Annotated in this window: 59 protein-coding genes and 1 pseudogene (1 of these 60 running past the window's edge); 37 read left to right on the forward strand and 23 right to left on the reverse strand. The window is 40.7% G+C overall.

From position 1 onward, the window contains the following. Positions 1-227 (forward strand): annotated as a pseudogene (locus ADS77_RS16320) (elongation factor Tu); the annotation flags it as partial. A gap of 235 nt (positions 228-462) precedes the next feature. Here ADS77_RS16320 and ADS77_RS16325 read toward each other — a convergent pair. The 6 genes from ADS77_RS16325 to ADS77_RS16350 all read right to left on the reverse strand — a co-directional run bounded on the left by ADS77_RS16325 (position 463) and on the right by ADS77_RS16350 (position 6318). Then, a complete protein-coding gene (locus ADS77_RS16325; RefSeq protein WP_054206056.1) occupies positions 463-1392 on the reverse strand; it encodes an alpha/beta fold hydrolase in 930 nt (309 codons plus the stop codon). A gap of 120 nt (positions 1393-1512) precedes the next feature. Continuing rightward, positions 1513-2418 carry a hypothetical protein gene (locus ADS77_RS16330; protein WP_054206057.1) on the reverse strand — a complete coding sequence of 302 codons (906 nt, stop codon included), beginning with the start codon at positions 2416-2418 and terminating at the stop codon, positions 1513-1515. 167 nt (positions 2419-2585) lie between these two features. Further along, on the reverse strand, positions 2586-3782 hold the full coding sequence (locus ADS77_RS16335; RefSeq protein ID WP_054455438.1) for a dipeptidase: 1197 nt from the start codon (positions 3780-3782) through the stop codon (positions 2586-2588). 59 nt (positions 3783-3841) lie between these two features. Continuing rightward, positions 3842-4087: a YheU family protein gene (locus ADS77_RS16340; RefSeq protein WP_054206058.1), complete on the reverse strand. Its 246-nt coding sequence runs from the start codon at positions 4085-4087 to the stop codon at positions 3842-3844. After that, positions 4084-5064: a hydrolase gene (locus ADS77_RS16345; RefSeq protein ID WP_054455378.1), complete on the reverse strand. Its 981-nt coding sequence runs from the start codon at positions 5062-5064 to the stop codon at positions 4084-4086. The genes ADS77_RS16340 and ADS77_RS16345 overlap by 4 nt, the downstream gene beginning before the upstream one ends. Before the next feature lie 546 nt (positions 5065-5610). Beyond that, the gene (locus ADS77_RS16350; protein WP_054206060.1) at positions 5611-6318 is read right to left on the reverse strand and encodes a pirin family protein; all 708 of its coding nucleotides are present in this window, start codon (positions 6316-6318) and stop codon (positions 5611-5613) included. 117 nt (positions 6319-6435) lie between these two features. On the opposite strand from ADS77_RS16350, the gene ADS77_RS16355 reads away from it, so the two are divergent. Continuing rightward, positions 6436-7338: a LysR family transcriptional regulator gene (locus ADS77_RS16355; RefSeq protein WP_235575802.1), complete on the forward strand. Its 903-nt coding sequence runs from the start codon at positions 6436-6438 to the stop codon at positions 7336-7338. Between the two features lie 164 nt (positions 7339-7502). Here ADS77_RS16355 and ADS77_RS16360 read toward each other — a convergent pair whose 3' ends face one another. From ADS77_RS16360 to ADS77_RS16370, 3 genes are all read right to left on the reverse strand, one after another. Beyond that, positions 7503-8324, reverse strand: coding sequence for an alpha/beta hydrolase (locus ADS77_RS16360; RefSeq protein ID WP_054455380.1), 822 nt, complete (start codon positions 8322-8324; stop codon positions 7503-7505). 355 nt (positions 8325-8679) lie between these two features. Then, positions 8680-9102: a TIGR02444 family protein gene (locus ADS77_RS16365; protein WP_054455382.1), complete on the reverse strand. Its 423-nt coding sequence runs from the start codon at positions 9100-9102 to the stop codon at positions 8680-8682. Beyond that, positions 9086-11011: an ATP-binding cassette domain-containing protein gene (locus ADS77_RS16370; RefSeq protein WP_054455384.1), complete on the reverse strand. Its 1926-nt coding sequence runs from the start codon at positions 11009-11011 to the stop codon at positions 9086-9088. The genes ADS77_RS16365 and ADS77_RS16370 overlap by 17 nt, the downstream gene beginning before the upstream one ends. A gap of 131 nt (positions 11012-11142) precedes the next feature. Here ADS77_RS16370 and ADS77_RS16375 point away from each other — a divergent pair, with 131 nt between their 5' ends. Beyond that, positions 11143-11346 (forward strand): YheV family putative zinc ribbon protein, encoded by a 204-nt coding sequence (locus ADS77_RS16375; protein ID WP_054206064.1) that lies wholly within the window; start codon positions 11143-11145, stop codon positions 11344-11346. Positions 11347-11360: 14 nt separating this feature from the next. Here ADS77_RS16375 and ADS77_RS16380 read toward each other — a convergent pair whose 3' ends face one another. Together ADS77_RS16380 and ADS77_RS16385 are read right to left on the reverse strand one after the other, a co-directional pair. After that, positions 11361-11576 carry a SlyX family protein gene (locus tag ADS77_RS16380; protein WP_054206065.1) on the reverse strand — a complete coding sequence of 72 codons (216 nt, stop codon included), beginning with the start codon at positions 11574-11576 and terminating at the stop codon, positions 11361-11363. Next, positions 11563-12561: a WD40 repeat domain-containing protein gene (locus tag ADS77_RS16385; protein ID WP_054206066.1), complete on the reverse strand. Its 999-nt coding sequence runs from the start codon at positions 12559-12561 to the stop codon at positions 11563-11565. The genes ADS77_RS16380 and ADS77_RS16385 overlap by 14 nt, the downstream gene beginning before the upstream one ends. Positions 12562-12764: 203 nt before the next feature. Between ADS77_RS16385 and fkpA the strand changes: the two genes are divergently transcribed. Then, on the forward strand, positions 12765-13517 hold the full coding sequence (fkpA, locus tag ADS77_RS16390; RefSeq protein WP_054206067.1) for an FKBP-type peptidyl-prolyl cis-trans isomerase: 753 nt from the start codon (positions 12765-12767) through the stop codon (positions 13515-13517). Positions 13518-13819: 302 nt separating this feature from the next. Here fkpA and ADS77_RS16395 read toward each other — a convergent pair whose 3' ends face one another. After that, complete coding sequence (locus tag ADS77_RS16395) at positions 13820-14290, reverse strand: Rsd/AlgQ family anti-sigma factor (protein ID WP_054206068.1); 471 nt, start codon at positions 14288-14290, stop codon at positions 13820-13822. Positions 14291-14792: 502 nt separating this feature from the next. Here ADS77_RS16395 and hemE point away from each other — a divergent pair. After that, positions 14793-15857: a uroporphyrinogen decarboxylase gene (hemE, locus tag ADS77_RS16400; RefSeq protein ID WP_054206069.1), complete on the forward strand. Its 1065-nt coding sequence runs from the start codon at positions 14793-14795 to the stop codon at positions 15855-15857. A gap of 79 nt (positions 15858-15936) precedes the next feature. Here hemE and sthA read toward each other — a convergent pair whose 3' ends face one another. After that, positions 15937-17364: a Si-specific NAD(P)(+) transhydrogenase gene (gene sthA, locus ADS77_RS16405; protein WP_054206070.1), complete on the reverse strand. Its 1428-nt coding sequence runs from the start codon at positions 17362-17364 to the stop codon at positions 15937-15939. 13 nt (positions 17365-17377) lie between these two features. Next, a complete protein-coding gene (locus tag ADS77_RS16410; protein ID WP_054455385.1) occupies positions 17378-18511 on the reverse strand; it encodes an acyl-CoA desaturase in 1134 nt (377 codons plus the stop codon). 126 nt (positions 18512-18637) lie between these two features. Here ADS77_RS16410 and fabR point away from each other — a divergent pair, with 126 nt between their 5' ends. The 6 genes from fabR to ADS77_RS16440 all read left to right on the forward strand — a co-directional run bounded on the left by fabR (position 18638) and on the right by ADS77_RS16440 (position 26745). Beyond that, on the forward strand, positions 18638-19273 hold the full coding sequence (gene fabR, locus ADS77_RS16415) for an HTH-type transcriptional repressor FabR (RefSeq protein ID WP_054455387.1): 636 nt from the start codon (positions 18638-18640) through the stop codon (positions 19271-19273). A gap of 397 nt (positions 19274-19670) precedes the next feature. Next, positions 19671-21224 (forward strand): 2-isopropylmalate synthase, encoded by a 1554-nt coding sequence (gene leuA / locus ADS77_RS16420; protein ID WP_054206073.1) that lies wholly within the window; start codon positions 19671-19673, stop codon positions 21222-21224. Further along, positions 21221-22297, forward strand: a complete 1077-nt coding sequence (leuB, locus tag ADS77_RS16425; RefSeq protein WP_054206074.1) for a 3-isopropylmalate dehydrogenase — start codon at positions 21221-21223, stop codon at positions 22295-22297. Before leuA ends, leuB begins: the two co-directional genes overlap by 4 nt. Positions 22298-22357: 60 nt before the next feature. Continuing rightward, entirely contained in the window at positions 22358-23758 is a 1401-nt protein-coding gene (gene leuC, locus ADS77_RS16430; RefSeq protein ID WP_054206075.1) for a 3-isopropylmalate dehydratase large subunit, read from the forward strand. Next, positions 23758-24357, forward strand: coding sequence for a 3-isopropylmalate dehydratase small subunit (leuD, locus tag ADS77_RS16435; protein ID WP_054455389.1), 600 nt, complete (start codon positions 23758-23760; stop codon positions 24355-24357). The genes leuC and leuD overlap by 1 nt, the downstream gene beginning before the upstream one ends. A 48-nt stretch (positions 24358-24405) precedes the next feature. Next, entirely contained in the window at positions 24406-26745 is a 2340-nt protein-coding gene (locus ADS77_RS16440) for an Ig-like domain-containing protein (RefSeq protein ID WP_152960636.1), read from the forward strand. A 42-nt stretch (positions 26746-26787) separates the two neighbouring features. On the opposite strand, the gene ADS77_RS16445 is transcribed toward ADS77_RS16440, so the two are convergent. Next, entirely contained in the window at positions 26788-27099 is a 312-nt protein-coding gene (locus ADS77_RS16445; RefSeq protein ID WP_054206078.1) for a hypothetical protein, read from the reverse strand. A 181-nt stretch (positions 27100-27280) separates the two neighbouring features. On the opposite strand from ADS77_RS16445, the gene ADS77_RS16450 reads away from it, so the two are divergent. After that, positions 27281-27874, forward strand: coding sequence for a hypothetical protein (locus ADS77_RS16450; protein WP_054206079.1), 594 nt, complete (start codon positions 27281-27283; stop codon positions 27872-27874). 3 nt (positions 27875-27877) lie between these two features. On the opposite strand, the gene ADS77_RS16455 is transcribed toward ADS77_RS16450, so the two are convergent. Continuing rightward, entirely contained in the window at positions 27878-28249 is a 372-nt protein-coding gene (locus tag ADS77_RS16455) for a hypothetical protein (protein ID WP_054206080.1), read from the reverse strand. Between the two features lie 66 nt (positions 28250-28315). Between ADS77_RS16455 and ADS77_RS16460 the strand changes: the two genes are divergently transcribed. Next, positions 28316-28759 (forward strand): TerB family tellurite resistance protein, encoded by a 444-nt coding sequence (locus ADS77_RS16460; RefSeq protein WP_054206081.1) that lies wholly within the window; start codon positions 28316-28318, stop codon positions 28757-28759. Between the two features lie 331 nt (positions 28760-29090). On the opposite strand, the gene ADS77_RS16465 is transcribed toward ADS77_RS16460, so the two are convergent. After that, positions 29091-29660 (reverse strand): NADPH-dependent FMN reductase, encoded by a 570-nt coding sequence (locus tag ADS77_RS16465; RefSeq protein WP_054455391.1) that lies wholly within the window; start codon positions 29658-29660, stop codon positions 29091-29093. 127 nt (positions 29661-29787) lie between these two features. Here ADS77_RS16465 and ADS77_RS16470 point away from each other — a divergent pair, with 127 nt between their 5' ends. Then, positions 29788-30672, forward strand: coding sequence for a LysR family transcriptional regulator (locus ADS77_RS16470; RefSeq protein ID WP_054206136.1), 885 nt, complete (start codon positions 29788-29790; stop codon positions 30670-30672). An 8-nt stretch (positions 30673-30680) separates the two neighbouring features. Here ADS77_RS16470 and norR read toward each other — a convergent pair whose 3' ends face one another. Then, positions 30681-32264 (reverse strand): nitric oxide reductase transcriptional regulator NorR, encoded by a 1584-nt coding sequence (norR, locus tag ADS77_RS16475; protein ID WP_235575803.1) that lies wholly within the window; start codon positions 32262-32264, stop codon positions 30681-30683. A gap of 144 nt (positions 32265-32408) precedes the next feature. Between norR and ADS77_RS16480 the strand changes: the two genes are divergently transcribed. Genes ADS77_RS16480 through hmpA form a run of 3 tightly spaced genes read left to right on the forward strand, consistent with a single transcriptional unit; the run spans position 32409 to position 35114 of the window. After that, positions 32409-32678, forward strand: coding sequence for a hypothetical protein (locus tag ADS77_RS16480; protein ID WP_054455393.1), 270 nt, complete (start codon positions 32409-32411; stop codon positions 32676-32678). After that, positions 32678-33910, forward strand: coding sequence for an NnrS family protein (locus ADS77_RS16485; protein WP_054455395.1), 1233 nt, complete (start codon positions 32678-32680; stop codon positions 33908-33910). Before ADS77_RS16480 ends, ADS77_RS16485 begins: the two co-directional genes overlap by 1 nt. Before the next feature lie 22 nt (positions 33911-33932). After that, a complete protein-coding gene (gene hmpA, locus ADS77_RS16490) occupies positions 33933-35114 on the forward strand; it encodes an NO-inducible flavohemoprotein (protein ID WP_054455398.1) in 1182 nt (393 codons plus the stop codon). A 182-nt stretch (positions 35115-35296) separates the two neighbouring features. Here the strand turns inward: hmpA and ADS77_RS16495 are convergent, their stop codons facing one another. Continuing rightward, on the reverse strand, positions 35297-35950 hold the full coding sequence (locus ADS77_RS16495) for an endonuclease (protein WP_054206086.1): 654 nt from the start codon (positions 35948-35950) through the stop codon (positions 35297-35299). Between the two features lie 202 nt (positions 35951-36152). Continuing rightward, a complete protein-coding gene (locus ADS77_RS16500; RefSeq protein WP_054455399.1) occupies positions 36153-36863 on the reverse strand; it encodes a hypothetical protein in 711 nt (236 codons plus the stop codon). A 208-nt stretch (positions 36864-37071) separates the two neighbouring features. On the opposite strand from ADS77_RS16500, the gene ADS77_RS16505 reads away from it, so the two are divergent. Beyond that, positions 37072-37452 (forward strand): hypothetical protein, encoded by a 381-nt coding sequence (locus ADS77_RS16505; RefSeq protein WP_054455401.1) that lies wholly within the window; start codon positions 37072-37074, stop codon positions 37450-37452. On the opposite strand, the gene ADS77_RS16510 is transcribed toward ADS77_RS16505, so the two are convergent. After that, on the reverse strand, positions 37430-37891 hold the full coding sequence (locus ADS77_RS16510) for a PaaI family thioesterase (protein WP_054206089.1): 462 nt from the start codon (positions 37889-37891) through the stop codon (positions 37430-37432). The genes ADS77_RS16505 and ADS77_RS16510 overlap by 23 nt on opposite strands. Before the next feature lie 178 nt (positions 37892-38069). Here ADS77_RS16510 and lexA point away from each other — a divergent pair, with 178 nt between their 5' ends. From lexA to ADS77_RS16535, 5 genes are all read left to right on the forward strand, one after another. Beyond that, complete coding sequence (gene lexA / locus ADS77_RS16515) at positions 38070-38687, forward strand: transcriptional repressor LexA (RefSeq protein ID WP_054206090.1); 618 nt, start codon at positions 38070-38072, stop codon at positions 38685-38687. A gap of 418 nt (positions 38688-39105) precedes the next feature. Then, complete coding sequence (gene coxB / locus ADS77_RS16520) at positions 39106-40248, forward strand: cytochrome c oxidase subunit II (RefSeq protein WP_054206091.1); 1143 nt, start codon at positions 39106-39108, stop codon at positions 40246-40248. Further along, positions 40248-41849 (forward strand): cytochrome c oxidase subunit I, encoded by a 1602-nt coding sequence (gene ctaD, locus ADS77_RS16525; protein WP_054206092.1) that lies wholly within the window; start codon positions 40248-40250, stop codon positions 41847-41849. Before coxB ends, ctaD begins: the two co-directional genes overlap by 1 nt. Beyond that, positions 41849-42376, forward strand: a complete 528-nt coding sequence (locus tag ADS77_RS16530; protein WP_054206093.1) for a cytochrome c oxidase assembly protein — start codon at positions 41849-41851, stop codon at positions 42374-42376. The genes ctaD and ADS77_RS16530 overlap by 1 nt, the downstream gene beginning before the upstream one ends. A 35-nt stretch (positions 42377-42411) precedes the next feature. Then, positions 42412-43287: a cytochrome c oxidase subunit 3 gene (locus tag ADS77_RS16535; RefSeq protein ID WP_054455403.1), complete on the forward strand. Its 876-nt coding sequence runs from the start codon at positions 42412-42414 to the stop codon at positions 43285-43287. Here the strand turns inward: ADS77_RS16535 and ADS77_RS16540 are convergent. After that, on the reverse strand, positions 43265-43501 hold the full coding sequence (locus ADS77_RS16540; RefSeq protein WP_054455404.1) for a DUF2909 family protein: 237 nt from the start codon (positions 43499-43501) through the stop codon (positions 43265-43267). The genes ADS77_RS16535 and ADS77_RS16540 overlap by 23 nt on opposite strands. Before the next feature lie 12 nt (positions 43502-43513). On the opposite strand from ADS77_RS16540, the gene ADS77_RS16545 reads away from it, so the two are divergent. From ADS77_RS16545 to ADS77_RS16605, 13 genes are all read left to right on the forward strand, one after another. Continuing rightward, complete coding sequence (locus ADS77_RS16545; RefSeq protein WP_054455406.1) at positions 43514-44251, forward strand: SURF1 family protein; 738 nt, start codon at positions 43514-43516, stop codon at positions 44249-44251. Further along, on the forward strand, positions 44251-44745 hold the full coding sequence (locus tag ADS77_RS16550; protein ID WP_054206096.1) for a hypothetical protein: 495 nt from the start codon (positions 44251-44253) through the stop codon (positions 44743-44745). The genes ADS77_RS16545 and ADS77_RS16550 overlap by 1 nt, the downstream gene beginning before the upstream one ends. A gap of 17 nt (positions 44746-44762) precedes the next feature. Beyond that, positions 44763-45752, forward strand: a complete 990-nt coding sequence (locus ADS77_RS16555; RefSeq protein ID WP_054455408.1) for a COX15/CtaA family protein — start codon at positions 44763-44765, stop codon at positions 45750-45752. 8 nt (positions 45753-45760) lie between these two features. Continuing rightward, positions 45761-46669 (forward strand): heme o synthase, encoded by a 909-nt coding sequence (cyoE, locus tag ADS77_RS16560; RefSeq protein WP_054206138.1) that lies wholly within the window; start codon positions 45761-45763, stop codon positions 46667-46669. Next, positions 46666-47277: an SCO family protein gene (locus ADS77_RS16565; protein ID WP_054455411.1), complete on the forward strand. Its 612-nt coding sequence runs from the start codon at positions 46666-46668 to the stop codon at positions 47275-47277. Before cyoE ends, ADS77_RS16565 begins: the two co-directional genes overlap by 4 nt. A gap of 176 nt (positions 47278-47453) precedes the next feature. Continuing rightward, entirely contained in the window at positions 47454-47726 is a 273-nt protein-coding gene (locus ADS77_RS16570; protein ID WP_054206099.1) for a lipid asymmetry maintenance protein MlaB, read from the forward strand. A gap of 9 nt (positions 47727-47735) precedes the next feature. Beyond that, complete coding sequence (locus ADS77_RS16575) at positions 47736-48098, forward strand: response regulator (protein WP_054206100.1); 363 nt, start codon at positions 47736-47738, stop codon at positions 48096-48098. Between the two features lie 14 nt (positions 48099-48112). Beyond that, positions 48113-50194 (forward strand): chemotaxis protein CheA, encoded by a 2082-nt coding sequence (locus ADS77_RS16580; protein WP_054455413.1) that lies wholly within the window; start codon positions 48113-48115, stop codon positions 50192-50194. Then, a complete protein-coding gene (locus ADS77_RS16585) occupies positions 50191-50688 on the forward strand; it encodes a chemotaxis protein CheW (RefSeq protein ID WP_054206102.1) in 498 nt (165 codons plus the stop codon). The genes ADS77_RS16580 and ADS77_RS16585 overlap by 4 nt, the downstream gene beginning before the upstream one ends. 33 nt (positions 50689-50721) lie before the next feature. After that, complete coding sequence (locus ADS77_RS16590) at positions 50722-53442, forward strand: methyl-accepting chemotaxis protein (protein ID WP_054455415.1); 2721 nt, start codon at positions 50722-50724, stop codon at positions 53440-53442. Positions 53443-53635: 193 nt separating this feature from the next. Next, complete coding sequence (locus ADS77_RS16595) at positions 53636-54448, forward strand: CheR family methyltransferase (protein ID WP_054206104.1); 813 nt, start codon at positions 53636-53638, stop codon at positions 54446-54448. Between the two features lie 2 nt (positions 54449-54450). Then, positions 54451-55068: a chemoreceptor glutamine deamidase CheD gene (gene cheD / locus ADS77_RS16600; protein ID WP_054206105.1), complete on the forward strand. Its 618-nt coding sequence runs from the start codon at positions 54451-54453 to the stop codon at positions 55066-55068. A 9-nt stretch (positions 55069-55077) separates the two neighbouring features. Further along, positions 55078-56109 carry a chemotaxis response regulator protein-glutamate methylesterase gene (locus ADS77_RS16605; protein ID WP_054206106.1) on the forward strand — a complete coding sequence of 344 codons (1032 nt, stop codon included), beginning with the start codon at positions 55078-55080 and terminating at the stop codon, positions 56107-56109. A gap of 15 nt (positions 56110-56124) precedes the next feature. On the opposite strand, the gene ADS77_RS16610 is transcribed toward ADS77_RS16605, so the two are convergent. Then, on the reverse strand, positions 56125-57156 hold the full coding sequence (locus tag ADS77_RS16610) for a polysaccharide deacetylase family protein (RefSeq protein ID WP_054206107.1): 1032 nt from the start codon (positions 57154-57156) through the stop codon (positions 56125-56127). A gap of 39 nt (positions 57157-57195) precedes the next feature. Here ADS77_RS16610 and ADS77_RS16615 point away from each other — a divergent pair, with 39 nt between their 5' ends. Then, on the forward strand, positions 57196-57671 hold the 5' portion of the coding sequence (locus ADS77_RS16615) for an MATE family efflux transporter (RefSeq protein ID WP_054206139.1). It continues 796 nt past the right edge of the window; only the first 476 of its 1272 coding nucleotides appear in the window; it begins with the start codon at positions 57196-57198; its stop codon lies beyond the right edge, outside the window.

Below are 57671 nucleotides of genomic sequence, written 5' to 3' on the forward strand. Positions count from 1 at the left end.
ATACTCCATTCTTCAAAGGTTACCGTCCACAGTTCTACTTCCGTACAACTGACGTAACTGGTGACGTACAGTTACCAGATGGCGTAGAAATGGTAATGCCTGGTGATAACATCAAGATGACTGTAACTCTAATCTCGCCAATCGCGATGGATGAAGGTCTTCGTTTTGCTATCCGTGAAGGTGGCCGTACTGTAGGTGCTGGTGTTGTAGCAACTATCGTAGAGTAATAATTAACGTTTAAGTTAATTGTTAGAAAAAGGTCACTTCGGTGGCCTTTTTTAATGGCTGCGATTTGAGCTGTAAGCTCTAAGTCGTCAGCCGTCAGTGAAAGACAAGCTTCTCTTGACACCTAAGTTAAAATGAGCAAAATTTTGCAGCTGATAGCTGATAGCTGATAGCTGATAGCTGATAGCTGATAGCTGATAGCTGATAGCTGATAGCTGATAGCTGATAGCTGATAGCTTATGGCTTGTTTTTTAACTTTTTCTGGGTGCGTTTTTTCTCTGCTTTTTTAACGTGTTTACTGATCCACTTGGTCATTTTTGCCATTAATGCAGGTGGGAAATTATGACCCATGCCTGTGACTATTTTTAGTTTCGCTTTACGTATTTGCATCGCGGTTAATTTACCCGCGGCAACGGGCATAACTGGGTCTACATTGCCGTGAATGACTAAAGTAGGTGCTTTTATTTTCGGCATTAAATGTTGCCTGCAATCACTTGCGGCAATGGCTGCTAATTGGCGATTGAAACCCCGAGGGTTATACGCACGATCTACCCCTGAAATGGCTTGTTTGCGTAATACTTGCTCATCTTGGGGATAAGCGGGACTGCCGATTCGTTGATTAAGTTTAATATTATACTGAATGGCGCTATTGCGGTTAGGGGACCTAGGGCGATGTTTTACTAGTTGTAGAAATAATTTTAGCCCAGATAATGATAGTTTCAGTTTGCCAGAGCTAGACATGATTGAGGTTAGGCTCAGGACCTTTTTTTTATATTTTGCGGCAATAATTTGTGCAATCATGCCCCCCATAGATGCGCCAACTAGATGGGCTTTTTTTATGTTCAGTGCATCCATTAACTCAATCACATCAGTTGCCATATCATCAAGAGTATACATATTGCTGGATGTCAGTGGCAGACGTTTACTTAACCAAATTTTTAGTAAGCTCGGATCGCCATACTGTTCTAATTGGCTCGAAAGGCCAGTATCGCGATTATCAAACCTGATCACTCTAAAGCCACTATTAACCAAGCCAAAATAGAGTTCTTCAGGCCACACGATGAGCTGCGCCCCTAAGCCCATAATAAGTATAATCGCGGGGGCTGATTTATCTCCTTGGTCTTGGTAGCTAATAGTAATACCACTTTTAATTTTAATCGTGCGCATATTACGTTATGTTGATAGCTTATTTATGGGCTTATATAGACAAGTATAGGCAAAGCTCAGTGATCCTTGATAAATACAAGTATGAATTTTTTATATCTAACAGCCCAAGCCTTTAAATAATTAGCCCTCAGTGTGTTTTCGCATTTCTTCTAGTAAGCTCTCATTGCCCATCATATCGTTTAATACTGACTTCACAGTACTATCAGATGTATTTTGATAGAGTGATAGGATGTGTTGGGCAATCTGTTTACTATATTCATTTTGCGAATCTTGGGCTTGGTAATACTGTGCCAGCAGCCCCTGACCAGCTAAGCGGCGTATATAGTCATTAGAGTCTTGTTTTAATAACGAGGTAAAACGCTCTGCGAGGCGATAGTCAAGTACAGGTGATTGAGTGGTCACTTCTATCGCTTGAATTTTAAACTTATCATCAGTACTATTTTCAGCCAAATCTAAAATGTTATCGACTACTTCAAAATCATATTCAGGCATTTTTGATTTATTCAAAATATACATATTCATTTGTAGTTGGCTTAATGCTGCCAGCCTATCAATATCGGCAAGATTAGGGTTAAGAATTTGTTCCCGTAATTGCGCAGTAACCTTTTTGGCATATTCAGGCTCTGATTTGATACGCAGCTCATAATCTTGTGGCAAGTCTGCATAAAAACCGTATAACGGGTTTTCTTCACGCATTTTTTCTACTTCTTCTTGCTCTTTCTCTACTAACACGGCTAATACTAACTCTTTAAATTCATCCGTATTTTGTACTTTGTTAGCTGTAGGGTTTTGTAAATTCAAGTTTGCTACTTGTCGCTGTAAAGCGCTTATCTTGTTGTGAAGTTCTGTAATAGAAGGCGGACTATCGTGGCTATTTTTTGGTAAGTCTTTTACTGATTGTTGTAAAATTTCGGTATCAAGCTGGTGAGCAACAAGGGGGGCAGATTTGAAAAATGCACCATAGCATGAGATTGCAACAGCAATTGAAGCAAGGGCAATAGCAAAAGATCCTTTACTAATTGGCATGTAGGAGACTCCATATTAAAAAGCAATAATCTACCGCTTTTGGGTATTAAAGTCTGTTAAAAGATGTAGAGAAAAAGCCCAGAAAGAGAGTTGCAAATAGTTTTAAATAGATGATTAGCGTAAAGGTACGCCCATAAACTATGGGCGTACCTTTATTAAATTAACGCTTAATGTTTTGCTGCATAGGCTTCGGCTTGTTGCCAAACTCGTAGCGTGTTGCCACTAAGTATTTTTTTAATATCAGTATCGCTGTAACCTCTATTCATTAAACCTTGCACAAGGTTTGGATAGGTTGATACATCCTTTAAACCAATAGGTAATGAGTCACCCACACCGTCATAATCAGAGCCAATACCAACATAATCGATACCAATTAGCTCAACAACGTGATCAATATGATCAAGTACTTGCTCTAAGCTTGCAAATGGGAATGGGTTTTTAGCACGATAAGCGGCATCAAAATCTTTGCTTAATTTAGTGCCTTGTTTTTTCGCTGAATCTTTGGTGTTATTGAGTTTATCGTACCAATTACGTGAGCTTGAAGTGACAAAACTTGAGCCAAAGTTGATTTGAATAACACCACCATTCTTTTTAAGCGCTAATAGCATTTTATCATCCATATTACGCTCAAAACCTGGTGTATATTTACGCAATGATGAATGTGAAGCAATAACCGGTGTTTTAGATAATGCCATTACTTGATAAAACGCATCATCTGAAATGTGTGATACATCGATTAGCATGCCAATGTTATTCATCTCTTTTACTAGCTCTTTACCAAATGGGCTTAAGCCTTTCCATTTACGGCGAATATCATACGACGAGTCAGAAATATGATTGCTTTGTGAATGAGCTAGCGTTATATAGCGCACGCCGCGGTCAAAAAAGTGTTGTAGGTTTTTTAGCTCACCTTCAATCGGAGAGCCATTTTCCATGCCCATCGCCAGCGATATTTTACCTTGCTTAAAGTGTTCTTTAATATCTGTGGTCGAATCTGCAATTGCAAATCTATCAGGTGCACGCTGTGCAATTGCTTCCATACCATCAATTAACTGGTTTGCCAGTTGGTAGCTTTTACCTTTGCCTTCAAACTCTAAATGAGCAGGAATATATATCGACATAAAAGGGGCATTTAAACCGCCTTTAACTGCACGTGGGTAATCAAAATCACCGCCGTCAGTCGCTTGTGTTACATCGGCCCAATTTCGGTGTATACGATACGGTACGTCAATATGGGTATCGATCAATATTGTATCTTTAGCGAGTTTAATTGCCTTGTCGGATGCGGTAATACTTGTAGCTTGTAGGGTATGGCAGGACAAAGCAAGTGAAACGGCAATAACTACTGAGCTTAGTTTTATCATTTTTAATGGCTCTTTGAGTGAAAAAGCCATTGTCTATTTTTGTAACTCGGGTTACAAGTTTACTCGCTAAATTGCACTTCACTTTGAAGGGCTTTAAATTCGCTTTTAGAAATAATGGTCACCGACTCATGTAACTCTGAAAAGAACACCATGGCTTCGCCATTGTGTAGCTGTTTTTTTACCTGACTAACTTTTGCCTCAATACTGTATTCAACATCACCGTAATCGGTGCCTTCGCGCAGCACATAGCTCTCGATTAAATTGTATAGGGTGTCTTTATCTAACTGCTCATGGGGGATGATCATAACGGCTCTTTTTTAACGATCTGGGTAAAGTAGTGTGGCACGACCTGTTCTAACCAATAAATGGGCCTGAATGGGTTTTTACCACTTATAAAGCCAACATGGCCGCCTTTTTCTGAGATGCGCAGCGTAACATGCTCACTCACATCTTGCCTACTGGGCACGGCTTTTATTGACAACATTGGGTCGTCTTTGGCGTGTACAAGTAAGGTAGGCGTTGTTATATGTTTTAAAAAAGGCATGGCGCTAGCTTGCTGGTAGTAATCTTCAGCACCCACAAAGCCGTGTAATGGTGCGGTAAGCTTATCGTCAAATTGCCATAAATCGTTAATACCCATAAGTTGTTCAGGCGTTAAGTTAATTTGTTGCTTGATTTGAGGGAGCTTTCGCTTCATTGATTTTTTCATGCGATCAAGTAAGTACTTTTGATAAATTTTAGCCAAGCTTTTACGAATTACTTGGCATGAAGGCGATAAATCATAAGGGGCCGAAATAACCGCCGCTCCATCGAGTAAGCATTGCTCACCTTGTTCACCTAAATATTTAGCCAGTACATTGCCACCGAGCGAAAAACCCACAGCAACCATTAAACGCTGAGGAAACTGTTGTTTAAGTTGTTTGATAAAAAAGTCGAGATCACCTGTTTCACCACTGTGATAAGCACGTGGCAAACGGTTAACTTGCGTAGAGCAGTTACGAAAATGCATTAAGACAACACTAAAACCCTGCTTTTTTAGTGCTTTCATCATGCCTTTAGCATAAAAGCTATTGATATTGCCTTCGAGGCCGTGCAGCACAATAGCAAGTGGTGCGTTATCGTCTTTAGGAAGTGACCAAGCAAGTTCTAAAAAATCACCGTCGGGAGTATCAAGCTGCTCTAATTGGTAGCGCGTGGTATGAAATGGGCGAAAAAACCGCGGCATAATTGTTTGCACATGGCGGTTGGTCATCCACCAAGCAGGCTTGAATTCTGTAGACATAATTTAAAACTGTTTAGCTAATTGAATCGCTAGTGTAACAAATTTTTAGCAATAAAAAGCCCCTAATCAAATAACTTGATAGGGGCTTTGTGCGTCGTGCTTAATGCTGTTCTGGAATATCTGCATCGTGTATTTTTTTCATAAAGAAATACACAAAGAAAAGGCATAAGCTAATAACTATTCCTAAAAAACCAAATGATAAAAATAGTACTGGGTCGCTAAAAAAATCTCTAAAGAATACGTCCATAACCTGCCTCCTGATGTCTATGGGTTAATCATAGGCCGACTTAGCGGGGGGGGATATGATCCAGATCAAGCTATTTTCCTGATTATAAAAACAGCGGTAAATAAGTTGATATGGATCATGTTTTGAAGGCTGTTAACGCATTAAAAAAGTAGCTAAGGGCCTTTACACCGCTGGTTTTTAAAATAACAAAAAGTTAGATCAATCTAAGTGTGCTTATAAAAATTGTCGGGATAAATCCGCGACCTACATTAACTTTTAAGCTCAGGTATTCATCGTGTGGGTCGTCATTTATGTTTAACTTAGTCTGTAAGCTTTTTAACAACCAGCATGTGTAAATCTGTTTTAGCTAAGAAGAGAATACCTTGGCTTGAGATTAAGTCACCCTCGTTTAGGGATGTAGTTTCTGCATCCGTACCGATTGTTAAGTTATCAGCAACAGCAGCGCCTGAAATAATATAAGTAAAGTTTTCTTGTGCGATTTGCATTGATTCACTTGCTTGTAAATGCACTATTTCCATAACCGTATGACTGTTAAAAGTAGTATGTTGGTTGTTATCACCGCCATAAATACGGGTGACGCCTGATTTGCTGGGGGTGTATGCTTTGTAGTCGGCTGGTTGGCCGTTTTGCTCCGGTAAGGCCCATACCTGTAGCATGCGGTTTTGCTTGTTGTCAGGGTTGATTTCGTTGTGGTTAAAGCCTTCACCACCGGCTCTTTGTACTTGCACATCACCTGCTATTAAATCTTTACCGTGTTCCATCGATCCTTCATGGCTCACTCTGCCTTCAATAATAATTGAAATAACATCGATTTCACTATGTGGGTGCATACCAGAGCTGCCTAATGGATTGTATCGAGCATCAGCAAGGTACACCATGTTACCAAAGCCTTCGAAAGTTTCTGGTTTTTTACGCGCTCCAAAAACCCTGCTATCGGTCACTAAGCGATGCTCTGTAATGCCTGCAAAGCCGCCTAACTTTAATGAATCTCTAGATAATACTTTCATACTTAATACCTTACTGGTGCGTTGAGTTGATGGAATCATTTTAGAGAGATATGATTGTTTGATAAATACGTAGAAATGCAAATTTCTTTTTCAAATTCAACAATAATAGGTGTTTAATTGTCTGACATTGATTTAAACGACATGATGCTATTTATAGCTGTAATCGATGCTGGTAGCTTCACGTTAGCCGCCGAGCGAGTCAATATTCCTAAAGCCAACTTGAGCCGTAAAATAGCAAGGCTAGAAAGTAATTTAGGGGTTACCTTATTAGAGCGTACAACACGCACACAGCACATTACCGAAGTGGGTATGCGTTATTTAGAACATTGCCGACGTATTCAGCAGGAGCTTGAGCTTGCTAAAGTGTCAGTGGCAAAATCACTTGATACAGTCAGTGGTAAGTTAAAAGTGGGGGCATCTGTAGGAATAGGGCATGAAGTACTAAAAGAGAGCTTAGCGCAGTTTATGCGGCTGTATCCTAACGTAAATTTACAGCTGGAATTAATAAACCGTCGCGTAGATTTAATTGAAGAAGGGTTTGATCTCGTGATCAGAATCGGGGATTTAGATGACTCCCGCTTGGTTGCAAAGCGTTTGGGTAAAATCAGTCGTAAACTATATTCAAGCCCGCAGTATTTACAATCGCAGGGTGATATTAAGTCAGTACAGCAGTTAAGTGAATGTGATTTACTATTGATGAGCAGCGCGCAAAAGAGTACTAAGTTGACGTTGTCTGCTGGTAAGCAGCATTATGAATGTAAATTAGAGCCTAAAGCTATCGTTGATGATTTCACATTATTAAAGCAACTCGTTATTGATGGTTTAGGTGTGGCTGTACTTCCTGATTATATGTGTCAAGAAGCGTTAATAAAGTCTGAGTTGGTTTCAGTACTCCCTAATTGGGGGATGGAGACTGTTGATATATTTGCCCTCTACCCAAAGCATCGTTTAGATATCCCTAAAGTACGCGCATTTTTAGAGTTTATTCAAACATTATTTGCGCAAAGGTTAAGTGTATAAATTAATTAAGGCGGCACGTCGCTAAATCAAAAATTAATGCAGAGACATTTACTTGCCATTGAGCTGTGACGATACGGGCACTACAACAACCACTGCTCACTCGGATTTTGGTAAGCGCTCTGCTTGCTAATTTAGCCTAAGTTAAAGTATTTCTTATGATACTTTTACTGCTCCATATAAAACTGCTTAAATGCATCGTAAACAGCAAGGTGTAAAGTCTCGTTATAATCAAGTTGTTCAAAGTAGGTGAAGTTAACTTGCGAAGACGTAGGAAGCTCTTTTTTTAATTTGTTGTAAACTTGTTTGGCACCTTCTTCCATAACCTTACCTTCTTTACCTACTGCCACATAAACAGCTTTGGGTGAATGAGTAGGGCTTACGGGGTTATTTAATAATTTTGCGTCGTTAAACCACATGCTTGGACTGATAATTATATAGCGCGAAAAAAGTTGAGGGTGCTTTAGTAGTATTTCAGTCGCGAGTAGCCCGCCTAAAGATTGGCCAATTAACGTGTTTTCTTGGTTGCTACGATAGGTTTTATTCACTAATGGCTGTAATTCTTTTCCTATGAATTGAATAAATTTTGCAGAGCCACCATGAGTTGGTAGATCGCGTATGTCTAAAGGGTGTGTGCTTGGTGGAGTGTAATCATGCTTTCTATCAATATTGGCTATGCCTACAACAATACTTTTTGGCAACATTTTTAGCGAAGAAAATGAGCCAAATTGAACCAAACCAGCAATATGTATAAAGTCTTCTTCTTTTGAGCCATCTAACAAGTAAATGACAGGGTAAGTTTGTTCGCCATTATGTTTATAGCCTTCTGGTAGATAAACATTTATCTCTCTTTTTTGGCCTAAAATGGAAGATTGAAATGATAGTGTGTCACCAAGTATAAAAGGAGTTTTACTGATCTCGTTGCAAAAAGCATTAAAGTTGATGATAAGTGCTAGCAGTATGAAGGGAATTGTTTTTTTATACTTCATAAGTAATCCTTTTAGTTTTTAATATACGGTTTTTAAGCTGTTCAATATACACACTAAAAACATTCATCGTACAGTTAATTAACTCATGAGAGAGTGATAAAAAAATCATAGAACGTTTTATACCAATCTGGATAGATATGGGGTCTATTTAATTCGTTAAATTGTTCAAATATTTATGCAGATTGGTATTAATTACCGTTTTGGGTTTTAGGCTGCAAAAGGCAAAGCCTACCGCAATTGAGAGTAGTCATGAGCTGGGTCGTGTTTAGCCTGTTGCTTATCAATTTTTAAAGTTTCCTGAATACAACCAAGCAAGGTGATGATTCTACTTGGCTGTGGAATTAACGTTTAAAGCTCAAGTGTTTGCCAAATACATCTCAATATTATGCGGCGCTGCCTGTTTTGCTAAATCCATGCAATTAACCGCATCAATCAATATTTGCTGCTGTTGTTTTTCAAGCTTTAGTTCGGCGCTGAGTAGTTCTTTGCGAATACAAGCGTAGCCGCTGATGGTGGCTTGATTCGCTTTTAGGTGGGCGCGGGCGGTGCGTAGCGGGCACATTACGTTTTGATCAAAATCGCTAATGGTGGCCACTAAAATATCGAGTTGGTTGCTATTAATTTTTAATCCTAGCGAATCTAAATAATGCAGCAATAAACACAGGTTGACGTTTTTACCTTGCTGGTTTTGTAGTGCCAGCAAGGTTTTTTGGTTGTCGCATTGCTCATAAAAAGCGCAGGAGAATTGCCAAAAATTATCGCTATTGAGCAAATTCATCGGCAAACGCTTGTTCTTTTTCTTCCATTTCTTCGAGCGCCATTAATAGCGCTTCTTCAACGTCGTTTAACTTAGGTGTAAGGGTGGCTTGTTTAGCTAGTAGCTCTTTTAGCTTTGCCTTATTGTCATCGCTGTAAAGTTCGTTATCGCCGAGTGCTTCTTCAACTTCAGCTAGCTCTGCGGTGTATTTGTCGAGTTGCTTTTCGAGCTTTTCGATTTGCTTTTTAAGTGGCTGCGTGGCTTTTCTAAACTCCGCTTCTAAGCGCTTTTGCTCTTTACGGTTAACACCTGAGTTGGCTTTTGGCTCATCGTCAGGTTGTGTTGCTTTAGCTGCTTCTTTATTGGCATTGAGTAACCATTGGTAATAGTCATCGAGTTCGTAACCAAATTGCGTTACTTCGCCGTTATCTACTAGGTAAAACTCGTCAGCGGTATTTTTAAGCATATGACGGTCATGCGATACCGTCACCATAGCGCCTTCAAATCCTTGCAATGCCATGACCAATGCATGACGCATTTCTAAATCAAGGTGGTTGGTTGGCTCATCCAGTAATAATAGATTAGGTTTTTGATACACCAACATAGCGAGTACTAAACGGGCTTTTTCGCCACCAGAAAACGGTGCTACAGGCTCAAGCGCTTTATCACCAATAAAAGCAAAACCGCCTAAAAAGTCGCGCAGTGATTGCTCGGTGGCTTTAGGGTTTAAGCGCTGTAAATGGGTAATTGCGCTGGCTTTTAAATCTAACGATTCCAACTGATGCTGGGCAAAGTAGCCAATATTTAAACCCTGATGCTGAAACACTTCACCTGCTTGTGGCTGCAAATCGCCAGAGAGTAATTTGATCAGTGTAGATTTACCCGCGCCATTACGGCCAAGTAGAGCAATGCGACTGCCCGGCACTAAGTTAAGCTTAATACTATTTAAAATGGTGACATCGCCATAACCTGCTTGGGCTTTATCAAGCGTCATTAATGGGTTTGGTAGCGCGGTTGGTTCAGCAAACTCAAAATCAAAAGGCGAGTCAGCATGTGCTGGGGCGAGCTTTTCCATACGCTCAAGGGCTTTAACACGGCTCTGCGCTTGCTTGGCTTTACTGGCCTTTGCTTTAAAGCGGGTAATAAATTGTTCAAGGTGAGCTATTTGATCTTGTTGCTTTTCGAACATTGCTTGCTGTTGTAATAGGCGTTCAGCTTTTTGACGCTCAAACTGCGAGTAGTTGCCTTTGTATACATTGATTTTTTGTTTGTCGATATGCCAAATCTGATCAACGACAGCATCTAAAAATTCGCGGTCATGAGATATCAATACCAGCGTGCCGGTATACGCGCGTAAAAAGCGCTCCAGCCAATACACTGCATCTAAATCTAAGTGGTTTGTTGGTTCATCTAGTAGTAATAAGTCGGCATCACGAATAAGCGCCTGTGCAAGGTTTAAGCGCATACGCCAACCACCAGAGAAGTCACTAACAGGGTTTTCAATCTGGTTATTGGCAAAGCCTAAGCCATGCAGTAGTTCGCCTGCTTTGGCTTCGATGCTATAGCCTTTAATATGTTCAAGTTGGATATGAACTTTGGCTTGGGTATCACCATCATCATTTTGTTCTGCTTCACGCAGGGCAATGCGCAAGGTGTAATACTCCGGGTGGCCTTGTAATACATAGTCAATTGCGCTGATATCAAGCGCAGGTGTTTCTTGTTTTACTGATGCGATAGACCAATCTTTTGGAATACTACAATTACCGGCGTCCAGCTGCAGCTCAGATTTTAATAAACTAAATAGCGTTGATTTACCGCAACCATTTGCGCCAACTAGGCCAACTTTATGTTCTGGAAATAACGTCGCTGATGCGTCTTTGAGCAGTGCTTTACCGCCACGTAATAGTTCTATTTCTGAAATTTGGATCATGAATACGTTACTTTACTGTGCCCTGATTGAATTGCCTACATCATAGCACGGATCGACTTATGGTTATCAATCGTATCACCTTGGTAGATATTAGGATAAAATGATGACAGTTAAAACTGTGGGGAAGTGCTGTGAAACAGAAAAAACGATTTATTGCTGGTGCAACATGTCCTGAATGTAAAACCATGGATATGATGATGCTTTATAAAGAGCATGATGTAGAAAAAGTTGAGTGTGTGCAGTGTGGTCACAAGATGACTCAGCCAGAGCAGGCAGTTCAGGCATCAACACGCCAATTTGAACAAGTTATTGGCGTGTTTAAGCCAGGTGATTGATCACCTCTGCGCTTTTAATAGTGCGGTGGTGGTGGCTCTGGGGTATCAGACATCATCATTGACGATGATTGTGATTCTTTGATTTTTTCAGCCAGTAGCTCTGTTTGGCGTTTCATTTTTGCCAATAGCTGCTGGTGAACTTTTATTTCATCATTTAAAATTTCAATCGTTTCATCTTGAAAGGCGACTTTAGCCTCAAGTTCCATTAAGCGATGTTCAATTGTGTTCATTTTGTTCTCGTATAGTAAAACGCTCAGCGATTCCGCTTGAACTCTCGGTTAACAACGCTGTGCCGTTGTCAGTAAAAGCAACATCCAAAACCACCGCCGACTTAGGCTTGCTGCCTTCGCGTGGGGTTACATGCCAACTCTGAATTTTTTCACCGTCTGATAATTGCCATAAATCAACCAAGCGATTTGGCGAGCCTGTTACCAGCAGTGTGCCTTGTTCATTAAAGCGAGCTGTAGTGAAAATTTTCTGTCGAGCAATATACGCCAGTTTACTAACAAGATCACCTGTTGTCAGCTGCCATACACGTGCTTGTGCCATACTGTCGGCGGTAAATGCATAGCGCCCTTGCGGGTCGAGTGTGACATGGGTAACACGGTTGGGGTGATTAAAACGATGAATAACTTGCCCGGTACGGGTATCCCAAAAATAGGCAACGTAATCATTCGAGCCACTCAACGCAAAACGGCCATTAGGAGCAAGATCAACCACATTAATTTTTTCTTGGTGACCAAGGAACTCAATGCGCCTGCCGGTCTCTAAGTTGAGGTAAACAACAACATTGTCGCTGCGGCCATATAAAACACTGCGCCCTTGGTTGCTGATAGCAATATCGCGAATGGTGGCCGTTTTGATTTTGTAATAACCGGTATTGGCGCCAGTGGCGATATCCCACACTGCGAAGGTGGTTTTTTCTGCGGTAACAGCGTGGCTATTATCGTATGAAATAGCCACTGTATGCACTAGGCTATCTTGGTCTTGCTGTTGAAACCACTGGTATTTGAGTACCTGCTGTTGATTATCCCATAGGGCGACCCCATGGTGTATAGATGAAATCAGGCTATATGTACCATCGTGAGAAATGGCAGAGGCAAACGCACCTTTAGCGGCATGCTCGTAGCTGGCCGTTGCTTGGTTTTTTTGCTCTGAGCAAGCGATTAATAAAATACAACTCAGAAGATACAAAAAAGTACGAAATATCGACATATTACAGGTATTTCCCCTTAACTCTTAGTGATTGAGAGGTTAGACTAGGTACGTTAAAAGCCTAGGCAGTTTATCTAATCACCAATATGATGACAGGTGGTCTGCGTATGGTAATTAGATAAGCAGCCTATCATGTAGGCCGTTAATCTTTAACTAGTAATAATACAATAAATGACATCTGCAAAGTTTGTCGGAGATTTAAAATGAAAAAGACGATTAAATTGTCATTGATTGCAGCGTCAGTTTTAGCGCTTACTGCTTGTAATCAAGAAGCAAAACAAGAACAAGCACCAGTAACGCTTGATACAGAAGCACAACAACAAGCATACGGTATTGGTGCGTCAGTTGGTAACTTTTTAAATAAAGATCTTGCTGATAAAACTGAGTTAGGCATTGAGCTTGATCAAGCACTATTAATTCGCGGCTTTAAAGACGCGCTTGCTGGTGAAGCAAAAATTGACGAAGAAAAAATTCGTGAAGTATTAACTGCGCTAGATACATCTGTGCGCACTAAGCAAGAAGCACATGCAAAAGTAGAAGCTGAAAAAAGCCAAGCGGCAGGCATTAAATTCTTAGCTGACAATGCGGCGAAAGCTGGTGTGACAGTTACTGAGTCTGGTTTACAGTACGAAGTACTAACAGCCGGCGAAGGCGAAAAGCCAGTTGCAACAGATGTTGTTAAAGTGCATTACAAAGGTACTTTATTAGACGGAACTGAGTTTGATAGTTCTTATTCACGTAATGAACCAACTACGTTCCCTCTAAATCGCGTAATTCCAGGTTGGACTGAAGGTTTGCAACTTATGCCTGTAGGCGCTAAGTACAAATTTACTATCCCAGCAGACCTTGCATATGGCGATCGTGACCTAGGTAAAATCCCAGCTAACTCAACACTTGTTTTTGAAGTAGAACTACTTGAAATTCAAGATGAAGAGCAAGCTGCCGCTGCTGAGTAATTTTTAGCACGCAATACTTAGCACGCAATAAAAAAGGGACCAATTGGTTCCTTTTTTATTTTCTCCCCATAATTAGGCGATAACGCAGTATAAATGGCAAACATGGGCTGCCCAAAGGGTTCTTCCTAGGGGCGATTAACTCTTTGTTGCCTACATGGAGGTAGGTAAGGAGCGTGAGCAGGACGCGGAAGCTTTGCTCGATTTTTACTTAGCCTGCTAGGTTACAAACCTCGCGCCGCGATTAAATTGCCCTTAGATTGAACAAGTTTCAATCCACAAAGGTCAACACGCCCTGGGGGATGTTAATCAGTATGATTAGAATACAAGTTGTCGATTAGTTCATCTTCTAACTCAAAGCGTAGCTCTAACGCTTCGCCTAATTTTGACAAGTCTTTATCAAAATCATTTAGTAGATCATTTTTATTCACTTCAGCATATTTATCGTTAAAGTCTAGCGCCGTATCTGTTGTTTCTGAAATACGCGGGTAAAGTTCACTCGCTAGCTGTTGGCTTTTTGGGCCTTTTTGTTCACATGCTTTGGCGATGTTATCGTAAATTTCAAAATGACCAGCAGACAAGTAGTCCATCAGAATTTGGCAAAAGCTTTGAATTTGTAATTGATCTGGCAAAGCCTGATCTTTTTTATCGTAAGGTGAAAAGCCAGCAATTCGACAATACAGAACCAGTAGCTCTTGGCGTTCAGCTAGCCATTTATCGATAACAGTGTGACTACCACCCCATTTTTTTTGAGCTTTCTCTAAACGCGTCAGCATTATCATTCTCCTTAGCTGGGTTGGTTTTCTTTATTCTTTACATAACAATGAAATATGAAGCAAAAATCAACACATTTTTTATTTATTCAGTAACTGAATCTAAACAGAATTGTATATAAGCAGTTTTTCATACTAGATTGCAAGCTATTTGGCTTATTTCAGGCAAGAAAAAACCACCATAAATGGTGGTTTAATTCTTTTTTCCATGACTTGTTTAAACAAGCTTTCTTTTTATTATGGGAAGATTTTTATTATTGTTTTTATGTAATTTTTATTGTTGTTATTGTTAACGCGGAACAAGTTATACCAAGCTTTTATTGATGTTGCAAACTTATTAATAAAAATAATTAAATGTTATTGTTTGTTGCGTGTTTTTTGCGCGCCGAATAAAAGTGTTGATCTGTATCTATCTGAGTGCGTTTTACTATCATTGCGATAGAGAGCCGCTCAATATGGTGATACAATCTGCGCAATATCTACAAGCTTTAGGATCCTTAACGCTATGAGCGAATTAAAAAACGACCGTTATTTACGTGCACTACAAAAGCAACCAGTTGATGTAACTCCGGTATGGATGATGCGCCAAGCAGGGCGTTATTTACCAGAATACCGCGCTACACGTGCACAAGCGGGCGATTTTATGAGCCTGTGTAGAAATGCAGAACTTGCTTGCGAAGTAACGTTACAGCCACTGCGTCGTTATCCGTTAGATGCGGCTATATTATTCAGCGATATCTTAACGATCCCTGATGCTATGGGTCTAGGTTTGTACTTTGAAACTGGCGAAGGTCCTAAATTTGAACGCCCAATTTCATCATTAGCAGACGTTAAAAAAATTCCAAAGCTAGACCCGACCGACGAGCTAGGCTACGTAATGAATGCCGTTAGCACTATTCGTCGTGAATTAAAGGGTGAAGTTCCACTTATTGGTTTCTCTGGCTCGCCATGGACACTTGCAACTTACATGGTTGAAGGCGGTAGCAGTAAAGTATTTGGTAAAATTAAAAAAATGGCGTTTGCTGAGCCACAAACATTGCACTTATTGCTTGATAAGCTTGCTGATTCTGTAATTGATTACCTAAACGCGCAAGTTAAAGCGGGTGCACAATCATTAATGGTATTTGATTCATGGGGTGGTGTATTAAGCCCGCGTGATTACAACGAGTTCTCATTGCAATATATGCACAAAATTGTTGATGGTTTAATTCGTGAATACGATGGCCGTAAAGTGCCTGTAACGCTGTTTACTAAAAACGGTGGTCAATGGATTGAAGCAATCGCTGCAACAGGCTGTGACGCTATCGGCCTTGATTGGACGATTAATATTAGTGATGCAAAGCGTCGTGTTGGCGATAAAGTGGCACTACAGGGCAACATGGACCCATCTATGCTGCATGGTACACCAGAGCGTATCCGCCAAGAAGTGGGCACCATATTAGAAGATTTTGGTACAGGTAATGGCCACGTATTTAACTTAGGCCACGGTATTACACCGGATGTAGATCCTGAGAACGCAGGTGTATTTATTAATGCAGTACATGAGCTAAGTGCTCAATATCATAAGTAATAGCAAACGTAACAGCAGCTGTTATTGATAATCAAAAAAGCCCGCTTAGTAATAAGCGGGCTTTTTGTTGCTTAGCTGTTTACTTAAACAAGCGATTTAAGCCATTTAATGCCGCAACACGGTAGGCTTCAGCCATCGTTGGGTAATTAAACGTGGTATTTACGAAGTAGTCGATGGTGTTGCCACCATTTTTTTGTTCCATAATTGCTTGGCCAATGTGAACAATCTCAGAGGCACGCTCACCAAAGCAATGCACACCGAGTACTTCTTTCGTTTCGGTATGGAATAAAATCTTTAAACTACCCACTTCAGTACCCGCAATTTGCGCCCGTGCCAAATGTTTGAATTGCGCACGGCCTACTTCATACGGAATTTTAGCTGCGGTTAGCTCTTGCTCTGTTTTACCTACAGAGCTCATTTCAGGAATGGTATAAATACCCGCTGGAATATCAATAATCAGTTTTTCATCACAGTTACCACAGGCAATTGCATCAGCAGCAATGCGGCCTTGATCAAACGCAGCACTGGCAAGGCTTGGGTAACCAATAACATCGCCAACTGCATAAATATTGTCAATGTCAGTTTGATAGGTCTCGTTTACTTTTAATTGACCGCGGCTATCAGCTTTTAAGCCAACCGCTTCGAGGTTTAATGTATCAGTGTTACCAGTACGACCATTGGCAAATAAAATACAGTCAGCTTTAACACGCTTACCTGATTTTAAATGCATGATCACGCAATCATCACGGGTTTCAATACGATCAAATTCTTCGTTATGGCGAATAACAATACCACTGTTCCAAAAGTGGTAGCTTAGTGCATCTGAAATTTCAGCATCCATAAAAGCAAGCAAGCGATCACGGGTATTTACTAAATCAACCTTTGCGCCGAGGCCTTTAAAAATAGAGGCATACTCACAGCCGATCACACCGGCGCCATAAATAAGAACACGATGAGGGTCATGCTCAAGCCCTAAAATCGTATCACTTTCGTAAATACGAGAATGGGTAAAGTCGACTTCTGGTGGGCGATAAGGGCGTGAACCGGTCGCAATAACAATTGTTTTGGCTGTTAGTCGCTCAGTGGAACCATCAAGGCGTTTAATCTCAATGGTGTGCTTGTCAACAAAGCTCGCATCACCTTGAAACATATGAATACGGTTACGATCGTAAAAGCTACTGCGTAAATTAGACTGCTTAGAAATAACCGAACTGGCATGGCGCAAAATATCGGGGAATGTTAAACGAGTAGGGCGCTCTCCTACATTAAATAACGGGTTTGCTTTGTACTCAATATAGCGGCTCACAGAGTGGCGCAGGGCTTTTGATGGAATGGTCCCCCAATGCACACAACCGCCACCAACGGCTTCTTGGCGTTCAATAACGGCCACTTTTTTGTTACTTTTAGACAGGTTCATGGCGGTACCTTCACCGCCAGGACCTGTGCCTATAATGATCGCATCATATTGAAATGATGGTTGTTCTTGCTTTACTTGTTGTTTGGCCACAGCCACTCCTACATTAACTAAAAGAGGCTTTTAATAACCTCGCATTCAGTGCTAGCCAAGCCTGCTTTTGGGTTTCCCAAGCGGCTTCAAGCTCATGGTATTGTGTAATTAAAGCTGATTTTTCGCATTGTTGCAGCATGTTATTCTTTTTAACTTCTAATACCTGTTTTTTCAGGGCACAAAAGTGTTGTAGCTTTTTCAGCAATAAATCATATTCTTGCTGCAATAATGTAAGCTTATCTTGCGCTAAAGGCAATTTTGCCAAGCGATTTTGAGTTTTATTCATTAATGTTTCGGCTTTTGCTTTCTCAATACGCTCAATTGGTGTCCGTTTTAGCTTTTTAGCCAAGCCAATAGCTGCAAATGAGCGGATCATCCATTTTGTTGGATCATAATGAAACCATCTAATACCGTTGCGGTAATCGCTCGCAAAAATATGATGGAAGTTATGGTAGCCTTCACCATACGTAAATAATGCTAAAAAGCCATTATCACGTGCGGTGTTTTTTTCAGTATAAGGGCGAGAGCCCCAAATGTGCGCGACCGAGTTGATAAAAAAAGTAAAATGTTGGCTTAACACCAAGCGTAGCAAGCCAGCCAAGAGCAGCATACCTATTACATCGCCAACCAATAAACCCAGCGCTAGCGGAATACCAATATTAGTGGCTAATACGAGTTTTAAATAATGACGGTGTTGCCACATTACAATTTTGTTGCGCTGCAAGTCTCGACAGTTACTGTAATCACCATAACTATCGCCTTGGTAATCGCGCAGCATCCAACCAATGTGGCTATACCAAAAACCGTTGGTTGCAGCGTAAGGATCTTTAACTGGGTCATCAACTTGACCATGATGTACACGATGGTCGCTACTCCAGTGCAGGGCACTATTTTGTAATGCAAATGCACCACCGATAGCAAAAATCATCTCAACAGCAGGGTGAGCATCGTAGGTTTTATGTGCCCAAAGGCGGTGATAGCCCGCGGTGATCGACATCCCGGCGTAAAACATACACGCCACAAATGCGATCCAGTGCGCACTGGTAAATCCATAGCTTATACCATACCAAGGAACAAGCGTTGCGGCAGCCAAAAAAGTAAGGCTAAAGAACAGGACGTTAGTCCAAATAATCGGTGGTTTATTCATCTTTATAAATCTGAGCGTACACTTGTAAGCTAAAATAATATTTCATTCTCTCGCCGTCAAGTATTAGACTGGGGAATTGAGATAAAAATCACCATAATTTGATTTAAAATAAATCAGGAGTAGTGTATGTCGGGTGTTCGTGCGCAACAGAAGCAAAAAACACGACAAGCTTTAATTGAGGCGGCATTTAACCAATTAAGTGCCGAACATAGCTTTTCGAATTTAAGTTTACGCGAAGTTGCCCGCGAAGCTGGTATAGCCCCCACCTCATTTTATCGCCATTTTAAAGATATGAATGAACTTGGCTTAACCATGGTTGACGAAGCCGGTTTAACATTGCGCCAACTTATGCGTCAAGCACGCCGACGTATTGCCAGCGGCAATAATAGTATTATCAGCACCTCAGTCATTACCTTTATGGAGTTTATCGACAACTCCAGTAACCAGTTTAGACTACTATTGCGAGAACGCTCAGGAACATCCAAAGCATTTAGGGCCGCAGTTGCTCGTGAAATTAAACATTTTATTCTAGAGCTTGCGCATTATCTTGAAAGCGAAACCCCCTGCGATGCAACTCAAGCTTATATTCAAGCAGAGGCCATGGTAACACTGGTATTTAATGCCGGCGCTGAAGCACTAGACATAGACGCACAGCAGCGCGAAGAGCTTGTAGAGCGAGTCATCTGGCAGTTACGCTATATTACCCGAGGCGCGAGTAACTATGTGCGCGAAACTCATAAAGCGATTGAACCAACAATCTAGTTTTTGTGAGAAAAAACCCGAAGAGCTAATATAAGCACCAACCTTGAGGGTCGGTAAGTAATTTAAACACTATTATCGACTAATTTTTATTTATTTATGTTTTAATGTCATTTTTTAGCATAAATAAACCTTTTAATGTCGTTTTTAATTCCTTTTAAAGAAAAAATTATGCTTGCATGCACCTCTGTGGAGTGTTAAAAATACAGCTAATTAAACACACATTTAGTAAAAGTAGATGCAAAATACACACTTAATTACACTAAAACTAAACCTCTTACTGCTAACGTATGTGAGCGGGGATTAGTGTATTTGCATTGAATAATACATTAAAAAAACCCCGCATCAAGCGGGGTTTTTTTATCTCGCAACGTGGGTCGTTGAACACTGAGGGCAGATTATGCAAGATCAAGATAAAGTATGGATTTTCGACACCACCTTACGCGATGGTGAGCAGGCGCTTAAGGCAAGTCTTACTGAAGAAGACAAAATTCAACTGGCGCACACCATTAGCCGCTTAAATGTAGATGTAATGGAAGTGGGTTTTCCGGTTTCAAGCCCTGCGGACTTTCGTTCAGTGCAACGCATTGCAACAGAAGTAAAAGGCCCGATTATTTGTGGTTTAGCCCGCTCTGTTGCCAAAGACATTGAAGCCTGTGGCGAAGCACTTCGCACAGCACAACAAAGTCGCATTCATACTTTTATTGCTACCAGCCCTTTGCATTTAGAGCACAAATTACGCATGAGTTTAGATGATGCGACGGCTATGGCGGTTAAATCAATCAAGCTTGCCCGTAATTATACGGATGATGTGGAATTTTCCTGTGAAGACGCAGGCCGTACACCGCATTGGGATTTATGCCGCATTGTAGAGCAAGCAATTAATGCTGGTGCATCAACCATCAACTTGCCTGATACCGTAGGGTATGTAACGCCAGATGAATATGCTGCCATGATCCGCCACTTGTTAAATAACGTGCCTAATATTGATAAAGCCCGTTTAAGTGTGCACTGTCATAATGACCTAGGTTTAGCGGTTGCTAACTCAATTGCCGCAGTGCAAGCCGGTGCGCGCCAAATCGAATGTACGATTAATGGCATTGGTGAACGTGCGGGTAACTGCTCGCTTGAAGAAGTGGCGATGATTATGCAGATGCGTAAAGATCACCTAAAAGTGCATACAGATATTCGCAGTGAAGAAATTTACCGCGCATCACGTCAGGTGGCAAAAATTTGTAATATGCCAGTACAGCCTAATAAAGCGATTGTGGGCGAAAATGCTTTTGCGCATAGCTCTGGCATCCACCAAGACGGTGTATTAAAAGCGCAAAATACCTATGAGATTATGTCGCCAGAAAGCGTAGGTGTACCAAACAACCAATTAAATATGACTTCACGCTCAGGTCGCCACGTTATAGAGCATCGCTTAGAAGAGTTGGGTTATCAAAAAACCGATTACGACATGAACAGTCTATATGACAGCTTTGTGGCACTTGCCGATCAAAAAGGCACCGTGTACGACTATGATCTTGAAGCGATGATTTACTTTAATCAAATCAGCGATAAAGACGAAAAGTACCAATTGGAATTTGTTAACTCTACCTCTAACTCACAGTCAGTGGCGAGCTCAACTATTGGCATGACAATCGCAGGTGAATCTAAGCAAGAAGCAGCTACGGGTAATGGCCCTGTTGAGGCCTCATTTTTAGCGATTGAGCGCTTAACGGGCATGGCAGTGGAAATGATTGAATACAATTTAGAAGCAACCGGCGAAGGTGCAAGCTCACTAGGGCAAGTAAATATTATCGCAAAATACGATGGTCGCCCTTACCACGGCGCCGGTATAGCAGCGGATGTAGTTGAAGCGTCTGTACGCGCTATGATCCGCGTTTATAACTTAATTTATCGTGCACAAAAAGTGTCTGATTTAAAACAACAAAGGAAAGCAGGATGAGTCAAACGAATTATAGCATCGCAGTATTAGCTGGCGACGGTATCGGCCCAGAAGTGATGGCAGCAGCAGAGCAAGTGCTTGATGCCGTAAGCAGTAAGTTTGGCTTTACCTTAACTCGTCATCCTCATGCTATTGGCGGTGCTGCTATTGATGAATTTGGTAAAGCATTACCAGAGACAACGCTCGCTGCCTGCGAAAATGCAGACGCTATTTTATTTGGTTCAGTCGGTGGCCCTAAATGGGAGCATTTACCGGCGGATGAGCAGCCAGAGCGCGCATCGCTTTTACCACTGCGTAAACATTTTGGCTTGTTTTGTAATTTACGCCCCGCGCAGTTATTACCTGCGTTGAGTGCAGCGTCACCACTACGAGCCGATATTAGCGAGCAAGGTTTTGATATTTTATGTGTGCGTGAGCTCACAGGGGGTATTTATTTTGGCGAAAAAGGCCGCAGTGGCGAAGGCGAAAATGAAGCCGCATTTGATACGCAAACCTATTCACGCAAAGAAATTGAACGAATTGCGCGTTTTGCGTTTGAAGCAGCAAAATTGCGTAACAATCATGTCACGTCGGTAGATAAAGCCAACGTACTTGCATCAAGCGTGTTATGGCGTGAAGTTGTCACCGAAGTCAGTAAAGACTATCCAGAAGTGAACCTTGATTACATTTACGTTGATAATGCTGCTATGCAGTTAGTTAAGCAGCCAAGTCAGTTTGACGTATTGCTATGCGACAATTTATTTGGTGATATTTTGTCAGACGAATGCGCAATGATCACCGGCTCTATGGGCTTATTACCGTCAGCAAGTTTAAATCAGTCTGGTTTTGGTATGTATGAACCGGCTGGTGGCTCAGCACCAGATATTGCAGGTAAAGGGATTGCTAATCCAATAGCGCAAATTTTAAGTGCCGCTTTAATGCTACGTTACTCGCTAGGCCAAGATGAAGCTGCGCGCAGTATTGAAAAAGCAGTTGCCGAAGCTGTAGAAGCCGGTGTAGGCACACCCGATATCTACCCGAACGCAGGTTATACAACGCAAGACGTTGCCGCTGCGATTGTGGCTCGAATTTAAATTAATTATGCTCGTGGCAACCGTCACGTCGCGAGCTAAACCGAATTAGGGAATGAGCAAGTGGCCCAAACGTTATACGATAAAATCTGGCAAGCACATGTTGTTGCTAGTATTAATGAGCAAACCGACTTACTTTATATTGACCGCCATTTAGTGCACGAAGTCACGTCGCCGCAAGCATTTGCAGGCCTACGTGAAAAAAACCGTAAAGTACGTTGCCCTGAAAAAACCATCGCGACGATGGATCATAATGTATCGACCAAAAGTCGCTCATTAGATGCCGCAAGCGAAGTATCAAAAAATCAATTAATGGCGCTCGATGCCAACTGTAAAGAATTTGGCATTACGCTTTATGATTTAAACTCAATTAACCAAGGCATAGTACATGTCATGGGGCCTGAGCAAGGGATCACTTTACCAGGCACAACCATAGTCTGTGGCGATAGCCATACTTCAACGCACGGTGCATTTGGTGCTCTTGCTCACGGCATTGGTACTTCTGAGGTTGAGCACGTCTTAGCAACGCAAACCTTGCAACAGAAAAAAGCCAAATCGCTGAAAATCCAAATTAACGGCGTGTTGCGCCCAACTGTGACGGCAAAAGACTTGATCATGGCGGTTATTGGTAAATTAGGCACAGCCGGTGGTACGGGTTATGTAGCAGAGTTTTGTGGCGAAGGCATTGAAGCACTGTCAATGGAAGCGCGTATGACGTTGTGTAATATGAGCATTGAAATGGGTGCTAAAGCGGGTTTAATCGCGTCAGACCAAATTACATATGATTACTTAAAAGGTCGCCCATTTGCACCAAAAGAAGCTGAGTTTGATGCAGCCGTTGCGTACTGGGAAACCTTAAAAACAGATGAAGGCGCACAGTTTGATTTAGACGTTGAGCTAGAGGCAAGTACTATTCAGCCGCAAATTACCTGGGGCACCAGCCCAGAGCAAGTAATTGGTGTTGATGAGTGCATTCCTGATCCAGATAAAGAACCAGATTTAATTAAAGCCGATGCTATCCGCAGTGCCCTTAAATACATGGATTTAAAAGCAGGTGATAAATTGTCATCAGCCTCGGTAGACACTGTATTTATTGGTTCATGTACCAATAGCCGCATTGAAGATTTACGCGCCGCAGCACACATTGTTGAAGGTAAGCAAGTTGCAGCCGGTGTTGAAGCGTTAATTGTACCTGGCTCTGGCCTTGTTAAAAAGCAAGCTGAAGATGAAGGCCTAGCTGATATTTTTAAAGCAGCGGGTTTTGAGTGGCGCGAGCCAGGTTGTTCAATGTGTTTAGCGATGAACGATGACCGTTTAGGTGCAGGAAAACGCTGTGCATCTACGTCTAACCGTAACTTTGAAGGTCGCCAAGGCCGTGGTGGGCGTACGCACTTAGTGAGTCCTGCAATGGCCGCAGCGGCAGCCATTCATGGTCGCTTTGTTGATATTAGAGGAGAAGCCTAATGAGCATTTTTTTTAGTGGCTTAATGGCCCCACTTGATAAAAACAACGTCGATACTGACCAAATCATTCCAAAGCAGTTTTTAACGTCAACCAGTCGTGATGGCTTTGATGCTGCCTTGTTTTATGATTGGCGTTATTTAGATAATGACGAGCCAAACCCTGAGTTTATTTTAAATCGTGCGTGTTACCAAGGCGCACAAATATTACTAACTCGCGATAACTTTGGCTGTGGTTCATCACGCGAACACGCGCCATGGGCACTTAAGCAATATGGTTTTGAAGTGATTTTGGCGGAAAGCTTTGCCGATATATTCTTTAATAATTGCGGCAATAACCAAATGCTCGCCATTGCATTGCCAGCGCAAACATTGGAAGACTTATTTGTACTGAGTGAAAAGCACGACGATATTCATATCGACATCGATCTTGAAAATCAAACGCTTACCAGTAACAAGTTTGCACCAATTAGCTTTGATATTCGCAAAGACGTAAAAGAACGCTTATTAAGTGGCTTAGATTTTATCGGCGTGACCGAAACCCTAAACCCACAAATCGACGCCTTTGAAGCTAAGCTTAACGCCGAGCGCCCTTGGCAGTAGTGGTTTAAAAGTTATTAAACAATGAACGCGGCGAAAGTCGCGTTTTTTGTGAGTCAAGGAATTAATTTACAGCATTACATTTTTTTATTTTATGGGTACAATCCACAATATACTAATGATAAAAATCAGGTGAATTACGTGAATTGTAAGTTGCAAAGAAATTTTTGGGCGCTTTTAGTCGCTGCTTTAATGATTGCTGGGTGTGGTGGTAGTGGAGGTGGCGCAGAAACTCCCGTTGAGCAGCCATTAACGGTTTCAATAGATGGTCCAGATAGTGTATCGGAGGATGACGGGTTTACCTTACAAGCCAATATAAATAAAAGTGGTACTGATGTTGTGGTGCATTGGTATGACTCTGGAAGAAGCCTCATCAGTGAAGAGGCTACATTGAACATAGAGCCATTCGATGTAACAGAGGATACCTCTGCGGTGTATAAATTGTACGTTGCTCATAATGGGCAAGAAGTTGAGATTGAACATACAATTGAGGTAAAACACCGTATTAATGTTGAAAAGAAACCAAAAGATGCAGCAAAAACAGTTTTGTTAATACAAAATTTGTTACTAGAAGAAGCGCAAACTTTTAGTAATCAGCTATTAGCGAAGCTTGATGGAGAAGATATAGAGCTCGACAAAGTGTGTGAAAACGGGGGCTTATATACACTTTCATATCTGGATAATGATGATTCCAGCACTATTACAGGAGGGGATATATTGCAGCAATCTTTTCAGGATTGCTCGGATAATTATCGGAATGCATTAAGTGGCCTCAGAGTAGTCACGATTTTAGACGCTGATTTACAAAATGGCATCATTGAGTTTAGTGTCAATAATGATGATATTAAAACCTTGGAAAGTACTTACTCATATAATGAGCTAATGACGTTTAAGGGAAGTTACTCAACTCGCTTTGCATATTCGCCGAGCACTCGAACCATTGCTATAGCTGTAAATGAAAAACTTAAAGGAAAAGCTTTAAAGCCATTTAGTTATGATGAAACTTTTTATTATGTCAACATTAAAGAATTAACGATTGAGAAGGTAATTGACTTTGATACAGCAACATACAGCATAAAAACAAATGGTACTGTTGATGATACAAATTTGAATGGTGAATTCAGCTTTTCTCAAGAAGATGCTTGGTATGGGTATTTTATGGAATATCCACATAAGGGCTCTATTAAAGTTAGCTCAGAAAAAGAGTCGATACTACTAGCCAGTAATTTTGTTTCAGATTCTGATAAGTTAAACATTAGCTATGGTGAAGAACAGCTCCAGCTTCATTGGTCCACCTTCCTTCCCGAAGCTATGTCTACGTTTAATATGTATAACAATATCAGAGCATTTCGTGCAGATAATTTTGATCGAGTACTTGATCCTGGAAGTGTTAATAATAATTCAGTTCAGTTGGATGGCCCCGTACCTCTAATTTTTTCAAGAGCTGTAGCAGCTGACACTTCTGCTTCTGTACATTTCCAAACTCAATCAGGGTACGACTATATCAATATTCCTGGTAGAGTTGAGGTTGCTGGCGCGTTAATAAATATTTACCCAGAACAGCCATTAAAGGCTGATACAGACTATGATTTACAGGTTTCGGGTATTACAAGTGTCACAGGGCAAGAGCATGATTGGATATTTTTAGATATAAAAACAACAGATAGTATTATTCCTAATTTAACAAGCTCCAATTATTTCTATCAAGACAATCAATATCCTACGTTGAGTATTGAGGACAGTATTTTAAATAAAGGGCAGGCTCTATCTTATCAATGGGTTGATTTAAATGGTGTAGGCATTGAATTTGATGACGAAAATGCAGTTTCTACAAGTTTTAGTTTACCAGAAGGAATTAAATCAGATATCACCGTTGAAGTGATACTTACTAATGACTTAGGCGATCTTGCAAAGGAAAGAATAACTTTACAGTATTTGCCTTACTCAGGAACGTATCTTTTTATAGATGGCATAAAAGATGATTATGTTAGCTTAGGGAAGAAGATCATAAAGACGCAGGAAAAAGGTAATTTCTCTGTGTCGCGTGATTCAAATAATCAATCTCATTTAGAATTTACTTTTGAAAGTGATGAAAGCAGTTGGAGTTTAAATCTAAAAGCCCCTGGTGATGCAAGCTTGTCTGTTGGAGAGTATTTAAATGCTACCCGTTACCCTTTTCAAGGTGAATCGTCGGCAGGTTTAGATCTCTCTGGGGAGCATCGAGGGTGTGGTAGGCTTTATGGGCAATTTGAGATTTTTGAGTTAGAAGAAAATGCTAAAAATGAAATCCAAAAATTGGCTGTAAATATTAAGCAGAGTTGTGAGAGCAGTGAATCTCCAGAATTAAAGGGCTATATCCGATTTAATTCAGCAGTGCCTTTGAATCCATAATTATAAATAATGAAACGCGGCTCAGGCCGCGTTTTTTTGTGGTTAATACATATAAGCAATCGTCAAACCTAGTACTGCAAGTGCAAAGCAAATAGTCATACTAATAGTTTTAAGCTTTTTAAATTGGCTAATTTTTGGGTCATCTAGGGTTGAGAACATACCACTTTTTAGTGATTCATTTAAGTTAGCAGCAATAGCGGAGCGCGAAGTATCGCCTAGTGTATTTTTCGCTAATTGTTCCCATTGAGTTGGGTATGTCTGCTCTAAGTAAGTCAGTAATGCGTTATATTTTCGGTTTTGTATAATGAATAGCGCACAAATTAAAATGAACGCCAACAAAGGGTAGTTTTCCATCTCATCACTCTCAATTTATTTCTTATAAAACATAAGTTTTTACATCCAAGCGCAAGTGCTGAAGCCTTCTTTTAACTATCGCTGATAGGCTAACTTATATCTTAATGGCCACTCACCGTGATTACTTCCTTTGCTTTTACAAAAACGCTAAGCTGCTCTTTTATACTTTTAGGAATTTGCTATGAAATTATTAACTGTGGCTACTTTATTGCTGGCTTCTACGGCAGCTTTTGCACGCCCAGCGCCGTTGGTGTCTATTCCAAGTCATGATGGCTTTTTTGATAATATTGCTGCCCATTGTGGCAAAGCGTATGAAGGAACGGTAACGGTTGATAATGCCGCGGGCCCTAGTTCGTTTGCGGGTAAGAAGTTAGTAATGCATGTGCGTCGTTGTGACGAGCGTGAGCTGCAAGTTCCGTTTCATGTAGGTGATGATGCGTCACGTACGTGGATCATTACAAAAACAGGTAGTGGCTTGAGCTTAAAACATGATCACCGCCATAAAGATGGCACTGATGATATATCAACTATGTATGGTGGTCATACGGTTGATGCGGGTTTTGAGAGCGTGCAGTCTTTCCCAGCTGATCAATACTCAAAAGAGCTGTTTGTAAATCAAGGCATTCCACAGTCGATTGGTAATACATGGCAGATGTATATTTACCCTGAAAAGTTTACTTACCGTTTAATTCGCCAAGGCCGCGAGTTCCGTGTTGATTTTGATTTAACCAAACCAATCACACCACCGACTGCGCCTTGGGGTTATAAAGACTAAAGATTAATCTTTATTTGGCTCAGTTTCACACTGTAGTAATACCGTTAAAGGTGGCTGATAGGCGTGTGGCTTTGTGGGCATTTGTTCATACTCTTGCACGCCGCCAGTCACTTTTAGCATAAAGGTGTTACCACGGCATAAACGGTTTGCGTGGCGCAGTAAAAATACGCTTTGGTTTTTAAAATGCGGGTAATCGTCTGACTGAATAGTGAGTTGGTAGTTATTGTCGTCTAACTTAGTCTGGTGATAATGGACTTTTTCATCAAAGTCGTAGAGTTTTTCGGTATTGTTCTTTTTTGCGTTTGCGGGATTGCTCCCCAGCAAAAGTGTAAGCGTGGCTGTTATTGCTAAAGCAGTGACTGTTTTTCCTCTCATAAAGCTTTACTCCATTATTGTATTGCACCTATGATTTAAGTCTAACACCCATAATAGGAAAATGTGATGTTCAAGCAAATTAAGCAGCTTTTTTCGACATTTAACGATCAGCCCGCTCAGATACAAGAGCACGATCTTAAAACTGCGGTAGCGGCATTATTGATTGAGGTAATGCGCGCAGATAGCGAGCAGCAAGATGATGAGTTGCAAACTTTAAGTGCAACTTTAAAAAAGTATTTTAATTTGAATGATGCAGAAGTTAGTGAGCTCATGCAAAGTGCTGGTAAGAGCTTAGATGAAGCGATTGATTATTTTCAGTTTTCTAAACAAATAAATAGTCAATGTAGTGCCGGGCAGCGAATTGACATTATCGAGTTACTATGGCGTTTAGCGTACGCTGATGGGCAATTAGATCCACAAGAAGAATACGTTATACGCCGTGTTGCAAACTTACTATATGTAAATCATACCGACTTTATCGCCGCCAAACTGGCAGCGACAAAGCAGTAAGTAACCTGAGTTCGTGATAATCTATATCTTAAAATTCAGATTAAGCTAGGCTGTTTATACGTTGTAGATGAGCAATCACATAAAGGCCAGCTGCGAATAGCGGTGATTCAACCAGTGCGTGGCCAATATAAATACTAAAATTAAACCGCTGTACTCAACAGTTAAAGTTTTCTGCTCGCCTATTTTTCCAAAGTCAGCCTCATGCCACCTTGGCAGTACGAGAAAAGGCATCAGCATGCGCGGGGTCAGCTGGCGTATGCCAGCGGTGGCAACGCCGGGCCAGTATTTTAAAAGTAGATAGACCGCTAATTATTTAACCTCGAAAACGAAGTTATTTATTAAGTTTGCTCGCTACGCTCACAAGTTGTTGTGCAAGGCTAGCCACTTTATCGGCTGTAACGGGGTCACTGATTTGTCCACTTTCATCAAGCACAGTGTGTATAGCAGGTACTGCTAGTTGGTCAGCTAATACCAAGCTACCAATGCCTGATAAAATATCACGCACATGATTTAAGCCACGTAATCCACCCAACCCCCCCGGCGATGATGCATATAAAGCAGTTACTTTATTACGAAAAGCAGGAACCGCACCTTGCTCTGTTCGCGACGCCCAATCAATCGCATTTTTAAGTACGGCAGTAATTGAGCCATTGTATTCTGGGCTAGCGAGTAAAATACCATCAGCTGCGCGTAACTTGTCTTTTAATAACTGTGCGCCAACGGGTGTGCCTTGTGCTTCAATGTCTTCATCAAACATGGGTAAATCTAAATCGGCAAGTTTAATAACTTCAACCTCTGCACCGCTTTCTAATGCAAAACGTGCTGCTTCATTAATTAATTTTTGGTTAAAGCTGTCTTTACGTAAGCTGCCTGCAAGGGCAATAATTTTTGGTGCAGTCATGGTGGTCGCCTTAAATGTAGTGATTGGGTTTGTCTGTTAGCTACTTTAACAAATATTTACTTGCAGAAAAGCCAAATAAACGCAAAACTTATGTGCATATACGCACAACTAAATGATGAGTTTGAAAGTGGCGATTCAATTTGATGATTGGCAAGATGTAAAAGTGGCCTTTGAAGTAGCCCGATTAGGAACTTTAACCGCGGCAGCAGAAGTACTTAATGTGCACCATAGTACGGTATTAAGACGTATAAACAATTTAGAAAAAAACTTAAACGCAAGGCTGTTTCATCGCCATGCCCGTGGTTATAAAGTGACGGAAATAGGCGCTAAATTATTTACCACAGCACAATCTATTAATGGCGAACTGGAGCGTTTACATAACGATATAATTGCAGCCGACAGTACATTACGCGGCAGTTTGCTGCTTACTACGGTCAGTGGTTTTATAGATGTACTGAGTGATGTTTGCGAGCAGTTTCAAAGTTTGCACCCGCAGGTACAACTTGAAGTGATTTTAGATCAAAAGCGCTTGCGACTTGATCATGGCCAAGCTCATATTGCTGTGCGCGCTGGTCCAAGACCTGATGAAGGTGATTATATTGCGCAGCATTTAGCGCATTTATCATCGGGGCTTTATGCATCACAACGTTATATTGATAAATATGGGATACCTAAAACGGTGAAACAACTGCCGTTACATAACTTTGTGTCAGGTGTAGTCGGTTACAACGCAAGAGTGCCTTATTTTGCATGGGTTGATGAGAATATTCCAGCTGGGCAAGTTAAGCTACGAGTGTCAGAAACATCAGAGGCAACCCGTGCTATTGTAAAAGGATTAGGTATTGGTGGTTTGCAGCATAATGTGGCGGCGCAGTATCCAGATTTAGTGCAAATTCTACCTAATGAACTTAGTTGGCCAACAGATCTATGGCTTGTGACGCATCATTTGGTACATAGAACAGCGAAGGTGCAGGCATTCAGCCAGCTTTTAAAAGCCTATTTTAAAAAGTAATGTGTAAATTAAATGGATTTTTTTACTTCAATACCAAGGCGCTTAGCGAGCCGTACTAAGTTAGCGCGATCAACTTTTAGTGTTCGTGCCACACTGGCCCAATTATAGTTATGTTGTTCAAGTTGTTGGCTTATTAAGTGATGCGTAAATGTATCTGTTGCTTGTTTGAGCGAGAGGTTGTGATTATTAATTTTATCGCTACTCTCTACTATGAGTGTCGTCGGTGGAGCGGGAGTTGCATTAAGATTAAGCTCACAATGGATAGGTTCGATAGTGATTATTGCTTGTTGCCACTGACTTTGTTTTGCTTTTAAGGCTGCACGGCTGATCACGTGCTCAAGTTCGCGGACGTTGCCTGGCCACTCATATTGAGTGAGTAACAATTGAGATTCAACGCTGAGTTTTAATTGTTTGATGGCGAGCTTACGAGCAGTTTTTTCAACAAAGTAGCCCGCGAGTAAAATAACATCGTTTTCGCGTTGTTTTAGTGGTGCAACATTGAGGGGGTAAACACTTAAACGATGATATAAGTCGGCTCTAAAGCGTCCTTGGGCGACTTCGTCTTTTAAGTCTCGGTTAGTGGCTGCAATAACGCGTACATCTACATATTTTATCTCATCTTCGCCAACAGTTTGGATCTCGCCGCTTTGCAATACGCGCAATAGCTTGCTTTGCATGGCAAGCGGGAGCTCACCAATTTCATCTAAAAATAACGTACCGCCATCGGCCAGTTGAAACTTACCTTGGCGCGCATTATGAGCGCCAGTAAATGCGCCTTTAGCATGCCCAAAAAATTCACTTTCGGCGAGGTTCTCTGGTAATGAAGCACAATTTAAGTGTATTAGCGGCTGTTCACTACGTTTTGAATGCAAATGTATGTTGCGAGCAACAAGCTCTTTACCTACGCCAGTGTTACCTTGGATCAGCACGCTAAACTCAGAGCCTGCGACGAGCTTAATATCGTTTTTTAGGCTTTGTATTGCTGGGCTTTCGCCGATGATCTCGATGCCATCGCGGGTGATAGCTTCGTGATTAAGCGCTTGTACTAAAGCGCTGCTATGTTGTGCGTGGTGCTGATACTGCTGTAGTTGCAGCGCGGTATGCAAATGCGCGGCGCACAATGTGCCAAGCTGAGCTAAGTAATCAAGGTTTAGTGTATCAAATGCGTGCGCATCAAGGCTGTCGAGTGTGATCACGCCTAGTAATTTACCTTCACTATCAAGCAAAGGCACACCTAAACAAGCATGCACAGGAATATCGCCCGTTTTAGCATACAACAAACCATCGTATGGGTCAGGGAGTGGGCAATCATGGGCAAATTGAAGTGGTTGACTGGCGCTACAAATGGCTTGTAAACGCGGGTGTTCATCAATAATAAAGCGCCTGCCGAGCGTGTCAGGCATGAGACCTTGAATAGCCACTGGCTTTAATACATCACCTTGGCGTGTAAGCAGTGCAATTGCATCGCTAGGCACGACCTCATTAATGCATTGGATCAGTAACTCAAAATGTGGGTTTTGGGTGCTGAGCGTGGCTAATTTAAGCGCGCTACTAATCAAGGTATTGTTATTGAGCATGTCAATTTGACTCATATGTGTTTATTTGCACTTTCAAGGATGAGTCATAATGACATGGTTGTCAATGTGTTTAATTTTAAGTTTATGTATTTAATAGGAATTTAATATTGGCTCGCTCTGTGCAATAGCTTGTTATATGTAACGTAGTGAGGGTTTTTTATGTTGATACCAATATCGAATGATTATTATCCTGCTTCCACTGTTGGTGATTTTTATACTCGCTTACTAACGGGGGCAAATGTTGCTTTAGGTGTAAGTACAGTGTTTATGCTGGTGACGGTTTTATTGAGTTATCCGTTTGCTCATTACTTGCCGATGACGTTACAAATAGTGGCGCATATATCAACAATTCTTGCTGCGACTGTTTTGAAAATTAGTTATGTGCTGCGCTGTGTGGCGCTTAATGGATTAGGAAAGGAAGTACGCTAATGCAACCAATAAATCTGACGGAACCAGTGCCTGCACGCATTAAGTTTTATCAAGTAAACCAATGGCCATTATGGATGTTGGCATTTAGGCCTTATTTTTTAGCCGGTGGTCTACTGGCTTTTTTTTCGATCGGTTATTGGTTACTTATTTTAACGGGCCATGTTAGCTGGGGCTTAAGTATGCCCGCGACACTTTGGCATGCGCACGAGATGATGTTTGGCTTTGCCGGTGCGGTTGCTGTTGGTTTTTTATTAACAGCGGCTCAAACGTGGACCGGTGTGCCGAGTTTAAGTGGTTACAAATTAATGCTACTCACGGTGATTTGGCTCCTTGCTCGAGGTTCATTTTTTATTACTGGATTGGGGCTCGAGAACGCCAATTTATATGCGGTATTATTTTTCCAATTAATCTGGTGGCTAGGCGCAATTGCAGCGCTGGCAAATATGCTACTAAAAGCCAAAAGTAAAAATAACTACCAGTTTTTGCCAATACTAGGTGCATTGTGCGTGCTCAATAGTGTTTATTTATGGCTCGCCATTGAGCAAAAAATGCTGTTGGCTTTGGCTACTGTCGATACCGCCGTTTTGGTCATGACCTTATTGGTAGGCGTGGTGGCAGGGCGAGTACTGCCCTTTTTTACCGCTCGCGGCTTAGATTTAGCTGAACAAGTACGTATTCCACGTTTGGATAAAGTGCTGCTTTACAGCTCGTTATTTGCTGTCGCGTTTTATTTTATCAGCCAACTATTCATATCAAGTGTTAATCCCGGTTGGGTATTGGCCGTTGTTGCTGTATTGCATTTAAGCCGCTCATTGTTGTGGTGGAATAATAAAATGCTCAAAGTGCCACTGCTATGGTCGTTGCACTTCTCGTATCTAGCTCTTGGGTTTGGTTTAGCATTGGTTGCACTAAGTTTCTATAGCCCTGTTATTTTGTTTAAAGACGCACTACATATGATCACCATCGGTACGATTGGCATGATGATTCTTGCGATGATGACACGCGTATCTCATGGCCATACAGGCCGGCCTTTAATTATTCCACACACAATGGCCGTGGCGTTTGCTTTGGTGCTTGTTGCAGCGATTGTTCGTTCGTTATTACCCTTTGTTATTGGGCCGCATATTACGTGGCAGCTAAGTGCTGTTTTGTGGTTAGTGGCCTTTTTGTTGTTCTTGATCCATTGCATTCCTATTTTAACGCGGCGTCGTGTTGATGGGCGTAATGGTTAGTAATTTAGCTTTAGGAAGTAGTATGTTATCTGATAAAACCATTGAAATAGTTAAAAGCACAGTCCCTTTGTTAGCTGAGGCCGGTACTGTGGTTACTGATCATTTTTATAAGCGTATGTTTAGCCATAACCCTGAACTGCAAGATATTTTTAATATGGCTAATCAACGCAGTGGTCGTCAGCAATTTGCGCTTTTTAATGCGCTGGCTGCATATGCCCAAAATATTGATAATTTAGGTGTTTTGAAAGAGTCGCTTGCGCGTATTAATCATAAGCATGCCAGTATGCATATTTTACCGGAGCATTACCCGATAGTTGGCGGTCACTTAATTGGCACATTAAAAGAGCTGATCCCAGAGCAGTTTACCCCAGAAGTTGAATATGCTTGGCGTGAAGCGTACGCATTACTTGCAGATATCTGTATTACCGAAGAAGCGGCTTTGTATGCCCATAGCAAAAATAACCATGGTGGTTGGTCTGGGACGCGTCGTTTTATCATTGCACATAAGCAGGTTGAATCGCAGTTAGTGACCAGCTTTATATTAAGACCATTAGATTCAAAAGCAGTGATCACTCATAAACCCGGGCAATATTTAGGGATTAAAGTACAACCCGATAATGCACAGTACAGTGAGATCCGCCAATATTCTATTTCACAGCAAAGTAATGGTAAAAGTTACCGTATTAGCGTGAAAAAAGAATTGCTTCCAGCACCGGGGATTGTGTCTAACTATTTACATTCATTGGAAGAAGGCAGCTTTGTTGATCTTTATCCGCCAGCGGGAGATTTCTTTCTACGTTCAGAAGATAAGCCTGCGGTATTAATCTCTGCGGGCGTTGGGCAAACACCTATGTTAGCAATGCTGCAAACATTACTAAGTGAGCAATCTAATCAGCCAGTGACGTATTTACATGCCTGTGAAAATAAACAACAGCACTCGTTTGATCAATTTATTCGTGAGCAGGGCGAAGCGCATGCTCGATTAACACACCATACTTGGTTAAACCAAGGTGGCGAGGAGTCTGACTTTTCAGGTTTAATGGATGTTGCACGTGTTGCTGAGCAATTACCACTGGCAGAAGGCGACTTTTATATTTGTGGGCCAAGTGGTTTCATGGCGGCAATTAAACAGCAGTTACTTACTCTAGGCGTGGATGCTGCACGCATTCATTATGAGGTATTTGGCCCACATCAAGATCTTTAACTGGCCTGAAATTAGGTCGGGTGCTTTATATATCCAAGTCACCTCAAGACGCTTGCATCTTGAGGTGACTTGGCTAGAAAATATAAAAGTACCCTTTATAAAGCTTAATATTGCGGATTTAATAAAGCGAGTTTACGCGTCAATATTTGACTTATTGCGAGTTAGCCCAATCAACCGTTTACCTATAACTTGGTGTTGCTGATTTTTTGGGCTAATTCTTGATGTTGCCATGCGCTAAATAGCTTTTGTTGTTTGCTCGAAATTTTTAATCCATACGTTTTTTGCATATAAAAATAAGCATCTGCGATACGTTTTCTCGAGTAAAGAGGTGGTTCAACTACGCGTTGTTTAAAGTCGACCTTTACTTGGCAACGGCCATATTGGCTAGCATCCCCCGCTATCATTCCAAATCGATAATTAGAGCGATCTGCATTTATTTCACCAATGGCTGGCGCGAGGTTATGTATATCGGCTTCCATCTTACGAAATTGAGCACTGGTTTTAACGCAATTTTTTCGCCCGCCATCTTGCCAGCATTGTAGTTGGTGACCAAATTCCCATGCAGGTACAATGTGCTCCCACTCAATGCGTACAGCGCGTGCATTTGGTTTTCCTGAGCGGGTTATTGCATTACGCGGTACATAACCGCACTGAGTTGGATCGGGAACGAGCTTTTTACCTTGGCGTTTTATGTCGCAGCCACAATAAATGCTTTTAGCGTCGGTAGGTAATGTTTTGATTAAATGTCTTTTCGCTGTAGAAAAGCGAGTAAATTGCTCGGCATTAAGGTTAAAACTAAACAACGATGCCAATAAGGCAATAATAAAATACGGCATATCCAATCACTTAAGTGAACTACAGGAGGGCGTATTTTAGAGTTATTATTCAATAGCGTAAATCAGCTGAACGGACGAGCTTAAGTACTTAATAATTAAACTAATGTATATTTTTATAGATCAGAAAGTTTACATTGCATATTTTTATATGCAATTTAGTCGGCGATGGCGTGTGGTTATCGCCATCACCATTAAGAGAATTTTATGTGCGAGTTCGTTTACGTCGAGGCAACCTGAAGTTTTGTAGTAGTAAAATAAATCCAGTGATACAAAATAACACGCTACAGGCAGAAAAACTGATCAGTAATGGATTATTAAAGTCTTCTCGTTCGTCGTAATCCATAATATGTAGCATCCAAAAAAAGTCAAAAATACGCCAAATAGTACTGCGTACAGTAATAACGTTTCCATTATCTGCTGATAGATATAACGTTGTGCTAAAGGAGTCATCAAAAGTTACTTGCCAAATATTTTGTTTATAACCCACCTCACGAGGGCCTGTTGTTAGTATTACAGCATTATTAACTTTTGCTTCTATTAATAAATGAGCGTAGGCATTTGCAATAATTTGGGTTTTACTCGGTGCTAAAAGCGGGCGCCCAGTAAGGCCATTAAAGCTATGCTCACCTTCGCTGTTATTCACTGTAATTATTGGGGTGGTTAAAAAATGACTATAAGTTATTTGAGTTGGCTGTGGAACTTGCAAGACAATATTATCAAGTGAGGTAGGGTAATCGGCTTGATTAAATGGGTTATTAATTGAGCGTGCTGCAAGATGCTTACCGTGCACTTTTTCAAGAGGGATTGCGCTCATTACTAAACCACCTAACAACCAGGCAAAAATTTGAATTGCTAGTAAATACCCGAGCCATTTGTGAAATTTACGAGCGTGTTTAAAAATGCGTTTATTCATATTACTACCTGTTTGTTATTATTTTTCAGCGCGGTATTTTATAAGCTATACTCGGTTTGCCAATGTGGCAAATTGTCGCATGTAGATTTTAGCTTAGATAAAACGTTGAATTATGTATCTTGAGGTGACTTGGGGATAGATTATTTGGTATAAAAGCAAAAATAGGTTAAAGTTTGCATTGTTTTTAATGTGAGATAAAAGAGAAATAATGTCGGAAATTCAATTTTTAAATGTAGATCTTGAGCTTGAATCCAAACAAGATATTAGCCTGTTAGTTGCAGACTTAAAAAAGAGTGCTGTGGTTTTACATTATGATAAAGATGAGTACCGACAGCTTGCACGCATTGAATCTAAAGGAGAAGTAACCTCTCCTGATAAGGCGATTAATCACTTATGCGAGTTAATAGAGTCGTGTTCGCGTGCAGCATTAAAACAATGGTTATCGTGCTCAAAGCGTACTTTTGATCTTGGCTTTGAATCAGGTACCTCGCCAAAGTGCTTTAATCAAGCATTACAGGTTGATACCTTGTTACGCATATCTGCAATAGGTGCCGGTGTTGAAATTACTATTTATCCTGTTCAGAGCTAATTTTACGCTCAACAACTGCTGCGGTCATCCTCGATACGCAGCATAATTCACCTCGGCTGTTGGTTATTTTTACTTCCCATACTGATGTTCGCTTACCCAAATGCAGTGGCTTAGCTATTGCTGTTAACGTGCCATTACGTGATGCTTTTAAATGGTTCGCATTGATCTCTTGTCCAACGCAGTAAAAGTTTGTGAAATCGACCACAAAATTAGCGGCATAACTGGCGACGGTTTCAGCTAAAACAACATTAGCACCACCGTGCACTATTCCCATTGGGTTATGATGCTCAGGGATGGCTGGCATAGTTGCAACGAGGTAATCGTCACCAATTTCACTAATCTCAATGCCCATGGTTTTCATTAATGTGCCTTGTCCACTTATACCGTTATCAAGATTTTTGCATTGTTCAAGGGTGATAGGTTGATACCAAATACTCATATGTTCATATTCTCCAATGGGTTTAAATTTACTTTATACTTTTTAACATTCATATCGGTAACTTCATACTAATAAATTCAATCAATATTTATGGTTTTATTTAAGCCAATTTAAATTTGCGATTTTCATATAACTGTATATACTCACAGTTAAATGTACTGTATGGAAACCCAGTTGTATGCGCCCATTAACGAATCGCCAAGCTCAAATTCTCGAACTTATTAAAGCTTTTATCAAAGATACAGGCATGCCACCAACGCGTGCAGAAATTGCGCAGACGCTAGGTTTTAAAAGTGCAAATGCGGCAGAAGAGCATTTAAAAGCACTTGCTAAAAAAGGTGTAATTAAAATGAAACCTGGTGCAAGCCGAGGTATTCAACTGGTTGAAGAAGATGAGCCAGAGCAACTAGGTTTACCGCTTATTGGTAGGGTGGCCGCGGGTGAACCAATATTGGCTGAGCAACATGTTGAAAGCCATTGCCAAGTTGATCCGCTGTTATTTAAGCCAGCTGCTGACTTTTTACTGCGTGTACAGGGCATGAGTATGAAAGATATTGGCATTATGGATGGTGATTTATTAGCTGTACATCGTACTCAAGTGGCTGAAAATGGCCAAGTAGTGGTGGCACGTGTTGATGATGATGTAACCGTTAAGCGTATTGAAAAAGCTGGGAAAAAAGTTTTCTTACATGCTGAAAATGATGACTTCTGCGCAATTGAAGTTGATCTAGAGCATGAATCTTTCAATATAGAAGGTTTGGCTGTTGGTGTTATTCGTAACGCCGATTGGATGTAATAACTTTTTCATAGAGTGGCATCAAATAGCTGAAGTTTGATGCTTTACATTTTTTAACCCCTAATATATTAGAACCCACACTTGTAAGTACCATTCAAAGCCTTATTACCCCTACTTATCCACTGCTTTTAGCTATTTAATATTACCTTCCTTTGGAAAATAACGCGCTGATTTTTAGTTGTTATTTTTGCAGTAAAATAAAATTTAATTGCCATTAAAACTTGCTAATTGTTCATTTTTTAACTAATTGGTTAATACACTGTATTAACAATTGCTCTTTAATGAGTGTGTTTATGCCTGTGGCATAAATAAATTGTTAACTTTCAGTTAAAATAACAATAAACGAATTGGCGCGATTTAATAGCAGTGCCGCCTTTTCGCTTTGCATTTTTGCAATAGCATTCAAAGGAGTCGTCACATGGGTAAACTGAGCTCTACCTTGTGGCTTATATTGTTTGTTCTACCGCAGCAAGTATTGGCAAATAGCCAATTTAATATGCGAAAGGGCGTAACAGATATAAGTAATGATGTTTATCAACTGCACATGACAATATTTATTATATGTTGTGTGATTGGTGTAATTGTGTTCGCGGTTATGTTTTGGGCACTAATCCATCACCGAAAATCAAAAGGGGCAAAACCTGCCCAATTCCATGAAAGTACAAAAGTAGAAATCCTCTGGACGGCAATACCATTTGTAATCTTAATCGCTATGGCGGTACCCGCTACTAAAACTCTAATTTCGATGGAAGATGCCAGCAAAGCTGATTTGACCATTAAAATTACGGGGTCGCAGTGGAAGTGGCATTATGAATACATGGGTGAAGACGTTGCTTTTTACTCTATTCTATCAACCCCTCAAGATCAAATTTCCAACCAAGCAGATAAAACAAACACCTATCTACTTGAAGTTGATAAACCATTGGTATTACCAATTAATAAAAAAGTACGTTTTTTGATGACTTCAGACGATGTTATCCACTCTTGGTGGGTACCTGATTTTGCTGTTAAAAAAGATGCAAACCCTGGCTTTATCAATGAAACGTGGACCAAAATTAATGAAGAGGGAATTTATCGAGGTCAGTGTGCTGAACTATGTGGTAAAGATCATGGTTTTATGCCTGTTGTTGTTGAGGCTAAGTCTGAGCAAGCGTTTACCGATTGGTTGCAACAAGCGAAGCAAGCCAAAAAAACGGCAGCAGCAGCAGATGCAGCCCTGCTTGACCAAACCCTCCCTAAAGAGGAGTTAATGGTGTTGGGAGAGCAAGTGTATATGGCTAGTTGCGCCGCATGCCATCAACCAACAGGAATGGGTTTACCAGGTGTATTTCCTGCGCTCAAAGGTAATCCTGTGGTGTTGGGGGATATTAATGATCATATTGATGTGGTGATTAATGGTCGCCCAGGTACTGCGATGCAAGCATTTGTTAAGCAGTTATCAATTAAGCAATTGGCAGCTGTCGTTACCTATAAACGTAATGCATGGGGTAATGATACTGGGGATGTGATTCAACCGAGTCAAATACAAGCCGCGATTGATGCAACTTCGGAGGCTAAATAATGAGTAGCGTAACAGAGCAACAACATAATGAAGCTGGGCATCATGACGGCGGACATCATCACCCTGCAAAAGGGTTTAAGCGTTGGTTGTACACAACTAACCATAAAGACATTGGCAGCTTATATTTAATTTTCTCGTTGACCATGTTTTTAATTGGTGGCGCGATGGCGATGGTTATACGCGCTGAGTTGTTTCAGCCGGGACTACAATTAGTTGATCCTCACTTCTTTAATCAAATGACTACAGTACATGGCTTGATCATGGTATTTGGTGCTGTTATGCCTGCTTTCACAGGGCTGGCAAACTGGATGGTGCCCTTGATGATCGGTGCGCCAGATATGGCGTTACCTCGAATGAATAATTGGAGTTTTTGGATTTTACCATTCGCGTTTTTAATTCTATTAGCCTCATTATTTATGCCTGGTGGTGGCCCTGCATTTGGTTGGACATTTTATGCACCACTTTCTACTACATACAGTAACGATAACACCGCGTTTTTTGTGTTTGCTGTGCATATCATGGGAATTAGCTCAATCATGGGAGCAATCAATGTCATTGTGACCATTGTTAATATGCGAGCTCCAGGTATGACTTGGATGAAGCTACCGTTATTTGTATGGACTTGGCTAATAACGGCATTTTTACTTATTGCTGTAATGCCTGTATTGGCAGGTGCCGTGACTATGGTCCTGACGGATAAATACTTTGCGACCAGCTTTTTTGACGCGGCTGGGGGCGGTGATCCGGTGATGTTCCAACACATATTCTGGTTCTTCGGGCACCCTGAGGTGTACATCATGATATTACCGGCCTTCGGTATTATCTCAACAATAGTACCTACCTTTTCGCGTAAGCGGCTATTTGGCTATGCCTCTATGGTTTACGCGACGTCCTCAATTGCGTTGTTGAGCTTTATTGTTTGGGCGCACCATATGTTTACGACGGGTATGCCGGTCGCTGGGGAGCTATTTTTTATGTATGCGACCATGCTGATTTCGGTGCCAACGGGCGTTAAGGTATTTAACTGGGTAGCCACTATGTGGCGGGGTTCGATTAGCTTTGAAGTACCCATGTTATTTAGCATCGCCTTTATTGTGTTGTTTACGATTGGTGGTTTCTCAGGGTTAATGTTGGCAATCACCCCTGCAGATTTTCAATATCACGACACTTACTTTGTGGTGGCACATTTTCACTATGTATTAGTGACAGGTGCGGTCTTCTCAATCATGGCGGGGGCTTATTATTGGCTGCCAAAATGGACGGGTAATATGTTTAATATCACTTTGGCTAAATGGCACTTTTGGTTGTCGTTAGTGAGTGTGAATGTGCTGTTCTTTCCAATGCACTTTGTTGGTCTTGCAGGTATGCCACGTCGGATCCCTGATTATGCGCTGCAATTTGCCGATTTTAACGCGATTATTAGTATTGGCGGCTTTGCTTTTGGCCTTTCACAATTGCTGTTTGTTGTTGTGGTGTATAAATGCGCACGCGGTGGCGACAAAGTTCCGGCAAAAGTATGGGATGGTGCTGAAGGTCTTGAGTGGGAGGTTGCTTCTCCAGCGCCTTATCACACATTTGAAACCCCACCGGAGATTAAGTAATGAGTCATGCACCGTTACTTAAACGCTTAGTTTTAATATGCCTAGGCATGTTTGCTTTTGCGTTTGCAATGGTGCCGTTGTACGACGTTTTTTGTGATGTTACAGGGCTTAATGGTAAGCCCTCGCTAGAGCAAGCAAAGCAAAGCACGCATATAAATGAAAAGCGTGAAATAGATGTGAGCTTTACTACGCATGCACAAAGTGGCGCGCCGTTTAAGGTGAAATCACATGAATATAGTGTGGTTGTTAAACCTGGTGCTATGCGTGAGGTGTTATTCAAAGCAAAAAATATCAGTAATGAAGATAAAGTAATGCAAGCTGTGCCGTCGGTATCGCCAGGTAAAGCAGCTAAGTATCTACATAAAATGGCCTGTTTTTGTTTTGATCAACAGCCCTTAAAAGCAGGGGAGGAGGTTGAGTTTAAATTACTTTTTTATGTTGATACGGAACTCCCTGATGATGTGGAAGAAATAACTTTATCTTATACCGTGTTTGATATTAGCAAGCAGTTAGTCGCCAGTAATTAGGCCGCCAAACTAATCGCTATTTAGGAGCAAATAAAATGGATAAAAATCACGAAAAATACTATGTGCCCGCGCAAAGTCCGTGGCCAATAGTCGGTGCATTTGCAATGTTTTTTATTGCAGTGGGTGCCGCGCTTACTGTGATGCAGGCTAAGAATGAAGGTGGCAATGGTCATTATATTCTCTATGTAGGCATTGGCGTGTTGTTGTTTATGTTATTTAGTTGGTTTAAAAATGTCATTGAAGAGTCTGATAAGGGTTTATATTCAGCGCAAATGGATCGCTCTTTTCGTCAAGGTATGAGTTGGTTTATTTTCTCTGAGGTGATGTTTTTTATGGCGTTTTTTGGTGCATTGTTTTATGCCCGTATCCTATCTGTGCCTTGGTTGGGTGGAGCGGGTAATAATGCAATGACCAATGAGGTGCTATGGCCAACCTTCGAGGCTATGTGGCCATTAGTCACAACACCAGCAGGAGGTACAACACAAGCCATGGGTTGGCAGGGGTTGCCACTGATCAACACATTAATATTACTCACCTCATCGGTCACTTTGCATTTTGCACATGTCGCAATGGAGAATAATAAGCGCGGACCATTAAAGGTATTTTTGGCATTAACGGTTGCGCTAGGAGTTTGCTTTTTAGGCCTACAAGTTGAAGAGTATATTCATGCCTACCAAGATCTTGGGTTGACCTTAGATGCTGGTGTATACGGCAATACATTCTTTTTACTGACCGGTTTTCATGGCCTGCATGTGACCTTAGGTACGGTTTTATTATTGGTCATTCTAATTCGAATTATTAAAGGCCATTTTAGCCCGGATAAACATTTTGCTTTTCAAGCGGCTGCTTGGTATTGGCATTTTGTTGATGTGGTATGGCTGTGTTTATTTATATTTGTATACGTGCTGTAATTTTGTGAATAGGCGATGCGTTACTGTGGATAAAACCGATCTTTAACGCTGCAATTACAATCACTAATACAACAACAGAAAATAATACACGACGGCCTAAATAGTGAGACATAGGCCGTCCATCCGCTTTACCTGAGACCATAATAAATAAAGCTCGGAACAAGTTAAAAAGTATAAATAGTAGCAACAGTACGATAATAATTTTAATAATCACTGGGTCACCTTTATGCAGTTAATTTTATGGCGTAAACAAAAGCTTAGCTCAATTATCATACTTTGCGTGGTGGTGATTGTGATTTTAGTGTGCTTACGTTTGGGGTATTGGCAGTTACAAAGAGCTGAAAAAAAAGCACTACAGCTAACACAAATAGCCGAGCTACAAGAGCAGGGAGTTTTGAGTTGGAAGCAAATGCATCAGCTTCCAACTAAGTGGAATAAAACCGGGTTGCATGTAACTGTGACGGGCATGCTTGATACAGAGCAATACTGGCTGTTAGACAATCAAGTCTATCAAGGGCAAGTTGGCTACGATGTTGTTACTTTATTAAAATTGACCAACAGTGATGATAACTTATTAGTAAATTTGGGGTGGGTTAAGGCCCCCATTAGCCGCGAACAGTTACCTCTGGTTCATTTACCAGCAACCCCTTTCACCATGACAGTGCAATTAAAGCAAGGCACGCTCAGTGGCTTTACGTTGCAAAAAGCAACGCAACACATAGATTCAAACTGGCCTAAGCGCATACAAATTATTGACTTAGCATTATTTACACAGCAGACGGGTCGTAACATAGTTGAATTTATGGGGTATCGTCAAGGTGATGGCGATAACATCGCTGTGCCTCATTATAAAGCTGTGGTGATGAGCCCCGAAAAACATCAAGCATATGCTGTGCAGTGGTTTTTAATCGCTGTTGCTTGCCTAGTTATTGCAATATTCGCTAGTAAAAAGAAGGAATTATAATGAAAAATAATCCATTAATGATATTTATTGGTTGTTGTTTAGTGCCTTTAATAATGGCGTATTTAGCCTTAAAACTTGACTGGATCCCAAGCGCATCGAGTAATAAAGGCGAGTTTTTAACTCAAGAAATTAAACTGCAAGATTGGCAACAATCTGAGCATAAACAGTGGACTATAGCGCTTAATCACCCTGCACAATGTGAGCAAGCGTGCGCTGAGCAATTACACGCACTAAACAATCTTTATGTTGCCCTTGGTAAAAACCAAGGCAAAGTCGATATGGCAATACTTGGGCAGGCGCAACAGCAAACATTGCGCTGGCGTGAACTCCCTGCAGTCGATGTGCTCCAGCCAGCAAGTTTATATTTAATTGATCATATGGGGTTGGTCGTTTTGCAGTACCCGTATCATGTAGAACCTCAGCAAAACCGTTTAACTCAAAAAGGATTGTTAAAAGATTTAAAAAAATTACTTAACTACTCGCGTTCAAGCTAATTTAAGGAGTGCTAACTATGTATAAAAATTATAAAAACTTGGTATTAGCTACGTTTATGTTGTCGATTTTAGTTATTGGGCTTGGCGCTTATACTCGTTTAAGTGATGCGGGTTTAGGTTGCCCTGATTGGCCAGGGTGTTATGGATTTTTAACCGTGCCCAAGCATGCAGCTGACCTCGCTCATGTAGAGCAAAGTTACCCTGATATGATGTTTGAAACCGCGAAAGCGTGGAAGGAAATGATCCACCGCTATTTTGCAGGTACCCTTGGCTTATTAATTTTAGCGCTATTTATATTGGCTTTTTCAAAGCGTCAACATCCGACCACGCCTGTTAAGTTACCATTGTTACTACTTGCGTTAGTGGTTTTTCAGGCCGCGCTAGGCATGTGGACTGTTACCATGAACTTGCAGCCTGTCATTGTAATGGGCCACCTTTTGGGCGGCTTTAGTATTTTGTCTTTAGTTACACTGTTGTATTTACGACTTACTGCACAGCCTATTAGTGGAGGCGATGCCCCTGCAAGGCGTCATTTTAAGCTGAGCTTGGTTGCGTTAGTGGTACTGGTAATTCAAATTGCGCTAGGCGGCTGGTTAGCTGCTAATTATGCTGCCCCACATTGTAACGGTTTACCGCTGTGTAGTTATGGCCAACCATTTTCGCTTAGTAGTGTATTTCAATTACCGTTAGAGCAAAGTACTTATGAATATGGCGTGCTTTCACAGCAAGCAAGAATGTCGATTCATTTACTGCATAGAATATGGGCTTTGGTTACGTGTGTAGTGTTAGCACTGATCATGTGGCGCATTTATAGCGATGCACTATCTAAAAAGATAAAACATTGCACTGTGGCGGTCTTAATTGCACTGCTATGTCAGATTTGTTTAGGATTAGCGGTTGTGCATTGGCATTTTCCTTTAGGTATCGCACTGGCACATAACCTCATGGCTGCCATACTCTTATTAACGGTAGTTCGTTTATGTTTTTACTTAAAAGTACGTACTTAGGGGCAGTTATGACACAACTAATAGCAATAACAAAGTTAGCACCTAGTCAAATTAGCGCGTTAATTAATGATTATCTCGCAATTTGTAAATTCAAAGTAGTCGCCATGTTGGTACTAACAGCATGGGTGGGGTTAGCGCTTGCACCAGATGTTGGTCGAGGGATGGGTGTACAGCTAATCAGCTTGTTAGGGATCGGGTTATTATCAGCAGCGGCAGCTGTTATTAATCACGTGGTTGATAGCGAAATAGATAGTAAAATGGCGCGCACACGTCATCGTCCAGTTGCTAAGGGGCGGTTATCTAAGTTTCATGCATTGAGTTTTGCAACAGTGATTGGCGTTAGTGGTTTTATTATGTTGATGCTATGGGCTAACCCGTTAACTGCAATATTGACCTTATTTGCATTGGTTGGTTATGCATTTATTTATACTTCATTTTTAAAACGAGCAACCCCACAAAATATAGTTATTGGTGGGCTCGCTGGTGCAATGCCACCATTACTAGGCTGGGTCTCTGAAACTGGGCAAATGGCAGCTGCTCCTTGGTTGTTGGTAATGATTATTTTCACCTGGACGCCTCCACATTTTTGGGCTTTGGCAATTGCCCGAAAAAGTGATTATGAACGAGCAAAAATACCCATGTTACCTGTTACCCACGGTATTGATTTTTGTAAAACATGTGTAGTCGCTTATTCAATTTTATTAGCACTGGTATGTGTACTGCCTTACTTAATTGGCATGTCAGGTGCTATTTATTTAATAGCCTCAACGGTACTTAATGGGATTTTTATTTATAAAGCAGTAAAACTTAAAATGGCAGGAAGTGACGACACTGCGATGGATTTATTCCGTTTTTCAATCGTTCATTTAATGGTACTCTTTGTGGTCTTATTTGTAGACAAATGGCTTGTTATATGAAGTTTAATGCGAATGTATTATTAGTTTTAAGTTTGTTTTTTTTGGTTGCTTGTAGTGAAAATAAAGTAGCTACGGTTGACGCACTTGTTTACGAGCAAAGTAAGCCGCTTAATGATTTTATCTTGCAAGATCAAAATAGTGAACCGGTGACTAAGCAAGCGTTTTTAAATCAGTGGAACTTGGTTTTTTTAGGCTATACGAGCTGTCCAGATATTTGTCCGCTTACCTTAGCTAAACTTAATAATGTTCATAAGGCATTAAAAGACAAGTATCCGCTGCAAGTTTGGTTTTTATCCGTTGATCCACAACGAGATACACCCGACAAGCGCAAAGCGTATATTGACTATTTTAATCCAGATTTCTTAGCTGTTTCAGGCCCACATAAAGACTTATTCCCATTAGTGCGAGAACTGGGGCTAATATACGCAATCAGCGATAGTGATGAGCAAGAGTATGCTGTCGATCACAGTGCATCAGTTGCAATGGTTGATTCAACTGGAGCTGTTAGGGCTATTTTTAAACCTGAATTTAAAGCAGGTAGCACGCCTTTGATTAATGCAAAAAAACTAATAATTGAATTTTCAGTAATTGCAGATCAATATCAATAATTAATTGCTAATTAAAAACTACATGTATTCATGAAGGAGCACGATGTGCTCCTTTTTTTATCTGAATTTTTCATCATGAAATATATTTATTCTTTTTTCAGTGCTTTTGTGGCTTTTTTACTAACTCGGTCTAAGCTTTTGTTATGAATTGGTAAAACAAGGAAAGTAATAAAATTATGTTAAAGCTTCCTGCAGAATTGACTATCACCCAAGTTGAGGTTTTACATCAAGATATATTACGCGAATTAAATAGCAATGATGATGTATGTTTGGATATTAGTGATGTCTCTAGTGCGGATACTGCAACTATTCAGTTGTTATGTGCTTTGCAAAAACATTTACTTTCTGTACATCATAAAATTATTTGGGTAGGGCAGAGCGATCCATTAAAAAGTACCATTAATAGTTTGGGTCTGAGTGAATATCTAATACTCGAAAGTACAGATTAAGAGGTCAATATGAAAAGAATTTTAGCGGTGGATGATTCCGCATCAATGCGCCAAATGGTGGGATTCACCTTAAAAAAGGCAGGGTTTGATGTTACTGAAGCAAAAGATGGTAGTGAAGCATTAAGCATCGCTAAGCAGCAAGGTTTTGATGCTGTTATATCAGATGTCAATATGCCAATAATGGATGGTATTACTTTGATCCGTGAGTTACGGACTCTGCCAAACTATAAATTCACGCCGTTATTAATGTTAACAACTGAATCCGGTATGGATAAAAAAGTTGAAGGGAAGGCGGCAGGAGCCACAGGTTGGATTGTAAAGCCTTTTAACCCTGAGCAATTATTGGCTGTCATCAAGAAAGTGATTCGCTAATTTAGGGAGCGGGCATGAGTATAGATTTAAGTCAATTTTTTGAAGTCTTTTTTGAGGAAAGTTTCGAAGGCTTGGATGCAATGGAGGCTGAGTTGCTAAACTTGGTTCCCGGAGAGGAAGACTTAGAAACGATCAATACAATTTTTCGTGCTGCGCATTCAATTAAAGGCGGCAGTGGCACATTTGGTTTTAACTCGGTATCTGACTTCACTCATGTACTCGAAACTTTATTAGATCAAATACGAGAAGGCAAAAGAGAGTTAACAACAGAGCACGTTGACCTGTTACTAAAATCGGTGGATTGTTTACGCGCTTTGCTCAGTGCTTTGCAATCAGAGCAAGAACCAGATCTTGAAGAAGCTAATGCCTTAAGGCTTAAATTTGAGGCTATTTTAGGGCTAGGGCAATCCGAACACGATAACCCTAACTCAGAATGTGCAGATGAACAGCAGGCAGAAGTAAACACATACCAAATAGATTTTAAGCCCTACCATCATTTATTTAAAACAGGTAATGAGCCTTTATACATGATCAGCGAGCTAGCTGAGTTAGGTGAGCTCGAAACCCATGTATCTCATAATGAAATCCCTGATATTACAGATTTAACGGCCGATGATTGCTTTCTTTCCTGGCGCTTCTTTTTAAATACCGAAAAAGAAGAGCGTGTTATTAGAGAGATATTTGAATGGGTGGAAGATGATTGTGATTTAACAATTACGCTGTGTGGCGGGCTTTTCTCAGAAGATGATACGGCGCAAGGAGCCGAAGAAAATAACCCAGATAGTAAAATAGAACCTGCTTCATCAGCACCTATTAATACGCAAGAGGTTAAAAAAGCGGTGGTAAGCAAGGCACCACCTCCAGCAACTGAATCAACTTCTATACGCGTTGGTATTGATAAAGTGGATTCACTGATCAACATGGTTGGTGAGTTAGTAATAACCCAAGCGATGCTAACGCAACTTGGGGAGCAGGAAATTACTGAAGCGACGATTGCTTCTTTGCAAGAAGGATTAGCGCAGTTAGCGCATAACACTCGTGATTTACAAGAAAATGTAATGCGAATACGGATGCTCCCCATAAGCTTTGTGTTCAGTCGTTTCCCTCGTTTAGTAAGAGATATTTCACAAAAGTTAAATAAACAAGTTGAGTTGAAATTACTAGGAGAGCAGACAGAGCTTGATAAAACGGTAATGGAAAAAATCTCCGACCCAATGGTGCATCTAGTTCGTAATTCGCTTGATCATGGCCTTGAAACTGTCGATCAGCGTCTTGCAGTAGGTAAAGACCCCGTAGGTATTGTCACGCTCAATGCATTTCATCAAGGCGGTAATATCGTTATTGAAATTATGGATGATGGGCAAGGCCTTAATACCACTAAAATCAAAGAAAAAGCTATTGCAAATGGACTGATAGCATTAGGCGACGAGCTTAGCGATGACGAAATCAACGAATTAATTTTTATGCCGGGATTCTCAACTGCAGATGCGGTAAGTGATATTTCAGGACGCGGCGTTGGAATGGACGTAGTTAGGCGTAATATTCAATCGCTTAATGGTTCTGTAGAAGTGTCGTCCGCGACGGGTGTTGGCTCGACTTTTACGATTCGTTTACCACTGACGCTGGCTATTTTAGATGGTCAGTTAGTTAAAGTTGCAAAACACACATACATTATTCCTTTAATTTCAATTGTTGAGTCATTGCAAATCGATATCACCAAAGTAAGTCGAGTGGGTAAAGATCTTGATGTTTTAAGGCTGCGTGATGAATACATCCCTATTTTACGTTTGTACAATATTTTTAATCATCAAGGTGCTATTGAGACCTTAGATAAAACCTTGTTAGTCGTTGTTGAAAGCGATAATCAAAAAATAGGTTTACTAGTAGATGATTTACTTTCTCAGCAACAAGTTGTGATTAAGAGCTTAGAAGCTAATTATCAAAAGGTAGACGGTGTATCTGGGGCGACAATTTTAGGTGATGGCCGTGTTTCTCTAATTATAGATATTAGTGGTTTAATTAAATTATCTGGCTTACGAAAACCAGGAAGCCAAGAGTTGATTATTGAATCGCAAGCTAATTTGGAGGCGTCATGATCTCTGGGCAAAGCGAATTAGATAACAAGATAATGCTAGAACAAGCAAAAGGGGTGAAGCAATTTCTCACTTTTATTATGGCGGATGAGGAGTACGGTGTAGATATTTTAACTGTGCAAGAAATTCGTAGTTGGGAAGAAATTACAGTGCTACCTAATGCACCAGATTACGTCAAAGGGGTTATTAATCTACGTGGGACCATAGTCCCTATTTTAGATTTGAGGTTGCGGTTTGGATTACCGAGTATTGAGTATGGTCCTTTAACTGTTGTGATAGTCGTAAAAGTGAATTTTGAACAAGGCAGCAAGATTATGGGCGTAGTCGTGGACGCTGTATCTGATGTTTATAGCATCGCAGAAGAAGACGCGAAAACAGTGCCTAATTTTACGGATTCTGATAACTCAGAGTTTGTTGCAGGGCTGGTAAATGTAGGTGAAAAAATGGTTGCGTTACTTGATTTGAAAAAAACAATGAAGATTAAATGTACGCATTAAAAACCATAACAGATAAATAAAAAGGTGATTGGCATGTGGTGGTTTAGTAATTCAAAACAGTCAGAATCAAGTAATGACCTAGTCGTTGCTGCATTAAATAAGTCTTTAGCGGTCATTGAATTTGAGCCCGAGGGGCAAATTATTACTGCCAATGACAATTTTCTAAATGTAATGGGTTACCAGCTTGAGGAAATTCAGTGTCAACATCATGCCATGTTTGTTGATCCTACAGAGGTCGACAGCGCGCAATATCAAGAGTTTTGGCAGCGACTTAAAAGTGGTGAGTTTATCCGCGATGAATTCAAGCGCACAGGTAATCATGGTAAAGAAATTTGGATACAAGCGACGTACAACCCTGTCATAGACGCGCAAGGAAAAGTATTAAAAGTTGTTAAGTTTGCCACAGACATTACACAGCAAAAACGCCTTGCAGCTGATGTGGCCAGTCAAATAGAAGCAATTAATAAATCCCAAGCAGTGATCGAATTTAACCTTGATGGCACCATTATTACGGCCAATGATAATTTTTTAAACACACTTGGTTATAGTCTGGATGAAATTAGAGGCAAGCATCACCGTTTATTTGTTGAACAGGAATATGCTAAAAGTACTGAATATAACCAGTTTTGGCGAAAATTAGGAGATGGAGAATTTGACTCAGGTGAGTACTTGCGTATAGCAAAAGATGGTAGAAAGATCTGGATACAAGCGTCTTACAATCCTATTTTTGACCCTAACGGAAAACCATATAAAGTCATTAAATATGCTAGTGATATTAGTGCCCAAAAAGCAGTATCTGAAAAAGCGCGCTCGACTGCAGATTTAGCGAATGCCTTAAAAGTATGCCAAGCAAATGTGATGATTGCAGATAACGATTTAAAGATTGTTTTTGTAAATGAGAAAGTAAAACAAATGCTGCAGGCGCGTGAGGCTAAGCTAAAAACCGTTTTGCCATCATTTTCAGTGGCGGATCTTATAGGTACCTGTGTAGATGATTTTCATAAGCAGCCATCGCATCAGCGCAAAGTATTGTCAGAACTTAACAAGCCACATAAAGCCACTTTACGTTTAGCGGAACTTATTTTTAGTCTCATCGCTACGCCTTGGCTTGGTAGTGATGGGCAGCGGTTAGGAACGATTGTTGAGTGGCAAGATATAACAGATAGTGAAAATAAAGCTGAGCAAGAAAAACGTGAATCACAAGAGAATTTACGTGTGCGCCGAGCGTTAGATCGCGTTGCTACTAATACTATGATTGCGGATGCAGATAATAACATCATTTATATGAATGATGCGGTTGTTAGTATGATGCGTACGGCAGAGAAAGATTTACGCAAAGACCTACCTACTTTTGATAGTAGTAAGTTATTAGGGCAAAACATTGATGTATTTCATAAGAACCCAGTCCATCAGCGTAATATATTAAGTAAATTAAATAAAACGTATAGTGCTGAAATACTGGTTGGCGGGCGAACTTTTGGCCTAGTTGCTAACCCTATTATTACACCTGATAGTGAGCGTATAGGCACTGTCGTTGAGTGGGTTGACCGTACAGAAGAAGTTGCCATAGAAAAAGAAATTAATGATCTAATTAGTGTCGCTGGAAGTGGTGATTTAGATATTAGGATAAAAGAAGCAGATAAAAATGGATTTTTCCTACGCTTAGCCAAAGGATTAAACAGTTTGGTTGGGATTGTAGATGATGCAGTGTCCGGTACAGGGGAAATGCTATCAGCGATGGCTAATGGCGATTTATCAAAACGTATTGAACAAGATTATCAAGGTTCATTTGATAAGCTTAAACGTGATGCTAATGCAACCGCAGATAAATTAACAGAAGTTATCCACCGAATAAATTCATCCGCGACTATGGTTGCCAGTGGTGCGGAAGAGATATCGCAAGGCAATGCAGATTTAAGCCAGCGTACGGAGGAGCAAGCATCAGCATTAGAAGAAACAGCATCAAGTATGGAAGAAATGACAAGTACAGTTCGTCAAAATGCAGATAACGCTAAAGTAGCCAATGAACTGGCGTCAGAAACACGAGACAAAGCACAACTTGGAGGAGAGGTCGTTAATCGAGCTGTAACCAGCATGTCAGCGATCAATGAATCCAGTAAAAAAATTGCTGATATTATAAGTGTGATTGATGAAATTGCTTTTCAAACTAACCTATTAGCGCTTAACGCCGCTGTTGAGGCCGCAAGAGCAGGAGAGCAAGGTAGAGGCTTTGCTGTTGTCGCAGGAGAGGTACGAAACTTAGCTCAGCGCTCTGCAGGGGCTGCAAAAGAGATTAAAGAGTTAATTAGAGATAGTGTTGATAAGGTCGAAGATGGCACGCAATTGGTCAATGAGTCAGGTGCAACGTTGCAAGAAATAGTTACCTGTGTGCAACGTGTCACAGGCATGATTTCGGATATTGCAGAAGCATCTGAAGAGCAAAGCTCAGGCATTGAGCAAGTTAATAAAGCAATTTCTGAAATGGATGAAATGACACAGCAAAATGCGGCCTTGGTTGAACAAGCGTCTGCTGCTGGTGAGTCGATGGCAGAGCAAGCGAATGATATGCGTAAGCTATTACGGTTCTTCTCATTAAGCCAAGAAGAGGCTGTAGTTCCCAACATAGAAAAGCCTAAAGCGACGACCCCACACGTAAGAAGTACTGAAACACCCGTTACACATAGTCGTTATATTCGCAGCGAACCAAGAGGGAATGATTTCTCTGAGCCTTCTGATGAGTGGGAAGAATTTTAAAGTTTATTAATAAACAACAAAGAATATTTTCTATATGGATTTAGAAAAGGTGCGCTGTACATTTTATATCACATAAGTATTTGATTTATTGTACAGCGCGATTAGCGCACGCCAATGCTTAGAATCCTGAGCAGCTAATTACTAAACCCTTAATAGCCGTTATTTCCGACTGTTATAATTGCGAGTGATTGTGATGAAAGAGTTTTTGTTTACCGACGATGATTTTAAGAAAGTATCAGAAAAAGTATATAACTCTTGCGGCATTGTATTGGGTGAGCATAAGCGGGAAATGGTTTATTCACGTTTAGCGCGGCGAGTAAGATCATTGCAGCTCTCCAATTTCAAACAGTACTTAGAGTATTTAGAAGCTCACCATAATCAAGAGTTTAGTGATTTCATTAATGCGATAACCACAAATTTGACGGCATTTTTTCGCGAGCAGCACCATTTTGACTATCTACAAACACAGATTTTTCCAAAGCTATTAATAGCCAATAAAGATACGCGGCGAGTACGTATTTGGTCTGCGGGCTGCTCTACGGGTGAAGAACCTTATTCTTTAGCTATGGTATTGAGTGGTGTATTCCCACGTGATTGGGATGTAAAAATTCTAGCAACCGATTTAGACTCCAACGTTTTGGCGAAAGCGCAGTCTGGTACTTATACCGCAGCAAATGTTAATGGGCTTGAGCCTAGTCAGTTAAAGCGCTGGTTTTTAAGAAGTAAAGATGGTGAGCAATTTAAAGTAAAACCTGAACTGCAACAGATGATTTCTTTTAAACGTTTGAATTTACTGCAAGAGTGGCCGCTTAAAGGCCCATTTGATGTGATTTTTTGTCGTAATGTGGTGATCTATTTTGATAAAGAAACGAAAGAGCAGCTTTTTGAGCGTTATCACCAAGTTTTAGCTATGGATGGACATCTAATGTTGGGTCACTCTGAAACAATGAGTAAGGCACATCAAGAGTTTAAGAATTTAGGGAAGACAATGTATCAGAAGGTTTAATTATGGATAAGCATTTTTCACCAGTACTAAAAGGCTTCGATCATGTAAGACGGTTTTGGGATAGTGGGCATAAAAATGTTGTTGCAAAGGTTTTGCCCGGTGAGTTTTATGTATCAAAAAATGATGAGTTAATTACGACTGTGCTCGGATCATGTATTGCTGCGTGTGTTTATGATGAGCAAGTAGGTGTTGGGGGCATGAATCACTTTATGCTGCCTATTGAAAAAGGACAGGAGCTTACAAATGCTCACAGCCTAAATTGCCGTTATGGAAATTGGGCAATGGAATTTTTAATTAATGAAGTGCTTAAAAATGGTGCATCGCGCGCGAATTTAAAAATAAAGCTCTTTGGTGGCGGACAGATTATTCGGACAATGACGGATATCGGTCTTGGTAATATAAGTTTTGCACAAGCATACGTTCAAGAAGAGGGATTGAGGTTAGTTTCTCAGGATGTAGGGGGCCCATGGCCTCGTAAAGTGGTGTTTCACCCGCAGACGGGTAAAGCTCATGTGAAAAAGCTGCGTAGTGTGCAAAATGAGAATATCGAAAAACGTGAAGTGAACTATCTTCATAATATTGAAAAACAAGAATTAAAAACTGATATTGAATTATTCTAAGGGGATTAAATGATTAATGTACTCGTGATAGATGACTCCCCGCTGATAAGGCAAATCTTAACCCAAGTTTTAAATCAAGCTGATGATATTAAAGTGGTTGGCTGTGCTGAAGACCCTTATCAAGCCCGGGACATGATCAAACAGCTCAATCCTGATGTACTTACATTAGATATTGAGATGCCAAGAATGGACGGCATTAGTTTTTTAAAAAACCTAATGCGACTAAGACCAATGCCGGTTGTAATGATTTCTACTTTAACTCAAAAAGGCTCGCCCATTACGCTTGAAGCATTAGAGTTAGGGGCTGTTGATTTTGTTGCTAAGCCAAAAATTAATGTATCTGAACAATTTGCTCAGTATGCGCAGCTAGTACAGCAAAAAGTGCGCACTGCTGCAGGTGCTAGGATACGCAGCTTTAAGCTCCCAGCTAATGTTGCAATTGATACTTCTGCTAAACAACATTTTATCAATACCAAAGTGTTAGCGATCGGAGCATCAACAGGGGGAACTGAGGCAATTAAAGAAGTATTAATAAATATGCCAGTGAATTGTCCGCCGCTTATGATCACTCAGCATATACCGCCAGTTTTTAGTAAGTCATTTGCACTACGAATGGACAAAACCTGCGCAATAAATGTAAAAGAAGCATGTCATGGTGACAAACTAGCGCCAGGCTGGGCTTATATCGCACCAGGGGATCAGCATTTAAGTATTAAGTTACAAAATGGCAGTTTGTATTGCCAGCTTGATGCAAGTGACCCGATAAATCGTCATCGCCCCTCTGTTGATGTGTTATTTAATTCGATGGCAAAGGTATGTCCAACGCATACAGTAGCAGCACTATTAACGGGAATGGGAAGTGATGGCGCTAAAGGTTTATTGTCTCTAAGGGAGTTGGGGGCTTACACTATGGCGCAAGATGAGCTGTCATCAGTAGTATGGGGAATGCCAAAAGCGGCAATTGAGCTAAATGCCGCTATAGATGTGGTTTCCTTGGATAAAATCGCGAGTAATTTATTGCGTCATGCTGTTAAAAAATAATTTGCAAAAAATAGGTTATTTAACGATTACCCAAGGTTGTGAAAACCAGTAATAACTACCTGCATGCTTAATAGATGGCGCAGTACAATTAAAGCGAGAGCGACCTTTACCTAATGCTTTTGGTGTTTGTACTTGCACTGTATCTTTAGATGTCCATTTTAGCTTTGCTTGTCCAACACTAGATACATAACATGCTAGTTGGCTTTTATGGAAATCCCCCATATTAAATTGGATACTGATCTGGGGAAGATCCTCAGTTGTTACACTATCAGTATAAATTAGCTTTTTAATAGGGAATGCACGCGCATTCATTTTAGTAATTAAAGTATCGAGCGTGCTATAAAACCCTGATGCAGGAAAGCGAGGTAAGCGGCTAAAGTCAGAGTCTGTGTGTATAGCTCCTGAGTGTTGGCCAATACCAATAAAGCCCAACTCAGTTACTAAGTCTTGCAGCTGATTATTAAACTCACCGTAAGGATAGGCTAAGTATTTATAGTCATGTCCTATTTCTTCTTTAATGCGCTGTTGTGACGACAAAATATCTTGCTTGATCCGGGCTTGCCATTGCTCTGTTGTTTCTTCAGCTAATTTACGATGTAAGTAGTCATGTTGAGCACTGTGATTAGCAATAAGGGCTCCTTTTTTTGCGAGCTCTCTCAATTGGGGCCAACCCATCACATAGCCTTTACCTTCATCAATCAGTTTAGGGTTTACAAAAATAGTATAAGGGTAATTAAACCTCTCTAATATGGGCGCTGCTTGCTCATAGTTATTCTTGTATCCATCATCAAACGTAATTGCGACGGTTTTATCTGGTAAACTTTCGCCTTGTTGCAAGCGAGTTAATAGTTCATTGAGTGGGAGCACTTTAAAATCATGCTCTTGCAGGTAAGTAAGATGTTCGGTAAAAGTATCAGCACTGACACTTGTAACCGCTGGCAGAGTTTCACTGACATGGTGATACTGCAAAATAACTGCACTTTGCGCAGGCAAAGACAGACAAAATAGGACCGATAGTACACTGTGAAAAAATTTCTTAAACGTCATAAGGCACACCATAAAAGCTTGCTGTTGTTAGCAGGTCCGATGATATTATCAAATATAACCGTGCCATTGTTAGGAATTGTTGATACAGCAGTAATTGGCCATCTAGGTAGTGCGCATTATCTTGCTGGTATAGCACTAGGAGCCACGATTATTTCGTTGCTTTTTTGGCTAGCAGGCTTTTTAAGAATGAGTACCACAGGCCTTGTGGCACAAGCTTATGGTAAAAAGGACTATGCTCAATTAGCTGGGTTACTAAAACGTAGTTTAGTACTGGCGCTTATTGTTGCTTTCATTTTAATTGCCTTATCCCCATTAATGAAAAATGTAATCGCTTACCTGTCTGGTTCCAGTGAGGAGGTGTTAGTACAAGCTTATAGTTACTTTTATATTCGTATTTTTAGCGCACCAGCAGCGCTGTGTAACTTGGTGTTACTAGCGTGGATGCTTGGTATTCATTATGGTAAAGGGCCGTTCTATTTGCTGCTTGTCACTAATATTACCAACATCGTATTAGA

Origin of the sequence: Pseudoalteromonas porphyrae (assembly GCF_001298125.1) — a bacterium.
In the GTDB taxonomy this organism is placed as follows: Bacteria; Pseudomonadota; Gammaproteobacteria; order Enterobacterales; family Alteromonadaceae; genus Pseudoalteromonas; species Pseudoalteromonas neustonica.

Bases quoted from the DNA above. Each gene is read 5' to 3' on its own strand.
- ADS77_RS16325 (WP_054206056.1), bottom strand. From the start codon at position 1,392: ATGCGCACGATTAAAATTAAAAGTGGTATTACTATTAGCTACCAAGAC.
- ADS77_RS16330 (WP_054206057.1), bottom strand. From the start codon at position 2,418: ATGCCAATTAGTAAAGGATCTTTTGCTATTGCCCTTGCTTCAATTGCT.
- ADS77_RS16335 (WP_054455438.1), bottom strand. From the start codon at position 3,782: ATGATAAAACTAAGCTCAGTAGTTATTGCCGTTTCACTTGCTTTGTCC.
- ADS77_RS16340 (WP_054206058.1), bottom strand. From the start codon at position 4,087: ATGATCATCCCCCATGAGCAGTTAGATAAAGACACCCTATACAATTTA.
- ADS77_RS16345 (WP_054455378.1), bottom strand. From the start codon at position 5,064: ATGTCTACAGAATTCAAGCCTGCTTGGTGGATGACCAACCGCCATGTG.
- ADS77_RS16350 (WP_054206060.1), bottom strand. From the start codon at position 6,318: ATGAAAGTATTATCTAGAGATTCATTAAAGTTAGGCGGCTTTGCAGGC.
- ADS77_RS16360 (WP_054455380.1), bottom strand. From the start codon at position 8,324: ATGAAGTATAAAAAAACAATTCCCTTCATACTGCTAGCACTTATCATC.
- ADS77_RS16365 (WP_054455382.1), bottom strand. From the start codon at position 9,102: ATGAATTTGCTCAATAGCGATAATTTTTGGCAATTCTCCTGCGCTTTT.
- ADS77_RS16370 (WP_054455384.1), bottom strand. From the start codon at position 11,011: ATGATCCAAATTTCAGAAATAGAACTATTACGTGGCGGTAAAGCACTG.
- ADS77_RS16380 (WP_054206065.1), bottom strand. From the start codon at position 11,576: ATGAACACAATTGAACATCGCTTAATGGAACTTGAGGCTAAAGTCGCC.
- ADS77_RS16385 (WP_054206066.1), bottom strand. From the start codon at position 12,561: ATGTCGATATTTCGTACTTTTTTGTATCTTCTGAGTTGTATTTTATTA.
- fkpA (WP_054206067.1), top strand. From the start codon at position 12,765: ATGAAAAAGACGATTAAATTGTCATTGATTGCAGCGTCAGTTTTAGCG.
- ADS77_RS16395 (WP_054206068.1), bottom strand. From the start codon at position 14,290: ATGCTGACGCGTTTAGAGAAAGCTCAAAAAAAATGGGGTGGTAGTCAC.
- hemE (WP_054206069.1), top strand. From the start codon at position 14,793: ATGAGCGAATTAAAAAACGACCGTTATTTACGTGCACTACAAAAGCAA.
- ADS77_RS16410 (WP_054455385.1), bottom strand. From the start codon at position 18,511: ATGAATAAACCACCGATTATTTGGACTAACGTCCTGTTCTTTAGCCTT.
- fabR (WP_054455387.1), top strand. From the start codon at position 18,638: ATGTCGGGTGTTCGTGCGCAACAGAAGCAAAAAACACGACAAGCTTTA.
- leuA (WP_054206073.1), top strand. From the start codon at position 19,671: ATGCAAGATCAAGATAAAGTATGGATTTTCGACACCACCTTACGCGAT.
- leuB (WP_054206074.1), top strand. From the start codon at position 21,221: ATGAGTCAAACGAATTATAGCATCGCAGTATTAGCTGGCGACGGTATC.
- leuD (WP_054455389.1), top strand. From the start codon at position 23,758: ATGAGCATTTTTTTTAGTGGCTTAATGGCCCCACTTGATAAAAACAAC.
- ADS77_RS16445 (WP_054206078.1), bottom strand. From the start codon at position 27,099: ATGGAAAACTACCCTTTGTTGGCGTTCATTTTAATTTGTGCGCTATTC.
- ADS77_RS16450 (WP_054206079.1), top strand. From the start codon at position 27,281: ATGAAATTATTAACTGTGGCTACTTTATTGCTGGCTTCTACGGCAGCT.
- ADS77_RS16455 (WP_054206080.1), bottom strand. From the start codon at position 28,249: ATGAGAGGAAAAACAGTCACTGCTTTAGCAATAACAGCCACGCTTACA.
- ADS77_RS16460 (WP_054206081.1), top strand. From the start codon at position 28,316: ATGTTCAAGCAAATTAAGCAGCTTTTTTCGACATTTAACGATCAGCCC.
- ADS77_RS16465 (WP_054455391.1), bottom strand. From the start codon at position 29,660: ATGACTGCACCAAAAATTATTGCCCTTGCAGGCAGCTTACGTAAAGAC.
- norR (WP_235575803.1), bottom strand. From the start codon at position 32,264: ATGAGTCAAATTGACATGCTCAATAACAATACCTTGATTAGTAGCGCG.
- ADS77_RS16480 (WP_054455393.1), top strand. From the start codon at position 32,409: ATGTTGATACCAATATCGAATGATTATTATCCTGCTTCCACTGTTGGT.
- ADS77_RS16485 (WP_054455395.1), top strand. From the start codon at position 32,678: ATGCAACCAATAAATCTGACGGAACCAGTGCCTGCACGCATTAAGTTT.
- hmpA (WP_054455398.1), top strand. From the start codon at position 33,933: ATGTTATCTGATAAAACCATTGAAATAGTTAAAAGCACAGTCCCTTTG.
- ADS77_RS16495 (WP_054206086.1), bottom strand. From the start codon at position 35,950: ATGCCGTATTTTATTATTGCCTTATTGGCATCGTTGTTTAGTTTTAAC.
- ADS77_RS16500 (WP_054455399.1), bottom strand. From the start codon at position 36,863: ATGAATAAACGCATTTTTAAACACGCTCGTAAATTTCACAAATGGCTC.
- ADS77_RS16505 (WP_054455401.1), top strand. From the start codon at position 37,072: ATGTCGGAAATTCAATTTTTAAATGTAGATCTTGAGCTTGAATCCAAA.
- ADS77_RS16510 (WP_054206089.1), bottom strand. From the start codon at position 37,891: ATGAGTATTTGGTATCAACCTATCACCCTTGAACAATGCAAAAATCTT.
- lexA (WP_054206090.1), top strand. From the start codon at position 38,070: ATGCGCCCATTAACGAATCGCCAAGCTCAAATTCTCGAACTTATTAAA.
- coxB (WP_054206091.1), top strand. From the start codon at position 39,106: ATGGGTAAACTGAGCTCTACCTTGTGGCTTATATTGTTTGTTCTACCG.
- ctaD (WP_054206092.1), top strand. From the start codon at position 40,248: ATGAGTAGCGTAACAGAGCAACAACATAATGAAGCTGGGCATCATGAC.
- ADS77_RS16530 (WP_054206093.1), top strand. From the start codon at position 41,849: ATGAGTCATGCACCGTTACTTAAACGCTTAGTTTTAATATGCCTAGGC.
- ADS77_RS16535 (WP_054455403.1), top strand. From the start codon at position 42,412: ATGGATAAAAATCACGAAAAATACTATGTGCCCGCGCAAAGTCCGTGG.
- ADS77_RS16545 (WP_054455406.1), top strand. From the start codon at position 43,514: ATGCAGTTAATTTTATGGCGTAAACAAAAGCTTAGCTCAATTATCATA.
- ADS77_RS16550 (WP_054206096.1), top strand. From the start codon at position 44,251: ATGAAAAATAATCCATTAATGATATTTATTGGTTGTTGTTTAGTGCCT.
- ADS77_RS16555 (WP_054455408.1), top strand. From the start codon at position 44,763: ATGTATAAAAATTATAAAAACTTGGTATTAGCTACGTTTATGTTGTCG.
- cyoE (WP_054206138.1), top strand. From the start codon at position 45,761: ATGACACAACTAATAGCAATAACAAAGTTAGCACCTAGTCAAATTAGC.
- ADS77_RS16565 (WP_054455411.1), top strand. From the start codon at position 46,666: ATGAAGTTTAATGCGAATGTATTATTAGTTTTAAGTTTGTTTTTTTTG.
- ADS77_RS16570 (WP_054206099.1), top strand. From the start codon at position 47,454: ATGTTAAAGCTTCCTGCAGAATTGACTATCACCCAAGTTGAGGTTTTA.
- ADS77_RS16575 (WP_054206100.1), top strand. From the start codon at position 47,736: ATGAAAAGAATTTTAGCGGTGGATGATTCCGCATCAATGCGCCAAATG.
- ADS77_RS16580 (WP_054455413.1), top strand. From the start codon at position 48,113: ATGAGTATAGATTTAAGTCAATTTTTTGAAGTCTTTTTTGAGGAAAGT.
- ADS77_RS16585 (WP_054206102.1), top strand. From the start codon at position 50,191: ATGATCTCTGGGCAAAGCGAATTAGATAACAAGATAATGCTAGAACAA.
- ADS77_RS16590 (WP_054455415.1), top strand. From the start codon at position 50,722: ATGTGGTGGTTTAGTAATTCAAAACAGTCAGAATCAAGTAATGACCTA.
- ADS77_RS16595 (WP_054206104.1), top strand. From the start codon at position 53,636: ATGAAAGAGTTTTTGTTTACCGACGATGATTTTAAGAAAGTATCAGAA.
- cheD (WP_054206105.1), top strand. From the start codon at position 54,451: ATGGATAAGCATTTTTCACCAGTACTAAAAGGCTTCGATCATGTAAGA.
- ADS77_RS16605 (WP_054206106.1), top strand. From the start codon at position 55,078: ATGATTAATGTACTCGTGATAGATGACTCCCCGCTGATAAGGCAAATC.
- ADS77_RS16610 (WP_054206107.1), bottom strand. From the start codon at position 57,156: ATGACGTTTAAGAAATTTTTTCACAGTGTACTATCGGTCCTATTTTGT.